Source organism: Kocuria sp. KH4 (genome assembly GCF_053711175.1).
The window spans coordinates 111,264-168,934 of the sequence record NZ_JBSJYX010000003.1; the positions used below are offsets into that span (position 1 = coordinate 111,264).

The 57,671-nt window shown below is 71.5% G+C and carries 46 protein-coding genes (2 of these 46 cut by a window edge); 18 read left to right on the forward strand and 28 right to left on the reverse strand.

Features of this window, described 5'->3' with window-relative positions; all coding sequences use genetic code 11:
* From ACWCOM_RS03875 to ACWCOM_RS03895, 5 genes are all read right to left on the reverse strand, one after another.
* Positions 1-1,780 carry the 5' portion of a hypothetical protein gene (locus ACWCOM_RS03875; RefSeq protein ID WP_454547421.1) on the reverse strand. Its footprint begins 170 nt before the window's first position, so 1,780 of the gene's 1,950 nt are visible here — the first part of the coding sequence; the start codon lies at positions 1,778-1,780; its stop codon lies beyond the left edge, outside the window.
* A gap of 266 nt (positions 1,781-2,046) precedes the next feature.
* The gene (locus tag ACWCOM_RS03880) at positions 2,047-4,128 is read right to left on the reverse strand and encodes a GmrSD restriction endonuclease domain-containing protein (RefSeq protein ID WP_454547422.1); all 2,082 of its coding nucleotides are present in this window, start codon (positions 4,126-4,128) and stop codon (positions 2,047-2,049) included.
* A gap of 98 nt (positions 4,129-4,226) precedes the next feature.
* Positions 4,227-5,405, reverse strand: a complete 1,179-nt coding sequence (locus ACWCOM_RS03885; protein WP_454547423.1) for a DUF3320 domain-containing protein — start codon at positions 5,403-5,405, stop codon at positions 4,227-4,229.
* 141 nt (positions 5,406-5,546) lie between these two features.
* Positions 5,547-8,936 carry a UvrD-helicase domain-containing protein gene (locus ACWCOM_RS03890; protein ID WP_454547424.1) on the reverse strand — a complete coding sequence of 1,130 codons (3,390 nt, stop codon included), beginning with the start codon at positions 8,934-8,936 and terminating at the stop codon, positions 5,547-5,549.
* Entirely contained in the window at positions 8,933-11,812 is a 2,880-nt protein-coding gene (locus tag ACWCOM_RS03895) for a PD-(D/E)XK nuclease family protein (RefSeq protein WP_454547425.1), read from the reverse strand. The genes ACWCOM_RS03890 and ACWCOM_RS03895 overlap by 4 nt, the downstream gene beginning before the upstream one ends.
* Before the next feature lie 569 nt (positions 11,813-12,381).
* Between ACWCOM_RS03895 and ACWCOM_RS03900 the strand changes: the two genes are divergently transcribed.
* Entirely contained in the window at positions 12,382-17,838 is a 5,457-nt protein-coding gene (locus tag ACWCOM_RS03900; RefSeq protein WP_454547426.1) for a DUF3320 domain-containing protein, read from the forward strand.
* A gap of 462 nt (positions 17,839-18,300) precedes the next feature.
* Here the strand turns inward: ACWCOM_RS03900 and ACWCOM_RS03905 are convergent, their stop codons facing one another.
* The 11 genes from ACWCOM_RS03905 to ACWCOM_RS03955 all read right to left on the reverse strand — a co-directional run bounded on the left by ACWCOM_RS03905 (position 18,301) and on the right by ACWCOM_RS03955 (position 29,846).
* A complete protein-coding gene (locus ACWCOM_RS03905) occupies positions 18,301-19,755 on the reverse strand; it encodes an amidase (RefSeq protein WP_454547427.1) in 1,455 nt (484 codons plus the stop codon).
* Positions 19,752-20,981, reverse strand: coding sequence for an amidohydrolase (locus ACWCOM_RS03910; protein WP_454547428.1), 1,230 nt, complete (start codon positions 20,979-20,981; stop codon positions 19,752-19,754). Before ACWCOM_RS03910 ends, ACWCOM_RS03905 begins: the two co-directional genes overlap by 4 nt.
* 44 nt (positions 20,982-21,025) lie before the next feature.
* The gene (locus tag ACWCOM_RS03915; protein ID WP_454547429.1) at positions 21,026-21,757 is read right to left on the reverse strand and encodes a hypothetical protein; all 732 of its coding nucleotides are present in this window, start codon (positions 21,755-21,757) and stop codon (positions 21,026-21,028) included.
* Between the two features lie 26 nt (positions 21,758-21,783).
* Positions 21,784-22,509: a DUF5058 family protein gene (locus tag ACWCOM_RS03920; protein ID WP_454547430.1), complete on the reverse strand. Its 726-nt coding sequence runs from the start codon at positions 22,507-22,509 to the stop codon at positions 21,784-21,786.
* Between the two features lie 79 nt (positions 22,510-22,588).
* Positions 22,589-23,836, reverse strand: coding sequence for a M20 family metallo-hydrolase (locus ACWCOM_RS03925; protein WP_454547431.1), 1,248 nt, complete (start codon positions 23,834-23,836; stop codon positions 22,589-22,591).
* A 287-nt stretch (positions 23,837-24,123) separates the two neighbouring features.
* Positions 24,124-25,191, reverse strand: a complete 1,068-nt coding sequence (locus ACWCOM_RS03930; protein WP_454547432.1) for a LacI family DNA-binding transcriptional regulator — start codon at positions 25,189-25,191, stop codon at positions 24,124-24,126.
* A gap of 117 nt (positions 25,192-25,308) precedes the next feature.
* On the reverse strand, positions 25,309-25,884 hold the full coding sequence (locus tag ACWCOM_RS03935; RefSeq protein WP_454547433.1) for a GIY-YIG nuclease family protein: 576 nt from the start codon (positions 25,882-25,884) through the stop codon (positions 25,309-25,311).
* A 233-nt stretch (positions 25,885-26,117) separates the two neighbouring features.
* Complete coding sequence (locus ACWCOM_RS03940; RefSeq protein WP_454547434.1) at positions 26,118-26,708, reverse strand: hypothetical protein; 591 nt, start codon at positions 26,706-26,708, stop codon at positions 26,118-26,120.
* A 76-nt stretch (positions 26,709-26,784) separates the two neighbouring features.
* A complete protein-coding gene (locus ACWCOM_RS03945) occupies positions 26,785-27,576 on the reverse strand; it encodes a carbon-nitrogen hydrolase family protein (RefSeq protein WP_454547435.1) in 792 nt (263 codons plus the stop codon).
* A gap of 28 nt (positions 27,577-27,604) precedes the next feature.
* Positions 27,605-28,957: an APC family permease gene (locus tag ACWCOM_RS03950; protein ID WP_454547436.1), complete on the reverse strand. Its 1,353-nt coding sequence runs from the start codon at positions 28,955-28,957 to the stop codon at positions 27,605-27,607.
* 10 nt (positions 28,958-28,967) lie between these two features.
* The gene (locus tag ACWCOM_RS03955; protein WP_454547437.1) at positions 28,968-29,846 is read right to left on the reverse strand and encodes a carbon-nitrogen hydrolase family protein; all 879 of its coding nucleotides are present in this window, start codon (positions 29,844-29,846) and stop codon (positions 28,968-28,970) included.
* A 98-nt stretch (positions 29,847-29,944) separates the two neighbouring features.
* Between ACWCOM_RS03955 and ACWCOM_RS03960 the strand changes: the two genes are divergently transcribed.
* Positions 29,945-30,709 carry a FadR/GntR family transcriptional regulator gene (locus ACWCOM_RS03960; protein ID WP_454547438.1) on the forward strand — a complete coding sequence of 255 codons (765 nt, stop codon included), beginning with the start codon at positions 29,945-29,947 and terminating at the stop codon, positions 30,707-30,709.
* 15 nt (positions 30,710-30,724) lie between these two features.
* Here the strand turns inward: ACWCOM_RS03960 and ACWCOM_RS03965 are convergent, their stop codons facing one another.
* Complete coding sequence (locus tag ACWCOM_RS03965) at positions 30,725-31,630, reverse strand: CPBP family intramembrane glutamic endopeptidase (protein WP_454547439.1); 906 nt, start codon at positions 31,628-31,630, stop codon at positions 30,725-30,727.
* A 291-nt stretch (positions 31,631-31,921) separates the two neighbouring features.
* Here ACWCOM_RS03965 and ACWCOM_RS03970 point away from each other — a divergent pair, with 291 nt between their 5' ends.
* A complete protein-coding gene (locus tag ACWCOM_RS03970; protein WP_454547440.1) occupies positions 31,922-32,491 on the forward strand; it encodes a dihydrofolate reductase family protein in 570 nt (189 codons plus the stop codon).
* An 11-nt stretch (positions 32,492-32,502) separates the two neighbouring features.
* Here the strand turns inward: ACWCOM_RS03970 and ACWCOM_RS03975 are convergent, their stop codons facing one another.
* Together ACWCOM_RS03975 and ACWCOM_RS03980 are read right to left on the reverse strand one after the other, a co-directional pair.
* The gene (locus ACWCOM_RS03975; protein WP_454547441.1) at positions 32,503-35,133 is read right to left on the reverse strand and encodes an AAA family ATPase; all 2,631 of its coding nucleotides are present in this window, start codon (positions 35,131-35,133) and stop codon (positions 32,503-32,505) included.
* On the reverse strand, positions 35,130-36,269 hold the full coding sequence (locus tag ACWCOM_RS03980; RefSeq protein WP_454547442.1) for a metallophosphoesterase family protein: 1,140 nt from the start codon (positions 36,267-36,269) through the stop codon (positions 35,130-35,132). The genes ACWCOM_RS03975 and ACWCOM_RS03980 overlap by 4 nt, the downstream gene beginning before the upstream one ends.
* A 115-nt stretch (positions 36,270-36,384) precedes the next feature.
* On the opposite strand from ACWCOM_RS03980, the gene ACWCOM_RS03985 reads away from it, so the two are divergent.
* From ACWCOM_RS03985 to ACWCOM_RS04005, 5 genes are all read left to right on the forward strand, one after another.
* Entirely contained in the window at positions 36,385-37,029 is a 645-nt protein-coding gene (locus tag ACWCOM_RS03985) for a maleylpyruvate isomerase family mycothiol-dependent enzyme (RefSeq protein WP_454547443.1), read from the forward strand.
* 68 nt (positions 37,030-37,097) lie between these two features.
* A complete protein-coding gene (locus ACWCOM_RS03990) occupies positions 37,098-37,736 on the forward strand; it encodes an HD domain-containing protein (RefSeq protein ID WP_454547444.1) in 639 nt (212 codons plus the stop codon).
* Positions 37,737-37,962: 226 nt separating this feature from the next.
* On the forward strand, positions 37,963-38,598 hold the full coding sequence (locus ACWCOM_RS03995) for an excalibur calcium-binding domain-containing protein (protein ID WP_454547445.1): 636 nt from the start codon (positions 37,963-37,965) through the stop codon (positions 38,596-38,598).
* 53 nt (positions 38,599-38,651) lie between these two features.
* On the forward strand, positions 38,652-39,317 hold the full coding sequence (locus ACWCOM_RS04000; RefSeq protein ID WP_454547446.1) for a class F sortase: 666 nt from the start codon (positions 38,652-38,654) through the stop codon (positions 39,315-39,317).
* 282 nt (positions 39,318-39,599) lie between these two features.
* Positions 39,600-40,694, forward strand: a complete 1,095-nt coding sequence (locus ACWCOM_RS04005; protein ID WP_454547447.1) for an AAA family ATPase — start codon at positions 39,600-39,602, stop codon at positions 40,692-40,694.
* Positions 40,695-40,802: 108 nt separating this feature from the next.
* Here the strand turns inward: ACWCOM_RS04005 and ACWCOM_RS04010 are convergent, their stop codons facing one another.
* The 5 genes from ACWCOM_RS04010 to hisD form a co-directional block, all read right to left on the reverse strand.
* Positions 40,803-41,624, reverse strand: coding sequence for a hypothetical protein (locus ACWCOM_RS04010; RefSeq protein ID WP_454547448.1), 822 nt, complete (start codon positions 41,622-41,624; stop codon positions 40,803-40,805).
* Between the two features lie 103 nt (positions 41,625-41,727).
* Positions 41,728-42,474 carry an SDR family NAD(P)-dependent oxidoreductase gene (locus ACWCOM_RS04015; protein WP_454547449.1) on the reverse strand — a complete coding sequence of 249 codons (747 nt, stop codon included), beginning with the start codon at positions 42,472-42,474 and terminating at the stop codon, positions 41,728-41,730.
* A 160-nt stretch (positions 42,475-42,634) separates the two neighbouring features.
* Positions 42,635-43,780: an MFS transporter gene (locus ACWCOM_RS04020; RefSeq protein WP_454547450.1), complete on the reverse strand. Its 1,146-nt coding sequence runs from the start codon at positions 43,778-43,780 to the stop codon at positions 42,635-42,637.
* A complete protein-coding gene (locus ACWCOM_RS04025) occupies positions 43,702-43,977 on the reverse strand; it encodes a hypothetical protein (RefSeq protein ID WP_454547451.1) in 276 nt (91 codons plus the stop codon). The genes ACWCOM_RS04020 and ACWCOM_RS04025 overlap by 79 nt, the downstream gene beginning before the upstream one ends.
* A 158-nt stretch (positions 43,978-44,135) precedes the next feature.
* Positions 44,136-45,482 (reverse strand): histidinol dehydrogenase, encoded by a 1,347-nt coding sequence (gene hisD / locus ACWCOM_RS04030; protein ID WP_454547452.1) that lies wholly within the window; start codon positions 45,480-45,482, stop codon positions 44,136-44,138.
* Between the two features lie 234 nt (positions 45,483-45,716).
* Between hisD and ACWCOM_RS04035 the strand changes: the two genes are divergently transcribed.
* From ACWCOM_RS04035 to ACWCOM_RS04050, 4 genes are all read left to right on the forward strand, one after another.
* Entirely contained in the window at positions 45,717-46,733 is a 1,017-nt protein-coding gene (locus ACWCOM_RS04035) for a LacI family DNA-binding transcriptional regulator (RefSeq protein WP_454547453.1), read from the forward strand.
* A gap of 95 nt (positions 46,734-46,828) precedes the next feature.
* A complete protein-coding gene (locus tag ACWCOM_RS04040) occupies positions 46,829-47,224 on the forward strand; it encodes a GntR family transcriptional regulator (RefSeq protein ID WP_454547512.1) in 396 nt (131 codons plus the stop codon).
* Complete coding sequence (locus tag ACWCOM_RS04045) at positions 47,221-48,141, forward strand: ABC transporter ATP-binding protein (RefSeq protein WP_454547454.1); 921 nt, start codon at positions 47,221-47,223, stop codon at positions 48,139-48,141. Before ACWCOM_RS04040 ends, ACWCOM_RS04045 begins: the two co-directional genes overlap by 4 nt.
* The gene (locus ACWCOM_RS04050) at positions 48,138-48,872 is read left to right on the forward strand and encodes a hypothetical protein (protein ID WP_454547455.1); all 735 of its coding nucleotides are present in this window, start codon (positions 48,138-48,140) and stop codon (positions 48,870-48,872) included. The genes ACWCOM_RS04045 and ACWCOM_RS04050 overlap by 4 nt, the downstream gene beginning before the upstream one ends.
* Before the next feature lie 27 nt (positions 48,873-48,899).
* On the opposite strand, the gene ACWCOM_RS04055 is transcribed toward ACWCOM_RS04050, so the two are convergent.
* Positions 48,900-49,901, reverse strand: coding sequence for a LacI family DNA-binding transcriptional regulator (locus tag ACWCOM_RS04055; protein WP_454547456.1), 1,002 nt, complete (start codon positions 49,899-49,901; stop codon positions 48,900-48,902).
* Between the two features lie 184 nt (positions 49,902-50,085).
* Here ACWCOM_RS04055 and ACWCOM_RS04060 point away from each other — a divergent pair, with 184 nt between their 5' ends.
* The 6 genes from ACWCOM_RS04060 to ACWCOM_RS04085 are packed head-to-tail and all read left to right on the forward strand — an operon-like array spanning position 50,086 to position 55,273.
* On the forward strand, positions 50,086-51,054 hold the full coding sequence (locus ACWCOM_RS04060; RefSeq protein WP_454547457.1) for an asparaginase: 969 nt from the start codon (positions 50,086-50,088) through the stop codon (positions 51,052-51,054).
* A gap of 26 nt (positions 51,055-51,080) precedes the next feature.
* Complete coding sequence (locus ACWCOM_RS04065) at positions 51,081-51,968, forward strand: polysaccharide deacetylase family protein (RefSeq protein WP_454547458.1); 888 nt, start codon at positions 51,081-51,083, stop codon at positions 51,966-51,968.
* A 26-nt stretch (positions 51,969-51,994) separates the two neighbouring features.
* Positions 51,995-53,335 (forward strand): MFS transporter, encoded by a 1,341-nt coding sequence (locus tag ACWCOM_RS04070; RefSeq protein ID WP_454547459.1) that lies wholly within the window; start codon positions 51,995-51,997, stop codon positions 53,333-53,335.
* Positions 53,332-54,111 (forward strand): SDR family NAD(P)-dependent oxidoreductase, encoded by a 780-nt coding sequence (locus ACWCOM_RS04075; RefSeq protein ID WP_454547460.1) that lies wholly within the window; start codon positions 53,332-53,334, stop codon positions 54,109-54,111. Before ACWCOM_RS04070 ends, ACWCOM_RS04075 begins: the two co-directional genes overlap by 4 nt.
* 20 nt (positions 54,112-54,131) lie before the next feature.
* The gene (locus tag ACWCOM_RS04080) at positions 54,132-54,884 is read left to right on the forward strand and encodes an SDR family NAD(P)-dependent oxidoreductase (RefSeq protein ID WP_454547461.1); all 753 of its coding nucleotides are present in this window, start codon (positions 54,132-54,134) and stop codon (positions 54,882-54,884) included.
* A 26-nt stretch (positions 54,885-54,910) separates the two neighbouring features.
* The gene (locus tag ACWCOM_RS04085; RefSeq protein WP_454547462.1) at positions 54,911-55,273 is read left to right on the forward strand and encodes a hypothetical protein; all 363 of its coding nucleotides are present in this window, start codon (positions 54,911-54,913) and stop codon (positions 55,271-55,273) included.
* Positions 55,274-55,375: 102 nt separating this feature from the next.
* On the opposite strand, the gene ACWCOM_RS04090 is transcribed toward ACWCOM_RS04085, so the two are convergent.
* The 3 genes in view from ACWCOM_RS04090 to ACWCOM_RS04100 are tightly spaced (each overlapping or abutting the next) and all read right to left on the reverse strand, a layout consistent with a single transcriptional unit that may run on beyond the window.
* The gene (locus ACWCOM_RS04090) at positions 55,376-56,341 is read right to left on the reverse strand and encodes a 5-oxoprolinase subunit C family protein (protein ID WP_454547463.1); all 966 of its coding nucleotides are present in this window, start codon (positions 56,339-56,341) and stop codon (positions 55,376-55,378) included.
* Entirely contained in the window at positions 56,325-57,233 is a 909-nt protein-coding gene (locus ACWCOM_RS04095; protein ID WP_454547464.1) for a 5-oxoprolinase subunit B family protein, read from the reverse strand. Before ACWCOM_RS04095 ends, ACWCOM_RS04090 begins: the two co-directional genes overlap by 17 nt.
* Positions 57,230-57,671, reverse strand: the final stretch of a protein-coding gene (locus tag ACWCOM_RS04100; RefSeq protein ID WP_454547465.1) for an acetyl-CoA carboxylase biotin carboxylase subunit. Its footprint extends 947 nt past the window's final position; 442 of the gene's 1,389 nt are visible here — the last part of the coding sequence; its start codon lies beyond the right edge, outside the window; it ends in the stop codon at positions 57,230-57,232. The genes ACWCOM_RS04095 and ACWCOM_RS04100 overlap by 4 nt, the downstream gene beginning before the upstream one ends.

The window sequence follows — 57,671 nt, forward strand, 5'->3', positions numbered from 1 at the left end:
TCGGGCCGTACCTTTCATGCATGTAGCCCCACCTCTCCTCGGCTTCGGCCAACGGCTGCACCCGCACAGACCGGGTGGAACCGTATCCGCTCCGCACCAGGGCTGCGGCGAACTCCGCCTTCCACGGGGACGTGGTCGTCTGGATGACCACGCACCCCTTGAACAGCAGACCCAGCTCCGCCTCGAGACGAGCCACGACGAGGTGCGGCCCACCGGCGGTGACGAGCTGGGACCAGCTCAGGAACGGCTCGCCGTCTATGGCGATGCCCGCTCCCGCACGCAGGAACTCGATCCGGGTGCCTCCCAGCAGGACGACGAATCCGTCTCCGGGACCGTCCATCGGTTCGACCCATCCGTCCGCGTGGTCCTTCTTGAGCAGCTCGGCGGCGATCGTCCAGCTGAGGAGCTCGATGAGTTGCCGATCCACGGCCAAATGGTCGAAGGGCGCTCGCTCCTCGATGACGTCCTCTGTCAACTCCCTGGGGCGAACGTCGGCGGACGCGAGGTAACGCAGGAGGCCTGCGTTGGGTGCGGCCTGGGGAAGGGCGCGGGCAATCCGCTGGAACTCCTCCCACGCCGACCGCCCGGAGATCAGTGCCCCATACGGCGCGGCCACCGTGGGCGTCCGGCTTTCGCCGGTCAGACCGTGCAACAGGACTGTCTTGCCCTCCTTGCGAAGAGTGAGAATGGCGCGGACTGCATCCGCCAGCACGAAGTCCAGATTGGGATTGTCCCGTGGATCGTCCGAATCGACCAGCCAGAAAATGGCGTGATCAGCCACCGAGCCACGTGGAGGTTGGAGTTTCGCTCCCGGCTTGCACAGGCTCACGGCGGCTTCGGTCCGCGTTCCCTCCAGCGCTTCGATGCCACTGAGCAGGACGCCCGGGTCGCTCGGGTGGGCCACCGTCACCGGAGAGACGGACTCGGGCGGCTCCGCCCGCTGGAACTCAGGCCAGCGGTCGGGGACATGCTCGAGGTCCAGCGCCGCAGACACCGCCGAGCGCATCAGGTGCTCCATGCTGTCACCGCGACCATCTCGCAGGAACCGTCGCCAGGCCCACGGGATGGCTGAATAGCCGTGGATCGCGCCGAGCGCTGCACCCACCAGCGGACCGACGGTCCACTTGCCGTCCGTGGAGCGCCCTGCCTCCATGCCCGTGGTGAACCGTTGTGATCGCTTCGTGGTGCCGGACGTTGACACGGCGGCCCAAGCAGAGTGCAAGAGGTCATAGGGACCACCGCCGTCAAGATCCGGGTCGAGGCCCCGCTCCATGTCGCAAATCCGACGGTTCCACTGGTAGCTGCCGCCGCTCAGGAACTGCAGGCCGACGCGCAGATCGGCTTCCCCGGTCAGCACAGCGTGCTGAAGCATCGCCGCCCACAACCCGCACGCCTCCCCGAGTGCTCTGGGATCCCCGTACTCCATTTCCTCCCCATCACCCTCCGCCAACTTTTGGGTCCAGCCGAAGAATTGTTCGGGCTTCTGACCGAGCTCCCGGAGGACATGGCCGCTGAAGTAGCCGAAGGTGAGCAAGAGGGGCGAGGTCCATGCGTCCCACGTCAGGTGCTCGAAGGGCTCGGGCTGATCCTCCTCCACAGCGATCAGCGCCCGGTCCGTGACGTCGCCCGAGTATCTGCGCGGGACGCGCTCGGCGCGGTTCCCTGACGCCATTGATTCACCAACCGCCATACCCACCAGTAGGCCAGCGGCACGATCCTGTTGGGCGACGGTGAGCCGGGGTGGCGGCTGCCGCCGCCCAAAGGGAATGTCTTCGCTCATGCCATGGGTCCTTCCACGGGAGATCCAAGATGGCTCGGCAGCCTGTTAGGAGGAACTCGACTGATCCCAGTCGAGAACGAGTTGTGCTCTGTCTTGTGGGCGAGCCCGCCCACAACACCGAGACCGCTGGCCGGCAGTGCCGTCGCCACGGCGCTCTTCCTCTCGTCGAAGACTTGCAGAAATCCCAGGTCTACCGCTGGCATGACATGACATCGGACAGAACACATTCCTTTGCCCGGGAATTCTTCGACCCTCCGATGAGGGTGCTAGAACAACTCATCCGAGGACGAGTCGGTGGCGAGAGCCTCGTCGTCGAGATCCTCCTCGTCCGTCACCAACCGCACAAGGTCGGCTGCAAAGAGCCGCTGCTCGGAATCCGCCCGCCCTGACTTGTCGAAAAGGACGCCTTCCTGCTTCAACATCTCGGCGGGATCATCGGTCCGGTCCTCCTCACCCCAGCGGAAATCTGGTGATGGCTTCGCGGAGGAGGTGAGCACCCGGTGCGGGTTCGGGACGGGGGCGTCTCGGAGCCGGTTGCCAATGGGCTGGGCTGCCGTCCCCAGAGCCTTCGCTAGATCTCCGTAGGTAGTCCACCGGCCGGCAGGAATTTCCGTGAGCATTTGGTCCAAGCGGTGCCACAGATTGTTGGGGCCGCTGTCCTTGACGGCGGTGTTCGGGCCGGGCCACGCCTCGATGATCATTTCCATGAGCTGCTGGCCGCGTTGTTGGATCTGCTCGGGTCCCCACTCGATAGCGGCGGCGATCGCTTGATTCATGCGGAGTCCGCTCCGACCGAGCTCTATCTTCTTATCCTCAAACGGGCGGTTGCCCATGGGCGAGTTGTATCCGGTCAGAGTCAGATTGCCAAGGGTGTGGACGATGTCCTGGTGCACCTCATCCACCCGGTCCTCGCCCACCGCGGCGGAGAGGCTCTGCCGCCATGACGAGGAGAGGGTCTGCGGAAGGACGTGCTCAATACTCAGCTTTGCAGGGTCCACAGGCTCTCGACTCTCGAAGAGCTCCTCGATCCAGGTCAGCAGAAGCTTGCGCTGGCTGGCACGTCCGACCGCATAGAACGGGACGTTTGCCACGGCCTGCCGGATGTCCTGGTCGGTCGAGTAGTGCCGCTGACCGCGGGAGAAGTAGTCTCGCAGCTCTTTGTCGACGTCTGAGCTGCGGCCGATGTCCTGGACCGTCTGCGCGAACATGCGGTTCAAGCCCATCGATGGGCGGCCCACGAGCAGCCGCCGCACCAGCAACGATTCGATGACCAGGAGTGCGCCGGCGAGCGCCTCGTCGTCGAAGCGTCCCTCGGCCCGCAGATGCAGCAGGTGCAGGACCAGCGGGGCGACAGTGGCTGAAGCCCACGCCTGCAACCGCTGGAGTCGGCGCCGCACGGGCGCCGACCCCTCCTCCTCAGGCCGGACGATGAGGCGGTAGAGACGAGCTAGCTCGAGGAGGCGCCGTACTTCAGCGGCGATCTCGTCCTCCGTGCCGAACGCCTCGAAACGCTTCTTCTGCGCCTGATAGGTGTCGCCAATCTTCACCGTGGGCTTGCGCTGCACCAGATCGAGCCAGAAGAGAGTGTCCAACTCCTCCCGCGTCAGCAGATCCTGGAGTGGCTTCCACAGGGTGCGGTAGACGTGGTCACCCTGCTCGGGAAGCCGCATGAAGATGTGGTTCCGGAGCAGGTCTCCCTGCGACAGTTTGAGTCCGGTGTTGTTGAGCGACTCGAAGATGCGGTGAACGTTGTCCGACTCGGCCGTGCTGATCGACACCAAGGAAAGCCGGCTAGTGGTTGCCTTCTCGATCTCCTCCACCGGCAGTTCGGTATCGATCAGAGCGGTGCGGAACCAGCGGTAAGCGGAGCCGATGTGCCCCTCACCGTCCGCGCCGGGCACCCCATCGATAACGGCCGAGTAGGCGTCTCGGTCGGCCTGAGTGGGGACCAGCTTGGTTCGATACGGATCTTCCAGGTACTGATTGGTGAGGAACGTGTTCTTGATCCGCTCCGCTCCTCGCCGGGCAGCGGAGTCATGACTCAAGATATGGTCGTGAATGGCGACCAGGAGAATTGTCAGAGTGGTCAAGCGTTGCTGGCCATCGACGACGAGGTGACGGGTCAGCCCGCCGGCGACATTGCCTGCATACGGAGCGAGAACCAGCGAGCCGATGAAGTGGTTCGAGGAAGGATCCTCTTTTATGTCCTCGGTGAGCTGAACGATGTCCTGCCACAGAACGCTCCATTGCGCCTTTCCCCATTGGTACGGCCTCTGGTAGAGGGGCACCAGATACTGATTCTCGCCCTCGAGAATCTTCTGCAGAGTCGTTTCTTGTGCGGCAACCATGGCTCCATCTATACCTTGTCGTTGATCGGGGAGCGGCCTCGGAGACCGCACATTCCCCCGGGCAAGTTCGGGCGCGTGGCCCGATGCCTGCATCATTTCTAAGCCGGCACCGCAGCACTCACCAGCTGTTCACCCTCCAGCGCGACCCGACCACGCTGCTGGGCCACCAGCAGGGATCGCCCGAGCTGGGCATCCGTGGACTTGTTGGTCTTCACTCGGCCGAAAAATTTCAGCACTGCCTGCTTGGCCTCGTCCATGGGCAATGAGCCGTGGCGCGACAGAACGACCTCGAGAGCATTGGCAAGCTCGACCGGGCTCACCTCATCAATCCGCCGCTGCGCCGGGGTGCTCCGGCGTGCCAGGAGCCAGCGGTCGACGTCGAGACCCTGCGGCCACACGAAACCGTCGGCGTCGACCTGCACCTCGGCGTTGCCGATCTGGTGCTCCACCTTCTTTCGCTTGGCTGCGGTCGCCCGTTTGGCGCCGTGGGCCTGGCAAACCAGCGAGACGAGCCGGTCGCGGTGAATCGGCCCCTCGGCGTCGACCACAGTCTCGATGACCCCCCGCACGCTCTCACGGTGGGCCAGCTTTTTGAGACTTTCGAGCATCTCCGGCTCGCCAACGACTTCGACCTCCCACGGCTCCCACTTGAGAGAGCGTGCTCCGCGCGGTCGGTCGGTGACGGTCTCCTGGACACCCCCACGGACATCGACCTCCTCGTCCTCCTCCGTCGGGATGCGTTCCGGCGCGGGTGTCGGCTCCTCGGTGCCTGTCGTAGATTCCGGCGGCGCGGGTTCCTCCTGCTGAGCCTCGGGTTCGTCGGACCCGTGGTCCTTGACCAGCTCGTCGATGACCTGGTGGCGCAGATCCATGATCTGGCTGACGCCGGCTCCGTCGCCGATGAAGTCCAGCACAATGCGCACGGTGTCCACGGCGCGCAGGGCATCGAGCACACTGAGTTCGGCGTGGTGCGCCACCTGGTTACGGACCAGACGCAGGACGCCGCCGTAAGTGCCGAGTGTGCGGTGCTTGTCGGTGGCGCTGAAGGGGAAGCCCAGGTTGCCGAGCCGTTCGGTGACCATGCGCAGTTGCAGGGCAACGTCTTGAGGGTCGTAGGTGTAACCGTGCTTACCGCGATCTTCGTCGAGCACGCGCAGCACTTCGGTCCACTCCAGATTGCCGAGGTGCGCCTTCAACACTGCGCGAATGTGTGGCTCCAGTCCCTGTCCGAGGATCTTTAAGGACTGGTGCACGTATAGGTCGGGGGTCATGGGCATGGCTTCTCCATTCTGGGGAGCGCCGCGACATCGTGGCGCATTCCTTGATGCAAATCTATGAGACGGGTCGGACGCGCTAGCAAGGGACCACGGCAGTCCCCGTGAGTGACTCATCGATGTACTGCGTTCCCGTTTTCCAGCTCATCGCCCGACGTGCTCGTACGCCATCACCTGCCGCACCGTCGGCTGACAGCACACCAGCACCAATTCCCGCACGCGTCCGCCGGTGATCCGCTCCAGCTGGCCGGCGTATAGGGACAGCTGCTGTCGGTAGGCCTCCTGGCTCACCTGAGAGAGCGCCATGTCCGTCTTGTAATCCACCACGAAGTAGTCCCCGCCCGGCTCCCGGTACAGCAGGTCCACCACGCCCTCGAGCACGGCGCCGTCCTCGTCCACGGTGGCGACCGGCAGCTCCTTCCAGTGTTCGCCCGCGGCGGCCGCCCGCACGGGGTCGGAGTCCCAGGCCCAGCGGGCGCAGGCGAGCAGTGCCTCGATGTCGGGCAAGTCATGCAGCTCGGCGACAGCCGGGGCGTGGCGGTCGAGCGACTCGCGGTCCGTGAGGTCGCACAGCTCCATCAGCCGGTGCAAGGCCGTGCCGAACTCCGGGCCGTGCAGCAACTCGTGCCGGGACTCGACGGGAGGACTCTCCAGCGGCACGAACCGCTCGGGCTCCGCCGGGGACGGGAGGTGCGGGGCGGCGGGAGCGTCGTCGCCCGCCGGTGCCTGCGCGGGGGAGGGCGAGGGAACGGAGACTCCGCTCTCGACCGGTGGAGTGGGTGGCGCCGCGTGCGCCACCCGCGTCACCGACCGGCTGCCCTCGACCCGCGATGCCTCGGCCCAGCGCCCGCTCACCGTGGTCCAGTCGGCGAGCACCTCGTCCCAGGACCTCTCCTCCGGGACGGTCTCCGTCGGGCGGCGGACGCTCTCGACGACCTCGAACGGCAGCTCGGGCGTGCCGGCCACGTGCGCCTTCCGCAATTGCGCCGCGTGCGAGGACCCACCCGTCTCCGAGACCGTGTACAGCGACACCACCAGGTGGCTCTGTGCCCGGGTGCACGCCACGTAGAGCAGCCGCAGCCGCTCGGCCGTGAGCATCTCCTTCTCCCGCTCCTTGAGCTCCCCATGGCCGGCGGTGCTCAGCCCGGTCTTGAGGGAGACCTCCATCGCCCCGTCCTCGGCGAAGAGCACGTGGTGGGTAGTCGGCGGCACCTTGGTGCCGGTGCCGGCGAGGATCACCACCGGGTACTCCAGGCCCTTGGCCGCGTGCACCGTGGTGATCCGCACGGCCTTCGCGTCGGTCTCGGGGACGACCGCCTCCTTCACCCGGGCGCCCTCCGCCGTCTGGGTCTCGGCCCAGCGCAGGTAGTCGCGCAGGCTCCCGTGCGTGGCGGTGCCCCAGGCGCGGGCCTGGTCCACGACGAAGCGCAGCCGCCGCCACGTCTCCCGGTGCCGAGGCGAGTCCGTGGCGGCCTCCAGCACCAGGAACTGCTCGAGGACGCACTCCATGAGGTCCGCGACGCCGGACCGGGACAGCTCCTGCGAGAGGTTCCGCAGCGCCAGCAAGGTGCGGGCCACGCGGGTGTCTTCGAGCCCTTCGGGGGCGTCCGCCCGGTAGTTCCACCAGCCGCCCCCGAGGCGCCAGGCGGCCAGCTCGTCGTCCCCGCAACCGAGGATCGACGTCCGCAGGGCCAGCACGAGCCGGCCCGAGTCGGCCGGGTTCGCCAGCGCCTGCAGGATCAGCATGAGCTCCCGGACCTCCGCGGCGCCGTAGACCAGCGATGAGGCCTCGGCCCGGTAGACGATGCCCGCCTCGTCGAGCGCCTTCTCCAGCACCTCGAGCGACGTGCGGGTGGGGAGCAGAATCGCGATGTCCTCCTCGGTGACGGGCCGGGTTTCCGCGTCGTCGCGCCCCTCCTGGTGCCGCCAGGCTGGTCCGCCGGTCCGACCGAGTGCGGTGAGCACCGTGTGCGCCACATGCCGGGCCTCCCGCTCATGCAGCTCGGCGGCCTTGAGCTTCCCGCCGTCCTCGGCGCCGGGCAGGGTCAGGCCGATCACGCTCACGGGGTGCCCGAAGCCCTCCGGCAGCGGCGGGCGCGCCGGGTCCGGCACGAGCGGCACGTAGGCCGGCTGCCGGCCGTGCTCCTCCTCGATGAGCACGCCGAACACCGCGTTGACCCACTCCAGCACGGGCCCCACGGAGCGGAAGTTGGTCTGCAGGGTCGCGATCGACGACGACGCCTCCGCCGCGGCGCGCTCCTGGAAGCCCAGGTAGGTCTCGATGTCCGCCCGCCGGAACCGGTAGATGGACTGCTTCGGGTCGCCGACCGTGAACAGCCGCCCGCCGTCCACGGGCAGCTCCCGCCAGTCGTCGGGCCCGCAGGAGACGGACGAGGCCAGGCGCAGGGCGATCTCGGCCTGGATGGGGTCGGTGTCCTGGAACTCGTCGATCATCAGGCACGCGTAGCGGCCGTGCAGGCGGGCCCGGACCTCGGCGTGCTCCTCGCCAACGAGCAGGTCCCGGGCCAGCACGAGCTGATCGTGAAATTCCAGCCGTCCCTGCCGGCGGCGCTCGTCGGCGGCCTCGCGCAGAACGGAGGCCATCACGACGATGACGAGGTCCAAGGACTGGCGGATCACCGTTTCTTTGAGTGCCACAGCACGGTCGCTGATATCCTTCGCGAGCGCCCGGACCTCACCGACGTCACCAGTCCATTTCGTCTTGGATCCCTTGCTGAAGTTCTTGGTGGGCACCTTGGCCAGGTGAGAGAGCGCCGTTCTAAGAGCACCGCGCCGAGCGGTCTCAATGTCATTCGCCCAGCCGAGCAGCAGACCCGTCGCGATGTAGAGAAGATCGTCCTCGGTCTTACACCCCCCGCGCATGCGGCGTAGCTCGTCGCACGGCCGGACGATCTTCGACCACTCTGTGTCCGGAATGGTGAAGTCGCTCTTCTTTGCTTCTTCCCACGGCAATCGGTCCCAGTTTCGGTCCATCGCCTTGGCCGTGTCGCGGAGCGTGTTCAGCTTCATGTCGCAGGAGAACAGCACCTCCATGGCCGCGGAGTGCTCGGGCTTGCCGAACAGCGCGCCGACGATCTGCTGCCACCGGTCCTCGAAGGCCAGCGAGGACGCGATCTCGTCGAGGGTCTCGATGCCCGGCGGGACCTGGGCCTCCAGCGGGTTCTCCCGGATGATCCGGGCGGCGAAGGAGTGAATGGTGCCGATCGGAGCGATGTCCAGGTCGTGCAGGGCTGTGCCGCGGCGGGAGCGCACGGCGTCGTCGTCGGACCCGGCCCCGAGCGCGGCCCGGACGCGCTCGCGGAGCTCCCCGGCCGCCTTCTCGGTGAAGGTGATGGCGACGACCGCGGTGATGGGCGTGCCGCGGTCCACCAGCGCCACGACGCGCTGGACCATCTCGCGGGTCTTGCCGCTGCCGGCGCCGGCCTCCACGAACACGGAGGACCCGAGCTCGTGGCGGATGGTCTCGCGGGCGTCCTCGTCGACGAGCTCGATCTGCAGGGTTTCCGGGGTCATCGAGTCTCCTCCTGGGTCAGCAGCACGAGGTGGGGTCCGAGCTCGGGGGCGTCCTGGAGCTTTTCCCACAGGGTCGTCACGTCCCGGTGGCCGCAGACGGTGGTGACGTTGGTGTAGCGCTCCGACTCGGGACGGTGCGGGAAAATCCCGGCGCGCAGCGCGGTGACAATGCCGTGGGCATCGGCGCGGAGGGCGTCGACCACGTCGTCGGTCAACTCGTAGCCGACCGGCTCGCCGGGTGCGCCGAGAAACCAGTACTCGGCGCGCACGTCCGCCCCGCCGAGGGAGCGGGCGAACAGGCCGTAGACGGGCAGCTGGAACTTGGTGCCGCCGGCGGTCGGGTCCTCCGGGGTGATGGCCTTGAACTTGTCCCGGCGTCCCGACTTGTAGTCGACCACCCGCATCGTGCCGTCCTCGTGGCGGTCCACTCGGTCCACCTTGCCGCGGAAGCGCAACACGGTGCCGTCCGGGAGATCGAGGGCTATCTCCGGGTCCTCGCCGAAGTCGACCTCGGGAGCGTTGAGGCCCCAGCCTCCGGCGTGCTGGTCCTTGAGGTGCGCGTGCGTCTCCCGCAGCTGCTCGAGCATCTCGGCCCGATGGTGCTGCCAGAGGTCCTCGATCCAGTACTCGTTGCGCTCCCGCGCCATGATCCGCTCGGCCTCCCCGAGCAGGTGCTCGACCGGCGGAAGGGCACCGTTCGCCAGGGCCTGGTTCGCGTGGTGCTCCAGCGCCTCGTGCAGGATGTTGCCCTTGGTGAGCGGGTCGATGTGCTGCGCGAGCTCCCGGTCCGCGAACAGCTCGGCGCCCAGGACCTTGGTGACGAAGTAGCCGAAGGGGTTGTTGACCCACTCCTCCAGCGCCGTGGGAGAGACGGGACGGTTCAGGAAGTCCTCGGGAAGGGCCGCCGGGCCCGCGTGGCCGGTATAGCGGGTGAACCGGCCGCGCCGCCGGTCGGCGCGCATCTCGAGGGCGCGGTTCAGGTGTTCGCTATCCAGATCGCCCGGGTGATGGCCGCGGACGGTCAGCCACTGCTGGCGCAGTTCTTGCGCCGTGGCCGGCTGCGGCGTCTCGTCCGGGGCCCAACCGGCGCTGTCCCGCAGGGCCGCGACGGCGGAGGGGATCGCGGTCTCCGGCTCATCCCGGCCGAGCAGGGCCGGGAGCCAGCGCGAGGGGAGGTACGTGCGGCTCTCCCGCAGACTGCCCCGAGGCTGGAGCAGCAGCGGCGCCGGGACTACGCTCAGTGCGGCCTCGAAGAGTTCCCTCTGTCTCCGGACGCGCTCGTCCAGTTCCGGCAGACCCTCGGTGCGTCTGCGGACGTCCTCGGGGAGCAGCGCATCCTCCCGGGCATGGACGGGTACGAGACCGTCGGCCAGGCCCAGGAACACGGCATGGTCGAGGTCGCGGCCCAGGGCGTCGCCGAGCGAGCCGGTGGTCACGCCGGTGCCGATGCGCCCGGTCCTCGAGCGGTGGGCGGTGATGACCTCCTGCACGGTGTGCGCCACGGTCCGCGACTCCGGGGTCGACCCGCAGCCGTCGAGGTCGGCCAGGTCCGTGAGGGCGTCCCGCAGCATCGTCCGGGCCGCGGCCCGGGTGGGCTCCTCTGGGCCGGTGGCGGCCAGGAAGTCGTCCACCAGGCGCAGAAGGACCTCGGAGGTAGCACTCCACGAGCCGGCCTGTCCGACCTCGTGCAGCTGGGCGGACAGTGCCTGGTGGAAGGCATCGAACTGCCGCTGGGCCTCTCTGCGCTTCCGCTTCTTCTCTGCTGCGCGGTCCTCCGCCGCGGCGGTGCCCTGGTCGCCGGGATCTGCCACCGGTTCGGCGTCGTCGTCCTCCGTGCTCACGGGGTTGACCCACAGGCGCTCGCAGGCCGCGGAGGAGGGCAGGGGGAGATCCCGGTGGCGCACGAGGCCCTCGGCGATCGCCTCCAGCAACGGGCGGACGGACAGCAGTTCCCCGGGCGCGGGGAGGTGATCGAGCAGCCGCAGGACGCTGCGGGCCATGGGGGTGTCGACGAGCTGCACAGGGGCCGGGCCGTTGAACTCGATGCCCGCATCCTGCAGCCGCCGGGCGACGAGCGGACGGTAGATCTCCTCCGAGGACCAGAAGACGCCGATGCGGTGGCCCGGGGCGCCGCCTGCGAGCCAGGACGCCACTGCCCGAGCGGCGGCACGAGACTCGTCCTCGGGGTCGGAGGCGCTCATCCAGTGAGCTCCGGCCAGGTCGGGGCGACCGGCGTTCAGAACGTCGCTGTCGTCGAGGCCGAGCGCCTCGAGGACCGCGGTGGTGGCCGGCTCGGTGGCCGTCGGCAGGGCGAAGGCGAGGACGGTGCCGATGTCGCCGGCCTTGCCTGCGGCAATCCGCTCCGCGGCCGTGGTCAGGGCCTCGTGGCGGGACCAGAAGCCGCCCTCCAGCCGTGCGGTGACGGCCTGGTGGGCGCGGTGCACCTCGGAGACGACCGGAGGCGCTCCGGTGGGATCGAGCTCGATGCCGTCGAGGGTGGCCGAGCACCGGGCGAGGGCCTGGGCGGTGACGGGGCGGTCCGCGCAGTAGTCGAAGCGCCCGGGCTCCACGGCGAGCAGCCCCGCCGCGGCGGCCTGCCGCACCATCGGGGTGAGAGGCTTGCGGGACCGGGCAGCGTCGACGAGGAAGATCTCCGTGGCGAGCTGGTCGACGGTCACGGCGCGCACGTTGGCGATCCCTTGCCCGCCTTCGCGAGCCGCCTCCCGCGCGAGGCGCCGGATGACGTCGAGGCCACTGGCCGGAGTGGGAACCAGGATCGTGACCCGGGCCAGCGGGGAGCCCGCGCGGACCTCGGACACACGGTCCGCCAGGGTGATCCAGGCCGACTCCACGTCCACCGGCTCTGCAGTCGTCACGGCGTTCTTCCTCTCCTCGAAGCGTTTCCGGAATCGCAGCGAGGTCGCCGCCACGACGACAATTTCGTGGGTCGCGTCCTCTTTGCAGGGGACGCATCCGGCAGGCCTGTTTTCATCTGCAATCCGATATCCGACTGTAAGGGCGGACTGGGACATCGCACGACTGGCCAGCTTTATTTTTTGAAGTCCCGAGGGTTGCTGATTTTTTGAAGTGCAGGACTCCTCGGTCTGTGGCACAGGCCTGGAGCCCTGCCTGTTGCAGGGCGGCACAAGATGGTCACCGCGTGACTGGTGATGGTGCTTGAACAGCCGCTTCACTGAGGAGGCAGATTCAACGGCCGCAGGGGCCGTGCAGAGCCCCATCGTCGTGCACGCCCCTGGAGGGCCTCTCGAGAGCCGCCAGGAACGCTGGTCCTACTGAGGTCGGCATGTTGCAGCCATTCGTTCAGTCCGCTTGCGTGGTTGCAGCACCTACAGTATGAAACTTAACTAGTGCAAAATCCTGTCCGGAGGATCCCAGGGCAGAGGCGCTGAGCACAGGGGGATCAAAAGATGTGGACGGTGGGCAAATGAAGGAACGCACCGAAGTCGCGGCTGCTCTCGAGGTGTGGCGCGAAGGGCTGGTGAACCTTTCAGGCGTCAATCGACTCATCAAGTTCAAGGCCAGCAAGTCCGGAACCGTGGCCATCAACCGTCCGGATCCTCAGGAAATCTTCTCCGGCTTGTCGGCGGGCACGGAATGGAGGTTCCAGGGCGCCCCCGACCGGCGGGTCCAGGACGGCGACGACCCGCCCGAGGAGGATGACGAATCGACCACCGATCCGGTGGTCGATGCAGACACCAAAGGCGCAGTGCTCCACAGTCCCCGTCCCGATGCAGAGTTGGGTGCCGCGCTTCGGAACCTCATGCGAAAGGCCAATGCCGAGTATCTCGACCGAGGGCTGACCGTCCTGTACGTGGCGCTGGGCATGCTGAACTGGGAGGACGTCGACGGGACGTCGATGTCGAGCCCGCTGCTGCTCGTTCCCGTCGAGCTCCACCCGTCGGGGCCCAAGGGCACGCCCACGCTCACTGTGGGCGACGACGACGTGGTTCTCAATCCGGCACTGACGCTCAGAATGCGTGAACTCGGTGTCACGCTGCCGGACGTCGAAACGACCGGGGCATCCAGCGTCGACGACCTTCTGGAGAGCGTCAGGAGATCGGTGCGCCAGCACGCCCACTGGGGCGTGGAGCCGACCGTGCTCCTGTCCACGTTCTCCTTCCACAAGGAGGCGATGTACCGCGACCTGCTGGACAACGAGGAACTGGTCCTTGCCCACCCCGTGGTGCAGGCGCTCGGCACGCGGGACCCGGCGTCGCAGAGCCCGGAGTTCATCTTCGACCCTATTCCGGCGTCCGACATCGATCACCAGGCGCCCCCGGAGGACATGCCCCTCGTCCTGGACGCAGATTCCTCCCAGAGGGCGTCGGTTGCCGCAGCGGTGGCCGGCAAGAGCTTCGTGATGGACGGCCCGCCGGGCACGGGCAAGTCCCAGACCATCGCGAACATGATCGGCGCCCTGTTGCACGCCGGCAAGAGCGTGCTGTTCGTCTCTGAGAAAGCAGCCGCACTGGAGGTGGTGCGCAACCGCTTGGCCGATGCCGGCCTGGAGAACTATCTGCTGGAGCTGCACAGCCACAAGGCAAGCCGCAAGGAAGTGGCGTTGAGCCTCGCCAAGGCGCTCGACACCGTACCCATCCCGCCCCGGGGCATGGACAACCTCTCGCGGACGAGCGTGACCGACCAACGGCAACGTCTCAATGCGTACGCAGAGGCGATGAACGAGGTGCGTCTGCCGCTGGGCATGTCGCTGCACCAGGTTATCGGACTTCTGAGTCACCTGGTCCACGCGCCTGCTGCGCCGATGCCCGAGCTGCCGCCGGCAGACCTGAGCCAGGCCGATTACCAGTCGTTCCAGCAGACCGTCCAGCGGCTCCGACGCGCATGGGGACCCGCGGAGCAGGGAAGCACGTACCTGTGGCGCGAGGTCCTGGACCCGTCATCCCTCGAGATACGCCTCTACCAGGCCAATTCCGCCCTCGAAGAACTGGAAGGCGTCACGACGACGCACGCAGCACTGGCTGCGTCGTTCGGGCTGGCTCGCCCCAGCGAGGCGAGCACGCTCGTGACCCTCCTCGAAGAACAGCACGTGCGCCGTCCGCCCGGGGTGCTGGACGCATGGCTGACCACATCAGACTGGGACGAGCTGACCGGTGGCCGCGAGAAGCTGGGGGCCGGCATCGGTGCGGTCGCGTCCGCCGAGAAGGCGTTCCTGGACGGCGCCGGTGTTCCATGGAATTCCATGCCGGCCCCCGACGACGTTCCGGATGCGCCGACGCCCATCGCCTCGGACCCCGCGCCTATCGTCCTGGGAGGTCTGACGGCCGCGTCAGCACAACAGCTCGCCGACGAGTTCGAGGCCGCCTCACGCCGCCTGGAAGAGCGACTCGACCAGCTCCGCGGGTTTGCTCAGCGTCTCGGAATGCCCCCGGTGGAGACGTACGAGGACGCGGAGAGGATCTTGGGGTTGGTCGCCCTCGGGTTCGAGACGCCGCGACCCCATCCGGATTGGCTGACGCGGGATGGGCACGCGGCGGCTGAAGAGGCACTTGCCGTCCTCGAAGAGCGCATCGTCCGCTTTCATGCCGTGCAGACGAGGGCCCGTGAGTATTTCACCGACGAGGCGCTCAACGCTCCTGTGGCCGAGCTCCACGATCGCTTCGTCAACGTCCACAAGGGCCTGAAGAAGCTGTCGGGCGCATATCGCGCGGACAAGCGAGCCGTGACCGCACTGCTGAACGACTCAACGGACATCGAGGCGGGCATCGAGCACCTGCATCTTGCCATTGCGTGGGGAGAGGCGGCGGACGAATACGCATCTGCTGTCGAACAGCACTCCGGGGCGTTGGGGCCGTACTGGAATGCAGCGGAGACGGACTTCGTCGACGTCGCCCAGGGATTGCGGACGGCACACTCGGCCATGCGTCTCGTGCGAGAGAGCGAAATGCCGTCCGCACTGATGCGCTACTTGGCCGTCGACGAGCCTCCCGCTGCGTATCGCGCCCTGGTGCAGGAGATCACCGAGGACCTCGAGCACTGGAAGCGATCCCTGCGTCCGGCACCTGCCCTGGCGGGGAGAAACGATCTGCTCCTGGCCCCCATCGGCACGTCGACAGCGTGGTTGGACGTGCACGTCGAGCCGTTGAAGCAGACGGCGGCCCGAGTGGCCACGATCGACGCAGCAGTCGGACGAGCCGTCACCCTCGATGAGGCAGGACAGCTCCTGACGCTTCACTCCTCCACCGTGAAGGTTCGGGACGGCTTCGACCGTGATGCGGACGCCTTCGCGGAGATGTTCGGCGGCCACTACAGGGGTGTCGACACGGACTTGGCGGCGCTCGACGACTCGTTGGCATGGGCCGCGCGCATGCGCTCGCTCGCGGGTGGACCTCTCACCGTGAGTCAGGTGGAGGCATTGGCCACCTCGTCGCGGACCGACAATCTCGCGCCGGCGCTCGAGAAGTGGACTGAGGCCCGAGGGCGCATCGTGCACGCGTTCGCAGAGGCACGACATGCTGAACTGCTGAGCGAACTGGACGAGTATCGCAACGCGGCGGAGTTCATCCGCGAGCTGCAGGAGGACAGCGCCGGGCAGGATGAATGGTTCGCGCACGTGAAAGCGCGGGAGCAGCTCGCCGTGCTCGGGCTCGATGCCGCGATCGAGTTCTGCGTCAAAGAGGGGCTCCCATCCGATGCTGTCGCCGATGTGGCCGAACGGGCGCTGCTGAGGTCGTGGGTCGACCACGTCTTCCAGAGTGACGACCGGCTCGAACCGTTCGGGGCAGATGACCGGGATGATCTCGTCGCCCTGTACCAGGACCTCGACAAAGAGCTGATCCTCAACGCAGCCAGCGACATCATGCGCGCGGTCAATGCGCGACGGCCGTCGATGACCGCCGTCGGCGAGCCCGGCGTCATCAGACGAGAGGGGATGAAGAAATCCCGTCACCTCTCGGTCCGTGAGCTGATCGCACGAACGCGCGACACCGCGTTGGCCGTGAAGCCGTGCTTCATGATGTCCCCGCTGGCGGTCAGCCAGTACCTGCCTCCTGACATGAAATTCGACGTCGTCATCTTCGACGAGGCGTCTCAGGTCACCCCCGGGGACTCCATCAACTGCATCTACCGCGGCCAGGCGCTCATCTTGGCCGGCGATGACAAGCAGTTGCCCCCGACGTCGTTCTTCGAGCGCGTCGGGGACGACGAAGGGGACGGAGAAACCGACGTCTCCGATTTTCAGTCCGTGCTGGAGCTGACCAAGGGCTGTGGTGCCTTCAACAACCTCGGTCTCAAGTGGCACTACCGCAGCCGCCATGAGGACTTGATCGCGTTCTCCAACCAGAAGTTCTACGACGGGAAGCTGGTCACCTACCCGAGCGCTCAGTCCGACGGCTCGGAGGTCGGCGTCGAGTTCTTCCACGCGGGAGGCGTCTACCGGCGTGGTGGGGGAGCGGACAACCCTCTCGAAGCGGCGATGGTCGCGGACCGGGTGATCGATCACTTCACCAACCGGCCGCATCTCACCCTCGGCGTCGTCACCTTCTCAACGGCTCAGGCGGAGGCGATCTACGACGCTCTCGACAAGGCGCGAGAAACGCGACGTGACCTCGATCGGTTCTTCGACAACGACGACCGTCTGCACGCGTTCTTCATCAAGTCACTGGAATCCGTGCAGGGCGACGAGCGCGACGTCATCATCTTCTCCATCGGATACGGCCCGGACGAAGCGGGGAAGATCACCACGAATTTCGGCGTGCTGAACAAGCCCAAGGGGTGGCGGCGGCTCAACGTGGCCATCACTCGTGCTCGGCAGCGGGTCGAGGTGGTCGCCTCGCTGAGGGCTGGAAACATACCGCCGTCCGAGAACGAGAGTGTGGAACATCTGCGCGCCTATCTCGACTATGCCGAACGAGGGCGGAAAGCGCTTGCCGTCGACCTGGGTACCAGCGGGCTCGGGCCTGAGAGCCCGTTCGAGGAGTCGGTGGTCGGTGTCATCCGCTCCTGGGGCTATGTCCTCGAATGCCAGGTGGGCGCGGCCGGCTATCGCATCGACATCGGAGTCCGGCACCCGGAACGCCCGGGGATCTTCGCTCTCGGTGTCGAGTGCGACGGATACCAGTACCACTCGGCGCCGGCGGCCCGGGACCGCGATCGTCTGCGTGAGCAGGTCCTCCAGGGGCTCGGCTGGCGGCTGCACCGGATCTGGGGCACAGCCTGGTATCGCGACCGCAAGGGTGAGGAGGAGCGTCTGCGGGCGGCCATCGAGAATGCTGTTCGCGAGGCAGACGACACCGACGCAGGAGTCGCACCGACTCGCTTGGAGCGGCCCAAGGTCGAGACCGCATCGGTCGAGCACTCGTCTGTGCCTTCGTGGTCGACCGAGTACATGCTCGCCGAAGTCGGGCAACGTCCTCGGTGGGCGGACCCGGCAGAGAAGGAGAGCCGGTCCGACCTGGCCTCCGCGGTGCAGAAGATCGCGGAGGTCGAGGGACCGGTCCACATCGACCTCATTCACCACCGTCTCCGATCGGCGTGGGGCATCGGACGGATCGGCTACCGGGTCCGTGACAACATCGATGCCGCCATCGAGCTGGCCGAGGTGGTGCGTGACGATGCTTTTGTGGACCTGCCGAACCGACCTGTCTATCGTGTCCGTGTTCCCGCCAACGGAGCAGCCCGAAAAGTGGAGCAGATCCACGACGATGAACTGCGTCTTGCATACGCGATGATGCTCCGCGATGTTGGATCGGTTTCCCGAGAGGATCTGATCACGGCGATCGCGCGCCTTTTCGGGTGGTCCCGCACGGGCGTCGACATCAGTCGACGGCTTGCTTCAGTGCTCTCAGAACTGATCGAGGACGGGGATGCGGCCGAGGAAGGTCAATACATCAGTCTGGACGAAGCGGCGGTGCTGAATCCGTAGTCACGTGGAGTGTCGCGCTGACTGGGCATGCTCGTCGTGCGAAGTGATGGGGTAGGGACACGGGCTCGGGTCGGCGAAACTGCGCGCGACATTCTCCGCTCACGCCGGTCGCCGGCCGCACTTCAGTCTCATGTGGAGAATAAGCGCCTCAGCCTGGGCGGGTGATGGCAGTCATGAACCCGCGCTTCAGGTCCATGAGGAGACGTTCATGCTCCGTGCCATCTGTATTGAGCGCCGGCTGGTGATCCTCGACCCACTGGGCCTCGAGTGCGTCCGGCTCGTCCTTCGGCCCGCACGGCACCACCCCAGCAACAGGTGATCGGTCAGCCACGTAGTGAACCGGTCCTCGGAGTCCGCATGCGGGATCACCCGGCCACGGCTGTTCAGTGAGGCGCCCTCGGTCCAACTGGCGTCACCGGTCTCAGGGACCGCCCGCAGCGTCCGGTGCAGTGCCGATCTGCGTCAGAGCACAGGCGCCCGGTCCGCATAACGGGTCGCCACGTCGTAGGCGCCGGCGGCGCGCAGCAGCTCGACGTCCCGGCCGTGGGCGGCGACCACCTGCAGCCCCACCGGCAGGCCGCCCGGGCTGAACCCGCCCGGTACCGAGACCGCAGGGCAGCCCGTGGCCGAGATCAGCGTGGCCGAGCGCATCCACTCCACGTAGGTCTGCATCTCCACCCCCGCCACGGTGCGCGGCCACCGCTGCTCGGACGGGAACGGCAGGACCTGGGAGGTGGGGCACAGCAGCAGGTCGTAGTCACCGAAGAACGAACGGGTCGCCGCGTGCAGGCGGGTGCGCGCGAGGGCGGCGTCCATGAGCTGCGGGCCGGTGAAGGCCAGGCCCTTCTCTACGTTCCACACCACTTCGGGCTTGACCTGCTCCCGGTGCTCGGCGACCACGGTCCGCAGGTTTCCGGCCATGTCGAAGGCCCGGGTCACATCGAACACCTCATCGGCGTCGCGCAGATCCGGGACTGCCTCATCGACCACGGCCCCGAGCTGCTCGAACACCCGCGCCTGGGCCAGGAGCACCTCCACGATCTCCGCCTCGACCGGCACGCCCACCCCGAAGTCCGTGCTCAACCCGATCCGTACCCCGGCCAGGGGCCGGGCATCGGGGTCGGGCAGGTCCTCGGCGGCCAGGGTGCGGAACGCGGCGCGCTCCACCGGGCAGGCCAGCGGAACCCGGGGGTCGGGCCCGGCCAGCACGGACATCGCCAGGACGACGTCGTCCACGCTGCGGGCAATCGGCCCGCTGCGCGCGAGCCACGCCCAGGCGTCGGCAGACGGGGCCAGCGGCAGCACCCCGGCGGAGGGCCGGAACCCGACCACGTTGCAGAACGCCGCCGGGTTGCGCAGGGACCCGCCCATGTCCGAGCCATCGCCCAGCGGCTGGATGCGGGCGGCGATCGCCGCGGCGGCCCCGCCGCTGGAGCCACCGGCGCTGCGGGTGCGGTCGTAGGGGTTGTGCGTGGTGCCGAAGACCTCGTTGAAGGTGTGGGAGCCGGCGGCGAACTCCGGGACGTTGTTCTTCCCGGTGCTGATCACCCCGGCGGCCCGGAACCGGGCCACGATCAGATCGTCGTGGTCGGGCACCTGCTCGGCGAACACCGGCGAGCCCAGGGTGGTGCGGATCCCGCGGACCGCATGGGTGTCCTTGTGGGTCATCGGCACCCCGTGCAGGGGCGGCAGCTCGTCGGCGGGCGTGCTGGTGGTCAGCTCATCCGCCCGGGCGGCGGCCTGCTCAGCCGCCTCCCGCACCTGGGTGACCACGGCGTTGATCGCCGGGTTCACCGCGTCGATCCGGGCGAAGTGGGCGTCGAGGACCTCCCGCGCGGACACGCTCCGCTGCCGGATCGCGGCCGAGAGCTCACGGGCGGAGAGCTCGAGCAGGGAGGTGTCCGCGCGGGCGCTCATCGGGCGACGCCCACGCGGGAGAGGATCGCCGTGACCGCGGCGGTCACGCCCGTGGTCAGGGTCGGCTCCAGCACCGGGGCGAAGAAGGGCGAGTGGTTGGTCGGCACCGGCTTCCCGCCGTCGAGCACGTCGTCGGGTGTGCCCCCGAAGAACCAGTAGACGCCGGGCACCCCGATGGCGTCGGGCAGGTGCCCGAAGTCCTCGCTGCCCATCTGGGCGGGGCGATCCAGCACGTTTCCCTCGCCCAGGACGGACCCGAGGGCCTGCTTGAGCGCGGCCGTCTCCGCGGGGTCGTTGACGAGCAGGGGGAAGGTGTAGAGCTCCTCGATGTCCGGGGCCGGTGCGCCCGAGGCGTCGGCCTCCGCGCGGATCACCCGGCGCAGCGCGGCGAGCACCTTCTCCCGGACCTCGCGGTCGAGGTTGCGGACGTTGACGGTGAACACCGCCGTCGGCGGGATGATGTTCTCCTTCAGCCCCGCGTGGAAGGTGGCGACGGTGATGACGGCGGACTGCTGGGCGGGGACCTCGCGGGAGACGATGCTCTGCATCCGCACCACCATGTGGGCGGCCAGCACCACCGGGTCGATCGTGTCCTCGGGGCGGGAGCCGTGCCCGCCGCGCCCGTGCACCGTGACCCGCCAGCTGTCGGCCATCGCCATGGCGGGGCCGGTGCTGATCTCGACCTGCCCGGCGCGGCCCGGCCACACGTGCTGGCCGTAGACGACCTCCGGGCGCGGGGCCCGGTCCCACAGCCCGTCGTCGAGCATGGCCCGGGCGCCCTCGGCGGTCTCCTCGCCGGGCTGGAAGAGGAACACGACCGTGCCCGCCCACGCGTCGCGGTCGCCGGCGAGCAGGGTCGCGGCGCCGATCGCGCTGGTGATGTGGGTGTCGTGGCCGCACGCGTGCATCACCGGCACCTCGGTGCCGTCGGGCAGGGTGCCGCGGGCCGTGGAGGCGTAGTCGAGGCCGGTGTCCTCGGCCAGGGGCAGGGCGTCCGTGTCGGCGCGGAAGCCGACGACGGGCCCCTCGCCGTTGCGCAGGACGGCGACGACGCCGGTGCCCCCGCACAGGAACGTCTCGCAGCCCAGCGCCTCCATGCGGGACCGGATCAGCTCGGCGGTGGCGTGCTCCTGCATGGACAGCTCCGGGCTCCGGTGCAGGTGGCGGTAGAGCTCGTGCAGGTCGTCGCGGAGCGTGGTGGGGACCTCGGGAACGGTGGTGGTCATGACGTCCTTTCGTGGGGAGGGTCAAGGGTGGGCGGGCTGTGGGATCACAGCAGGGCTTCGTCCCCGGGGCCGGCGTGCCGGGTGCTCCGGTTGCGCAGCACCCAGGCCAGCACCATGGTCAGCAGCACGACCACGGCGGTCGCGAAGTTGCGGAACGTCGGGCCGAGGACGGGCACGAGCAGCAGCTGGACCACCGCGCCGACGGCGAGGGCGATGATCGTGATCCGCGGCTGCTTGACGTAGGCGGCCAGCTGGACGATCACGGCGCCGATGATGGCGGGGAAGATGTAGAGCTGGGCGACCTCGGTGATCGAGGCGGGAACGATGCTGACGAGCCAGGTGCCGAGGATGCCGACGAAGATCAGCAGCGAGAAGATGTGCACCACGGCGGCGCCGCAGATGGCCATCACGGCGGCCAGCTCGGAACGCCGGGTGCCGGGCTTGGCGTCGATGGCGGCCTGCGCCACGATCGCCGAGGGCAGCAGCTTGTTGGCGATGTTGCCGATCATGAAGGCCTGGTACATCGCGGCCGGTCCGAGGACGGGGAAGTAGGTCAGGGGCTCGACGATCGCGAGCACGGCGAAGACCGCGGCCACGGCCAGGTAGGCGGTGACCACGGTGGAGAGCGGGATGTCCAGGTCGCTGAAGAACAGCAGGTAGGCGGGGCCGGCCAGGGAGAGCAGCAGGCCCATGGTCATGGTGATCCGGCCCCATCGGGACGTGGTGCGGTCGTAGGCCGCGTAGGCGGCGGTTGCTGAGCTGGTGGTGGTGGCCATGGGAGCTCCTGGGGTCGCAGAGGGGGTCAGGCGGCGGGGCCGAGGCCGGCGCCGTGGGCGAAGTAGGCCACGACCAGCCCGACGATGATGGAGATGCCCAGACCCCACTCGCGCAGCCACGGGGCGTTCAGGCGCTTGGTCAGCACCAGGCACACGGCCATCACCAGCGCCGAGGTGGCCACGGTGATGATGTGCACGCTGCCCTTGGGCAGCTCGGCGACGCCCAGGGAGGCGAAGGCCGCGAGCAGAGCTGCCGAGGGCACGATGGCCATCAGAGCGGGGTTCACGGACCGCAGCTTGGTGTCCCCGCGCTTGAGCATGGGCGTGAGGATCAGGGTGGCCAGCATCCACAGCCCGCCCGAGAGGCTCATGGCCATGAACGCGACGGCGTAGACCTCCGGGGTCCAGCCCGCCCCGCCGAGCGCGGCGTCCATCGTCCCGGCCGCCAGGTTGGCCGAGGAGGTCTCGGTCGCGGCCGAGCCGACGAGGCCGATGCGCACCAGCACGGCGGGCGCGCCGAACAGCGGCAGCAGGGCGATGGCCACGACGACCACCGCGAGGGAGGGCCCGATCGCGGCGATGCCGCCGGACTTGAAGGAGCGGCGCAGGTCCTCCCGGGTGAACCCGAGGTCCGCCCCGGCGGTCCGGGCGGCGCGCACGTAGATGACGGTCTGCAGGATGATCACGGCGAAGACGCCGAGGGCGCAGACCCACAGGAAGGGGAGGTTGACGTACTCGGACAGCGGTCTCATGCGGGTCCCTCCAGAACGGGATGACGGAACGGGGGCTCGAGGGTCGGGACGGGTGGTTCCTCCGGCGCGGGGTGCGCCGTCACAGCCGGGCGGTGTCTAGGGTGCGGAGGGTCTCCGCCAGGACGTGGACGCCGCGGCCGATGTCCGCGGCGTCGGTCCACTCCTCGGGGCAGTGGCTGCGGCCGTCGCGGGAGGGCACGAAGATCATCGCCATCGGCGCGAGCGAGGCCAGGTGCACGGCGTCGTGGGTCGCGCCGCTGGGCACGGGCCGCCAGGAGTAGCCCAGCTGCGCGGTCGTCGCCGCCACGAGGTCGTAGGCGCGCGGGTGGACGTCGACGATCTCGTTGTCCGAGGTCCAGTCGAAGTCCACGTCCACGCCGTATTCCCGGGAGGCGGCGAGGATCTGCTCGCCCAGGCGCCGCTTGGCCCCGGTCAGCCACGACCGGTCGATGCTGCGCAGCTCCCCGGAGACGTCCACCGCGCTGGGCACCACGTTGGGGGAGGAGGAGCGGTTGCGCACGTGCGTGGTGGTGGCGACGCCGGGGGCGCCGCACCCCTCGCTGCGCACGGCCAGGACGGCCTGGGCGGCGGCGACCATGGCGTCGTGCCGGTCCGCGACCGGGCGGGTGCCGGCGTGATCCTCGCGGCCGGCGAAGCGGGCGACGAAGCGCTCGATCCCACAGATCGAGGTGACCACGCCGATCTGCTCGCCCTCCTGCTCGAGGGCCGGTCCCTGCTCGATGTGGAGCTCCACGTACCCGTGCAGCGGCCCCGGGGCCGTGCGGGCGGGGTCCAGCAGGGTGGAGGGGTCGAGGCCGAAGGCCTCGTAGGCGCTGCCCAGCGACCGCCCGGCGGCGTTGCGCCGGTCCAGGTCGGTGGCGGTCAGCTCTCCCGCCATGGTCCGGCTGCCCAGGCAGCTGAGCCCGTACTCGTTGGACTCCTCGCCGAGGAAGTCGACGACGAGCAGGTCCCGGCTCAGCGGGGTGCCGGACGCGCGGATGCTGCGGGCGGCCTCGATCGCGCCGAGCACGCCGACCACCCCGTCGAACCGGCCTCCGCCGTCGACGGTGTCGGTGTGGGAGCCCGTCATCAGCGCCGGGGCGGAGGAGTTCGTGCCGGCCAGCCGGCCGACGAGGTTCCCGGCGGCATCCCGGTGGACCTCCAGGCCCGCCTCCCGCATCGTCGCGGCGACCCACTCGCGGGACTCCCGATAGGGCTCGCCGAAGACCTGCCGGGTCCAGCCCGGACGGTCCTCGGAGCGCAGCCGGGAGAGCCGATCGATCTGCTCCTCGACCCGCTGGGTCGCCTCCACCACGTCGAACGACATCCGGGTCCTCCCTCATCGGGGGTCTCGGCACGCCAGTGGGGCGGCGCCGCACCGGAGGCTCTCCGGCGGTGCCCGCTCCCGGCGGCGTGCCGGTGGGCGGCGGCTCCGACCGGTGTCGCACCGGTCGTGGTCCGCCGCGGTGGTGCCCGGCGGGACGTCCCGTCCGGCGGCCGCCGCGGAGGTGAGCCGTGCCACGAACGCTATGGGGTGGGGCGGGCCGGGTCAACGGTTTTCGCAATCGATTGCATTTTCGACGTCGAGGGAAGTGCGCTCGACGGCGGCGAAACTCAGGTGCTGGGAGACACGCCCGACCCGGCCGACGGCTCGGGTCCGCCGGTCGAGGCGCGCACGAGCAGTTCGACGGGCATGACCTGAGAGGTGGGCCGGCCGCCGGCCATGAGCTCGAGCAGGGCAGTGGCTGCGGCGGCACCGAGCTCCTGCATGGGACTGGCGACCGTCGTCAGGGGAACGGACATCACCCGGGCGAGAAAGACGTCGTTGAATCCGACCACGAAGACGTCCTCCCCGGGGCGGGCGCCGTGGCGCACGTACTCGCCCAGGACGCCGACGGCCGCGGCGTCGTTGACGGCGAAGATGCCCTGGGGAGGGCGGGGGAGCGCGAGCAGTCGCTCGGCCACCCCGAGCCCGTCCTCCGCGAAGAGGCCGCCGTGGAAGATCAGCTCCGGGTCGACTGCCCGGCCGGCGGCCCGGCAGGCGCCGAGGAAGCCGTCGACCCGGTGGATCAGGTTCTGGGCGTGGTCCATGGCGCCGTAGACGGCCAGCGGCCCCTCGACCCGCGCCAGGAGGTGCTCGGCGGCCATCCGCCCGCCCGCCCGGTCGTCGATGGTGATCGAGCGGTAGCCGCGCCGGGGCCGGTTGAAGAGGATGCAGGGAACCCCGGCGGCGCGCACGCGCGCCAGGAACGGGGAACCGATGACGGCGTCGCCGACCAGCACGCCGTCCACGCGGCGCTGGAGGGCGATCTGCAGCTTGGCCAGCTGCACCTCGGGGTCGTCGCCGGTGGCCAGCACGACGCACTGGTAGCCGGCGGCACCCAGGGTCTCCTCGATGCCCTCGCACATCAGCGCGAGCACCTCGTCCCGCAGCCGGGGGATGAAGACGGCGACGAGGCGGGTGAGGTTGGTCCGCAGCGCCGCCGCGGCGAGGTTGGGGCGGTAGTCGAGGGCGCGCGCGACCGCCCAGATCCGCCGGGCGCGCTCGGTCCGGGCGCCGTCCTCGCCCCGGCGGAGCGTGCGGGAGACCGTCGACGGGTCGACCTCGGCGGCGCGGGCGACGTCGGCCAGCGTCGGGTGCTTCGGCCCTCTGGAGCGCTGCGTGCTGGAGGTTCTCGGCACGCTCCGAGTGTAGGTGGTGAGCCGCCGGGGCGGCAGGCCGCCGTGCGGTCCGTGTGGCTGCCGGAGCAGCTCCGGGCCGCGCGGCCGGTGGCCTGCGGTCTCCCGCGTGCGCCGAGGTCAGGGCCGCCGGGGCAGACCCTCGCGGAAAGTCTCCTTCAACGCGGTCAGTTGAGCACCGTGCTCGGTGCCGTCCGTGTTCAGCACCGGCTGGTGCTCGGCGATCCACCGCTGCTCCAGCGCGTCCACCTCGTCCTTCGTCTGGCAGGCCGCCCAGCCGAGGAGCAGGTGCTCCTGCATCCACGCCGTGAGCCGCTGCTCCTGCACCTCAGCGAGCACCACCCGGCCCCGCCCGTCCACGGCCGCGCCCTCCCGCCAGGACGGGTCGCCCGGAAGCAGTGCGGCCAACAGCGTGCGCCGCAGCGCCGAGGACCGGGTGCGCCGCAGGTGCTGGCCCGCGATGCGCTGGTGCAGATTGCGGCGGGCTCGGCCGATGTACAGCAGCTCGGCCCGGCCGGAGGCGTGCACCAGTCGCGGCACCTCGGGCAGCTGCAGGAGACCCGCCGCCTCCGGGGTGGGGTGGCGGGCGGTGTCCAGCCACCAGGAGTAGACGCCGCGCTCCCGCCCCGGCTCAGCTTCCAGTGGGGCGCCGAGCGGGAGGTTGGCCAGACTGAAGTCGGCGGGTTGCGTGCTCACCCGGCACCACCTGCTGCGCCGTGCGCCGACGGCACGTGAGGACCAGGCCCCGGGACAAGCTTGTAGGGAACTCCTCCGAGCGCCTTGTTCACAAATGCAATCACAGCTTCGACTGTAGGGCCGACGGAGGACGACACGCCGTCGGTCACGCACGTCGATGCGACACGGCGCAGCGCCCTGACGTGTGCCGATCGGCCGGGACGGATGACGCCCGAACCACGGCACACCTCCCCTCACCTCTGCCGGTGGTGGAGGATCAGCAACCGCGCGTAGCCGTCCGTGAGGCGGTCGATGAGGTCGACCTTCAGGTACTCGTGCTCGGAGACCGGGCGCAGGGTGTGCAGGGAGGTGCCGTCGAACGCCACGGGAGCCGGCAGCTCACGCGGACCGCCGGGCGGCTCCACCTCCAGCCGCCACGCGCCGAGGTCCTTCTGCGGAGTGGCGTCGGGGCCCGGCGTACGCGCCCACAGCCGCCCGTCCGTGCCCACGACCAGGCCGCGGACGACGTGCCAGCCGTGGCCGCAGCGGACCCCGGAGAGCCCACGGCCGAGCAGGGGGTAGGACCGGGCGCCCCGGGGGAAGTGCACGAGCCGGGCCGGCTTCAGGCCCTCGGTGCGCAGGAGCTGGCTGGCCTCGACCCCGACCTTGCGCACCTCGGCCAGCGCCTGGTCCAGCTCGGCGGCCCGAGCATCGGCCTCCCGGGCATCGGCCTGCCGAACATCGGCCTCCCGGGCCTCGGCTCCGGAGCGGGCCCGGCCGTCCGCCGTCGGGCCGTCCGATCCCGTGGCCGCTGCCCGGGCACGCCGTTGGTCCTCGATGCTCATGTCCGTCCTTCGTCTGCGTGACCACGAGTCTAGGTGAGCCACCTCACGCGAGGGACGCTCCGGGCCCGCGAGCGCGTCATCCGGAGGCGGGAAGCCGGCGTTGCCCGGCCGTGGGGAAGCGCTGCCGTGCCGCGCTGATCAGCTCCGGCCGGACCTCGGCCACGGCGAGGGAGGGGCCGGTGCCCAGCTCGGCCACGGCCGCGCCCATCGGGTCGACCACGAGGGAGTGGCCGATCGAGATCGGCTCCGCCTGGCACGACCCGACGATGTAGGCCCCGTTCTCGATCGCCCGCGCCGTGGACAGGGCCTGCCACTGCCGCAGCTTGTGCTCCCCGGGCACCCACGCCGCGCAGCTCAGCAGCACCTGCGCCCCGGCGTCGGCCAGCGCCCGGGCCAGCTCCGGGAAGCGCAGGTCGTAGCAGGTCAGCAGGCCGAAGCGCAGCCCGTCGACGTCGAAGACCACCGGCTCCGGGGCGGGTGCCGCCTCGATGAACCGGGACTCCGCGTAGCCCTGGGCGTCGAAGAGGTGGATCTTGCGGTAGCGCGCCAGCAGCCGCCCGTCGGGGCCGTGGACCACCAGGGTGTTGTGCGCGCGACCGGGCACGGCGGAGGCCTCGACCACGCCCGCCACCACGGTCACGCGGTGGCGGGCGGCGAGGCGGGCCAGCTCGGCGCCCACGGGGCCCTCGAGCGGCTCGGCCACCTGGGGAAAGGTCTCGTCGACGGCCTTCTTCAGGTAGGTGGCGTACTCCGGCAGCACCACCATCCGGGCGCCGCGGGCGGCGGCGTCCTCGACCAGGCCCGCGATGGCGGCCAGGTTCGCACCCACGTCCGGGCCGGACCGGAGCTGTCCCACGGCGATCCGCATCGCGTCATGTCCTTCCGCAGCAGGGGGATCAGGCGACCTCGTGGGTCACCTGCTGCTCCGTGGCGGCCATCTCCGGCGGCGCGGCGCGGAAGCCGCGGGTGACCACGGCCAGGGCGATGATCCCACACACCAGCCAGACGGAGCCCAGCGTCAGGGCGTTCGCGTCGAGCTGGGACAGCAGGAAGGCGCACACGAGGGCGCCCCCGGCGGGCACCACCACGTAGCTCAGGACGTTGAGCCGGCGCCCGGCGCGGCGTTCGCGGACGAAGTGGAAGATCACGGCGAGGTTCACCAGGGTGAAGGCGGTGAACGCCCCGAAGTTGATGAACGAGGTGGACGTGGCCACGTCCAGGAAGATCGCGATCAGGCCCACGGCGCCGGTGATGACCAGGTTCAGGACCGGGGTGCGGAAGCGCGGGTCCAGCCGGCCGAACACGGCCTTCGGCAGCACGGCGTCCCGGCCCATGGCGTACAGCAGCCGGGAGGCGCTGGCCTGCGCGGCCAGGCCGGAGGCGAACTGCGCGACGACGAGGCCGGCGAGGAAGACCGCCCCGAACAGCTGACCGCCGATCTGCAGGGCAATCTGGGAGGCGGCGGAGGCGGTGTCCTCGAACGCGCCGCCGGGGTGCACCAGCTGCGTCACGTAGGAGACGACCACGAAGATGCCGCCGCCGATCAGGGCGATGAGCATGATCGCCCGCGGCATGTTCCTGCGCGGCTCGACCGCCTCCTCGGTGAGCGTGGTGACGGCGTCGAAGCCCAGGAAGGAGTACGCGGCGATGGCGGCGCCGGCCGTGACCATCCCGAGGTCGGAGCTGCTGCTGAGGAACGGCTCGGCGCTCACCAGTCCGCCCGGCCCGGCCGCGGAGGCCACGGAGCCGACCGACAGGACGACGAAGAACGCCAGGACGAGCAGCTGGAAGGCCATCAGCACGTAGTTGGCCTTGTCCGCGACCTTGATCCCGAGCACGTTGAGCACCGTGGTGATGACGACGAACCCGAGGATCCACGCGGCGAAGGGCACGCCGGGGAACTGGGCGTCCAGGTAGGAGGCGCCGATCAGCCAGATCACCATGGGCAGGAAGAGGTAGTCGAGCAGCACAGCCCAGCCGACCAGGAACCCGGCGCGGGAGTCGATGGAGCGGCGGACGTAGGTGTAGGCGGAGCCGGCCACGGGGTGGGCCGCGGCCATCCGCCCGTAGCTGTGCGCGGTCAGCAGCATCGCCGCCAGGGCCACGAGGTAGGCCGCCGGCGCGGCCCCGCCGGAGGTCTCGGCGATGACGCCGAAGATGCCCAGGACGATGATCGGGGTGAGGTAGGCCAGTCCGAAGAGGACCAGCGAGGGCAGCCGCAGCGTGCGGGTCAGGGTCGTCGTGTCCATGCTGGTGTCCTCAGGATGTGAAGGGTCGCGGGGTCCAGGTCGCCGGGTCCATCCGGCCCCCGTAGACGGGAAGTTCGATGGGGGTCTCGCCGGCGCGGAACTGGGACCACATGCGGTTGATCCCCTCCGTGCCGTCGGCGCGCACGCGCTCGACGTGCGTCAGGTCCAGGTCCGCCGCGAGCAGCTCCGGCCGGTCGTCGGCGGAGGACGCCAGGACCCGTCCCTCCGGGTCGACGATCAGGCTCTGCCCGGCACCCACGGGGCCGGCGCAGTTCACGCTGACCATGAACACCTGGTTGGTGATGGCGTTGGCCTGCGCCAGCACCACCTCCTGGCGGCGGTCCGGGGTGGTGGTCTTCACGACGTTGAGCACCACCTCGGCGCCCATCCAGGCCAGCTGGCGGGTGACCTCGGGGAACCACGCGTCGTAGCAGATGTTCAGCCCCAGCCGCCCCACGCCGTGGACGTCGACGGTGGTGAACCGGTCGCCGGGGTCGTAGGGCTCGTGCGGGCGCCACGGGAAGACCTTGCGGTAGTGGCCGGCGAGCTCGCCCTCGGGGGAGAGCACCAGCTGGGTGTTGAACAGCTGGCCCTCCGGGCCGCGCTCGCAGACGCTGCCGGGTACCAGCCAGATGCCGAGGTCCCCGGCCAGCTGCCGGAGCTCCCGGGTGCGGGGCCCGTCCAGCGGCTGGGCGCTGTCCTGCAGGGCCTCGGTGCGCTGCAGGTCGGGGTCCCCGTCGGCGAACAGGTGCAGCTCCGGGAAGACGACCAGCCGGGTGTCCGGGCGCGTCCGGAGGATGGCGCCGACCTCGTCGGCGAAGGCGGACACCGGTTCACCGATGAGGCGCGGGACGGCCTGGGCGGCGACCAGGGGAAGCGTGCGGTGCATGGGGAATCCGATCTGCTGATCCGGCGTGTGCCAGCTATATTAGATCTAACTGATCTATTTGGGGAAGGGGTGCGATGCCCGGCCGTACAGTGGACGGCGTGACCCACGACGACGCACCGGCGGACGCCCTCGGCACCGGGGTGCTCGGCGGTGTCGGGCGGCGCAACGCCATCGACGCCGTGCGCCTGCGGATCGGCATGGCGATCTCCCTGGGCATGCTCCGGCCCGGCGAACGGCTGCCGGACCAGGAGGAGGTCGCGCGCGGGCTCTCCGTCAGTCCGATGACCGCCCGGCGGGCGCTCATGAGCCTCGCCGACGACGGCGTGCTGGTCCGGCGGCGCGGTCGCAGCGGCGGGACCTTCGTCGCCGACCAGCCGTGCGCCGAGGCGCTGCGCCGGCTCGTCGTGCCCGGGGCGGAGACCGTGGAGGTGCACGGCCTGATCGACCGCCGCCTCCTCATGGAGTGCTCCCTGGCGCACTTCGCTGCGCTCCGCGCCACGGACGAGCACCTCCGGCACCTCGAGGAGCTCACCCGCCGGATGGCGGAGGCGCAGAGCTGGTCCGTCTACCATCAGGCCGACGACGCGTTCCACCGCGCGGTCGCCGAGGCCGCCGCCGTCGGCGGCGCCGCGGAGGAGTACCTCAGGGTGCTCGAGCAGCTCTACGGCTACTTCATCCCGTACCCGATCGACCAGCTGCACCTGTCCAACCACGACCACATCGGACTGGTCCGGGCCCTGGCCGCCCGGGACTGCCGGACAGCCGTGGACGTCACCCACCAGCACGTGGACCGCCTGCACCGCACCATGTTCGTCGGCCTGCTGGAGGCACGGCGGCCCGACGACGCGACCGGGCCCGCCTGACGCCGGGCGGCCCGGTCATCGTCGGCCGTCGTCCGGAGTCCTCGGAGCGGGTCCGCGCGGACCGGTCCACCCGGCGGCGGCCCGTCGCTCGGCGTTCCGGCCGAGGGGCCGGGTGTCCCGGCCCCTGACGTGCCGCTCCAGCGCCACCAGGACGGTGAGCAGGACCGCCGCCACCATCACCTGCCACTCGCCCTCGACCGCTCCGAGGCTCGCGGCGGCGTTCCACGAGGCGTGCTGGACGCCGATGGCCAGGACGCTGCCGCCCGTGTCCAGCAGGTGCATGCCCAGCAGGTACCGGTAGACGGGCACGAGCAGGAGGAGCAGCCCCAGGTCCCGGGCGGTCTCCCCGCTCCAGCCCCCGGCCAGGTACAGCGGCAGGTGGATCCCCGCGAAGGGCAGGCCGGTGAGCAGCGCGGCGACCAGCAGCCCGTGGCGGGCGGTGAGCCGGGACTGCAGGAACCCGCCCCACGCGGTCTCCTCCCACAGGTTGAGCACCAGGGCCCCGTAGACGAGGGTGCTGAACAGGTACCACCCGGCCTCCGCCGCCCAGCCGCTCGGCGGACTGCGGAGGGTGCCGGTGACCGCGGCCAGCGCCAGGGTGAGCACCGGCATGCCCAGCAGGACCACGGCCCAGCGTGCCGCGCCGAAGCGCCAGGCGAAGGCCCGGCCCAGCAACCGCCGGACCGCGCCCGGGCCGTCCGCCAGGCGGGTCACCAGCAGGGCCGAGCCCAGCAGCGCGACGAAGGTCATCACCAGCAGGAACGGCTCCACCGGAGCTCCGGTGAGCACCGGGACCGTCAGCGCCGCCCAGCCCAGGCCCAGGGCCAGGAGGAGGAAGACCGTCACCGGTCGGCGCCGGACCGGGGAACCGCTCCGGGATCGGCGGCCGGTGTCCCGGGGGCTCGGGGCGGACATGGCCATGGTGCTCCTCCCGGCCGGTGCATGCCGTCCGCACCGGGGGCGGGCGGTGATGACGGTCGTCATCGGCGCGCGCCTAGGTGCGTTCCTCTCACAGTGCGCGCCGGAGAATGCGGGAGCAAGGGGAGACGGCCGAGGAGGTCTTGTGTGTCACCGCCGGCCGACGATGATGGAGGGTGCACAGCCGCCCGCGGCTCGTCCGCAGCCCGTCCGGCCGATGCTGCGGCGGACCGGGGTCACCCCCGACGCCGGGCAGCCGATCGAGCGGGCGCCACGACGCACAGGAGGTCCCCGATGGCCCGCACCGTCTTCTACACCGCCACCACCCTGGACGGCTTCCTCGCCGACGAGCACGACTCCCTGGAGTGGCTGTTCCGGCAGGACTCCGACCCCGAGGGGCCCTACCGCTACGACGAGTTCATCGCCGGGATCGGGGCGGTCGTGATGGGACGCACCACCTACGAGTGGGTCCGCGCGCACCTGCACGCCTCCGGCGAGGACTGGCCCTACGCCATGCCCAGCTGGGTGGTGACCCACGCGCAGCTGCCGGGCATCCCCGGGGCGGACCTCCGCTTCGCCCAGGGGGAGGTGGCACCGATCCACGCCGCCCTCGCGGAGGCCGCCGGTGAGAAGGACATCTGGGTCGTCGGCGGCGGGGACCTGGCGGCCCAGTTCGCCGAGGCCGGGCTGCTGGACCAGCTGGTGGTCTCCGTCGCGCCGGTCACCCTCGGGGCCGGCCGGCCCCTGTTCCCCCGCCGGTTCGACCTGGAGCTGACGGACGTGGCCCGCAACCGCGCGTTCGTCTGCGCGACCTACGACGTGGTGGGCCCGATGGCGCCCGCGGGCGGCGGACCGGCCTCCTGACGGCCCCGGGGTCACATCTCGATCCGCCGCGCCTCCCGCAGGGTCGCGAAGCGCTCGGGGTTGGAGGTCAGCACGATCACCTGGGTCCGCTCCCCGGCGGTGGCGATGGCCGAGGCCAGCCGGCGCAGCCGCTGCGGGTCGGAGTGGCCCAGGGCGTCGTCGAGCAGCACCGGCACCCCGTCCTCCGGGTCCACCAGCAGGGCGGTGGCGAGCCGGATGAGGATCACCAGCTGCTCCTTGGCCCCGGTGGACAGCGCGGCGAAGGGCAGCCACTCGCCGTCGAGCCTGCGCTGCTCCACCTCCAGGGTGCCGCTGACCTCCACCTCGAACTCCGGGCCGTAGACGGCGCGGCCCAGCTGCTCCACCGCGGCGCGGAACGGCTGGACGTACTGGGCGTGGGCGCGCTCGCGGTGGGCCAGCAGGGTCCGCTCCAGCAGGAGGGCGGCCTCGGCCCGCCGCTCGAGGCCGGCCAGGTGGCGCCGGGCCGCCTCGAGCCGGGTCTCCGCCTGGTCGTGGACCAGCTGCACCCGGTCCCGGCCCATGCCGTCGAGCCTGCCCAGCAGGGAGCTGCGGCGGCCCTGCCGGTCGGCGAGCAGCCGCTCGAGCCCGGCGACCTGGTCGGCCACGAGCTGCCGGTCGGCGAGCACCCGCTCGGCGTCCAGGCCGGTCAGGGACGCCTCGTGCGCGTCGATCTCCTCCTGGACGGCGGCCAGCGCCTCGCCGGCCGCGGTGACGGCGCGGTCGAGGTCCTCGTCCGGCACCTCGCGGCGGGCCTCCTCGAGCCGGGCCCGGGCGGCGGTGCGGGCCCGCTCCTGCTCCAGCGCCGCGCCCTGCAGGGAGTGCAGCCGCGTCTGGGCCGTCTCCAGGGTCGCCCGGGCCGCCTGGGCGGCGGCCTCCGTGCGGCGGGCGGCGTCCTCGGCCTCGGTGAGGGTGTCCTCGGCGGCCTCCACCGCTGCCTGCGCCGCGTCGGCCGACGCCGGCAGCTCGCCGCCGCGCCGGTCGCCGTGCTGCTCGATCGCGGCCGCTAGGCGGTCCCGGTCGTCGCGCAGTCGGCTCTCGTCCTCGCCGTCGAGGAGCCGGTCGCGGTCGGCCTCGGCCTCGCGCACCTGCCGCTCCAGCTCCTGGGCGTCGCGCCACGCGGCCCGCGCCGCGGCGACCGATGCGACCCCGTGCCGCGCCAGCAGCGCGGTGAACGCCTCGGCGGCCTGCTGCGCGGCGTCCCGGCGGGTCTCGATGCCCTGCTCCGGGGAGATCCGCACCCGCCACTCGCCGGGGATCCCGACCTCGACCTCGCCGGTGACCGGGGCCGACCACGGCTCCTCGGGGCGGACCTCCTCCGTGGCGCCGCAGCGCTCGATGCGCCGCGCGTGCCCGATCGCGGTCAGCTCCACCCGGGCGCTGCCGGCGGCCAGCTCCGCCTCGGCCCGCTCCGCGGCGCGCTGGGCCCGGTCCAGCGCGTCCAGGACGTCCTCGTCGATCTCGGTGGCGGGCCGGGACTGCAGCTCGGCCAGCCGGGCGCGGACGGCCTCGAGCGAGTCCAGGATGGAGCCGGCGCGGCGGTGGCGCTCGACGTCCTCGAGGTGCTTCTGAATCTCGCGCGCGGCCCGGTGGGCGGTCCGGGCCTCCTGCACCGCGGCCTGTGCCGCGGTGCGGCGCTGCTCGGTCTCCGCGGCGTGCTCGCGCACCGGCGCGAGGTTCTCCTCGCAGGCGCGCAGGTCTTCGGCGAGCGCGGCGTTGCGCTCCTCGTCGGCGGCGAGGGCGGCCGCGAGCTCCGTGCGGCGGGTCGCGCGCTCGAGGGCGCGGTCGAGCTCGCCCTGGGCGGCGTCCCGGCGGCGCCGGGCCTCCTGCTGCTGCCGCTGGACGGCCTCGACCTGCTCGGCGGCCCGGTCCAGCTCCGCCCGCTCGGCCCGGGCGGCGGCGAGCTTGCGTCCGGAGTCGGCGATCTCCTCGGTGAGCTCCGCCAGCTCGTCCTCGACCACCGCGATGCCGCGCAGCTCCTCCGCGGCGTCCGCGGCGGCGGTCTCGGCGTCCCGGCAGTCGGTCTCGGCCTGGACGAACCCGGCGTTCCGCTTCCGCGTGGCGGTCCAGTACCGGTCGCACTCCGCGCCCACCCGCTCCAGCAGGGTGGTGACCTCGCGGTCGTCGCCCGGGGCCTCGCCGGCGCGGGACTCCAGGGCCCGGCGCAGCGCGGCACTGTCGGTCAGGGCGTTCTGGTCCAGGCCGCTGGCCTGGAGGTAGCGCAGCGCCTGCCACAGGGTGGTGTCGGCGGTGGCCCACAGCTGCTCGGCGGCGTCGTGCGCCTCGCGGCCGGTGACCGTGCGCCCGGCCGCGGCCCCCGAGACGTGGCGCAGGGTCGTGGTCGGCCGCTTGAGCCACTGCTTGGTGTAGACCACCCGGGTCGGCCCGATCGAGAACTCCGCCTCCACGAGCACGGGCACGTCCCGGCCGGCGGGCTTCGCCTCGAGGATCGTGCGCTTCCGGCTGCTGTCCGGCAGGGCGATCAGCGCGTCCAGGGCGTCGATCATGGAGGTCTTGCCGATCTCGTTGCGGCCGGTGACCACCACGACCCCGGCGTCGGGGAACTCGACCTCGCGGGCGGTCACGCCGCGGAAGTTCTCCAGCTTGAGGCGGTGCAGCTTCATCGGGTCGCTCCTCCCACGAGGCGGTACAGGAGGCGCAGCGCGTCACCGGCGGCGGGGGCGTCCTCGGCGTCGGAGGCGGCCTTCCCGCGCAGTTCGGCGACGGCGTCCGCGGCGTAGCCGCCGACGTCGAGGTCCTCGAACTCGTGCTCGTCCGGGACGACCACCAGGTCGGTGTGCCGCTCCCACGCGTTGAGGCTCGCGAAGACCTCCGCCTGCTGCGCGAGCAGGCCCTCCAGCGCCGCGGAGGCGGACAGGCTCAGGGTGCCGGTGAACACGGTCTGCAGGATGATCCGCTCCTTGGGCGTGAGCGCGGCCAGCTCGGCCCGCAGGGCGTCGACGTCCTCCGGCCCGTCGAGCCGGCGCTGCAGGCGCAGGTGCTCCCACCGGCCCACCTCGTGCGCGGTGACCCGCGCGCCGTCGTTGTCCAGGGCGACCTCCAGGACCTGGCCGCGGCCGTGCTCGCGGAAGCTCGTGGACTCGTGGGTGCCGGAGTAGTGGATAGCGCCGCGGCCGTCCTCGGGCCAGCGGATGTGCCGGTCGCCCAGGGCCACGTAGTGGATCGCCCCGCGGGCCAGCGCCTCGTCCAGGGGCGCCCGGCGCACGGTGGTGAGGGAGGTCCGGTCCGGGTCCAGCTCGTCGAGCATGCCGTGGCCCACCACGACGCGCAGCGTGCCGTCCGCCGCCAGGCCCTCCAGGGCCGGGGCGACCGGGTCCGTGTCGGGCCGCTTGCTGCGCCAGGGGGCGGCCACCAGCTCCACGCCCTCGGCGGCGGGCCACGGACCGGTGCCGTCCAGGAGCACGACGTTGTCCGGTGTGAGCTGCTGGAAGGCATCCTGGGCGTAGATCGAGCCCGGTCCCAGGGGGTCGTGGTTGCCGGGCAGCAGGTACACCGGCAGCTGCACGGCACCCATGGCGTCCAGGGCGCGGCCGACGTCCCGGCGGCTCAGGTTGGCGTGCTCGAAGACGTCGCCGGCCACCACCACGAACGCGCAGCCCCGCTCCCCGGCCAGCTCCCCGATCCGGCGGATCGTCTCCACGCGGTCGCCCGTGTACCGGGACTGGGCCTCGCCCTCGAGGTAGTGCCGGGTCATGCCCAGCTGCCAGTCGCTCGTGTGGAGGAAGCGGGTGCTCGTCATCGAAGCTCCTCGGTGGGTGGCCGGTGTGCTGCCCCGGGGTGCGGGTCCTCTGCCACGCTAGCGGGACCGGCGGACACCGCACGCGCGGCACCCCGGCATGTGCTTGAGTGGGGCCATGGTGCGCACCAGTGCGAGCGATCTGTGGCCGGCCGTCCACGCCGAGCGGGCGGCCCTGGCCGAGGACCTGGCCGGCCTCGACGAGGACCGGTGGGCGCAGCAGTCCCTGTGCGGGCGCTGGTCGGTGGAGGAGGTCGTCGCCCACCTCACCGCGGCCGCGAGCCTCGGCCGGCTCCGGTGGATCCGGAGCATGCTGGGCGCCCGGTTCGACGCCGACCGGCACAACCAGCGCCGGCTGGCCGAGCACCGGGGCGCCACCCCCGCCGAGACGCTGCGCCGGTTCGAGGCCGTGATCGGCAGCAGGACGGCACCCACCGGGGACACCGCGGCGTGGCTGGGCGAGGTCGTCGTGCACGCCCAGGACATCCGCCGCCCGCTCGGCCTGCCCCGCACCCCACCGGTCGGCACGGTGACCGAGGTGGCGCGGTTCTTCGCGAGCCGGGACTTCGCCGTGGCCAGCCGCAGCGCGGCCGAAGGGCTGCACCTGGTGGCGACCGACGGCCCGTTCGAGACCGGCTCCGGCCCGGGAGTCCGCGGGACCACGCTGGCGCTCACCCTGGCGATGGCCGGCCGCGCCGCGTACTGCGACGACCTGACGGGGGAGGGCGTCCCGCTCCTGCGGTCCCGCTGCACTCCCGCCTGAGAGAGTGGGGGAGGACCGGCTCCGGACCGGCCCCGCACGCCAGCACCCACCCGAGCAGAGGAGACACCGTGTCCGAGACCATCGCCGGCATCACCGTTCCCGATTCGCCCCTCGCCCGCGAGACCACCGAGCTGGTCCGCCGGGCCGCCGACGAGAACCTGTTCCACCACTCCCGCCGGGTCTTCCTCTTCGGCATGCTCAAGTCCGCCGCCCGCGGGATCGAGGTGGACCCGGAGCTCGCCTACGTCGGGGCGATGTTCCACGACCTCGGCCTCACCGACGACTACCGCACCCGGGACCGGCGCTTCGAGATCGACGGCGCCGCCGCGGCCGAGGTGTTCCTGCGCGACCACGGCCGCTCCGCGGCGGAGGCCCGCACCGTGTGGCTGGCGATCGCCCTGCACACCACGCCGGAGGTTCCGCTGCACCTGGAGCCCGAGGTCGCCGTGGTCACCCTCGGCGTCGAGACCGACGTGCTGGGCCTGGACCTGGAGCAGATCGCCGAGGAGCACCGCGCCGAGGTCGTCGCCGCGCACCCCCGCCCCGACTTCAAGAACCGGATCCTCCGCGCGTTCTACGACGGCATGGCCGACCGTCCCGGGACCACCTTCGGCACCATGAACGACGACGTGCTCGCCCATTTCGACCCCGACTTCCACCGGGAGGACTTCGTGCGCGTCATCCAGGGCAACGCCTGGCCCGAGTGAGTCCGGCCGGACGGCGTCGGGCGCACTAGAACGGCGTCCCCCAATCAGGGGACTCATTTCCTCCGCCGGGCAGGAGCGCCGAGGTTGAGTGCTGTGCCGAGGACGATGTTGTGGCTGGCCACGGCCCTTCTTCGGGCCTTTTCAGCCCGGTTGCATTGACACACCATCACCCTTCTTATGATGAATGTGCACTGAATCACATGCATCCACCTGTGGAGGAATCGCGATGAAGAAGACTGCAGCAGTACTGGCCGCCATGGCCGCCGCCGGGTTCACCGGATTGTCGATGGCGCCGGCCTCGGCTCAGATGTTCCAGAACTGCACGGCCGCCAACAACGCCGGCTACTACAACATCCCGGCGTCGTCCGCGGCCTACAGTCCCGATCTCGACCGCAACCGGGACGGCGTCGCTTGCGAGGGTGGTGGCACGTCGGTCTACCTCTTCCCGACGCCCGACACCCCGGTCGCACCGGATCCCACCAATGTCGTGCAGGACGGCGTCGTGCAGAACCCGGCCGTCTTCGACAACTGCACCGAGGCCCGGGCCGCCGGCCGGGTCAACATCCCCGTCGGTGACCCCGCGTACGGCCTGCACCTCGACGCCGACCGCGACGGCTTCGGCTGTGACGCCGACGGCACCGACGACGGCGTGCAGTACCAGGAGATCATCGACTGGGTGCCGGAAGACTGGAACGACGGCGGCCAGGGCTACGACCAGGTCGGTCAGGTGCCGGTCGGTGGCGCCGACACCGGCGTCGAGAACGAGTCCGCCGCGCCCGGTCTCGCGCTCGCGGGCGGTCTGACCCTGGCGGCAGCGGCCGGAGTGACCGTCGCGGCCCGCCGCCGCGCCGTCCGCGCGTGAGGCGCGGCAGGCCGACAATCCGGGGACAAGCGTGACGGGATAGGTTCGTGTCCGTGCTGACCCTCTTCCGCGACCGTCGCGGCGGCTTCCCGGCCGCTGCGGCGGTCGCCGCCCTGCTGCTCACCGGCTGCGCCCAGGAGTCCCCGGGCGATTCGGCAGCGGACGCGGCAGGCCCGTCGTCGCAGTCCGCCCCCTCCACGACGACGAGACCGTCCGTGGGCCCCACCGGCCCGGCGACCGTGCCAGCAGACGACCCCACGCCCCTGCAGGAGTCGGCGCCGGTCTCCGTGCGCATCCCCGCCCTCGGCACCGCATCCCAGCTGCTGCACCTGGGCCTGCGCGAGGATCGCACGCTGGAGGTACCGCCCGGCGAGCCGGGCTCGCCCGCGTCCTGGTACGACCAGTCGCCCACCCCCGGAGAGCAGGGGCCTGCTGTCCTCCTCGGCCACGTCAATGCGACCGACGGCGGCCCCGGCGTCTTCGCCGGACTTCGCGACCTGGCGCCGGGGGACACCGTCGAGGTGGCGCGAGAGGACGGCTCGACGGCGGTGTTCACCGTGGACCGGGCCGAGCAGTACTCCAAGGACAGCTTCGACACCCAGGCGGTCTACGGGAACACCGAGCGGCCCGAGCTGCGGCTGATCACCTGCGACGGCTACAACGCCTTCACCGGCGAGTTCGACGACAACTTCGTCGTCTTCGCCACCCTCGTCGGCTGAACCGCTCCCTTCGCCGCGTGCAACGCTCGACTCGGCCCGCGCGGCCGCCGTCTCCCGGTCCAGCTGCAGCTCAAGGCCAGGATGGAGGGTCGTCCCATGCCGGTCTTCGAACTCGAGGAGTCCCACCACCCCCGGTGACGCCGGCGGCTCCGCGGGCGGACCGCACGGAGGCCCGGGACGGCGGCGACGAGGACGGCGCCCCACCCCGGGTCCCGGGGCGGTACGCTGAGCCCACCCAATTCACAAGATTCACACGATTCACCGAGATACACAGGGGGCGCTGTGGACAACCCGTTCCGGCCCACCGCCGGGGCCTCCCCGCACGAGCTCGTCGGCCGGGCCGGGGTGCTGGACGAGTTCGCCTACGGGCTGCGCCTGCGCTCCGGGGCGCCCGGGCTGCTCACCATCTTCACGGGCGCCCGGGGCGTGGGCAAGACCGTGATGCTGGGCGCGGCCGAGGACCTGGCCCGCGCCCAGGGCTGGGCCGTGGTCTCCGAGACGGCCACGAAGGGCTTCCTGGACCGCATCGGCCACGCCATGCGCCGGCTGGCCGAGGAGCTCGGCGGCGGGCCCCAGGGCCGGCGGCTCACCGCCGTCACCGCGGCGGGCTTCGGCTTCACCACCCAGCTGCCGCCCCGGGAGCAGCTCGAGTGGCGGGAGGAGGGCCTGCGCCTGCTGCACCTGCTGGAGGAGCAGCGGACCGGCCTGGTCATCACCGTGGACGAGATCCACGCCGCCGACCGGCAGGAGATCGCCCAGCTGGCCGCGGACGTGCAGCACTTCATCCGCGCGGACCTGCCCGTGGCCCTGCTCTTCGCCGGCCTGCCCGCGGCGGTCTCGGACCTGCTCAACGAGGGCGTGGCCACGTTCCTGCGCCGTGCGGACCGGATCGACCTGCACGCCGCCGCCCTGGACGAGGTCCGGCGCTCCTACGCGGACACCTTCGCGGCCGGCGGGTTCCCGCTCGCGGAGGACCAGGCGCGCCGTGCCGCCGAGGCCACCGGCGGCTACCCCTTCCTGATCCAGCTGGTGGGGTACTTCCTGTGGCAGGAGGCCGAGAAGGTCTCGCCCGTGCTCACCGACGCGATGGTGGACCAGGCGGTCGCCGCCGCCCGCCGCCGGAACGAGCGCGTGGTCATCGAGGCGGCGCTCGCCACGGCCTCCCCGCGGGACCTGGACGTCCTGCGTGCCATGGCCGAGGACGACGGGCCGTCCACCGCCGGGGACATCGGCGCGCGGATCGGGGCCCGGCCGAACACCGTGGGCAACTACCGGACCCGGCTGATCGACGCCGGGCTGATCGAACCGGCCGGCTACGGGCTGGTCCGCTTCGCCATCCCCGGCCTCCGGGAGCACCTGCGCCGGGGCCGCGAGTAGATCTCGAACGCCCGGCCCGGTGTCCTCGCCCGAGCGGCGCGGCGCCGCCCCGGTGCCGGAGCTCGACCAGCGGCGCCTGCGGGTCCCGCCCGGCGGAACGCCGGGCGGTCACTCCTGGATCCGTCGCGCCTGCTCGTCCCAGGCGGCGTGGGCGTCCCGGTTCTCGGCGGGGGAGTAGGTCCGGCGCAGCGCCCGCAGCGCGGCGTTGCGCTGCCGGGCCAGGGACTCCGCGGCCGCCCGGGTCGCGGCGTCCTCGCGGGCCCGCGCGCGGGCGGCGGTCACGGCGTCCATGATGGCCTCCACGCCCAGGGCGCCGCCCTCCAGGTAGGCGGTGCGGACCTGCCGGTCCGGGTGGTAGAGGTACCGGTCGTCGAGCTGGCCGAGGCGGGTGTCGAACTCGTCGTCGGTGCGGTCGGAGATCATGGCCACCGTGCGGTCCAGGCCGGTGTCCACCTGCTCGAGCAGGTGGTGCACCCGGGCGCTGGTGCGCAGCGACCACAGCGCCCGCCCGTGCTGCCGCAGCCGGTCCGCGTCCCAGTCGGCCTGCGGGACCACGGCGAGCGTCCCGGCCAGGAGGCGGGGGTCCCGGTTGCCGTCCTGCGGGGGCAGGGAGCGCAGGTGCCAGGAGATCCACGCCGTGCGCATGGCGGAGGCCCCGGCCTCCCGGGCCTCCTCCACCGGCTGCTGCCCGGTCCGGCGGCTCACCACCGGCGGCGGGTCGGCCCCGCTGCCCGGGCCCCCGGCGTCCTGTGCCTCGCGGAGCCGGCTCCGGATGAAGCTCGCGCTCGACCACACGAGCAGGCCGAGCAGTGCGAGGGCGATGACGACCACTCCGCCGAGGAGCAGGAAGCGGAACAGGCCGAGGAGGACGAGCACGGCGAGCAGGACGAACCAGCCGATCGCACTGCTGCTGCCCTGGGTGTTCTTCATGGTGGGTCCCCCCGAGAACCACGAGCCCTGGGCCCCCAGTGTAGTCGTCGCCGGCGCCGGGAGCCCGGCGCGGTGGCCCGGCAGCCGGACGGTGACGGCGGGGTCAGCGGATGGTGTAGCCGCCGTCGACGGTGAGGGTGTGCCCGGTGATCAGGGAGGCGGCGTCGCTGAGCAGGAAGGCCACGGCGGCGGCGACCTCCTCGGGCTCGCCGAACCGGCCGGCCGGGATGCGGGCGAGCAGCTCCGCCGCCCAGTCCGGGCGGTCCAGGGTCGAGGCGGTCAGCTCGGTGCGCACGAAGGTGGGGGCCACCGCGTTGACGCGGATGCCGTCGCGGGCCCACTCCAGGGCCAGGACCTTCGTCAGGTGGATCAGTCCGGCCTTGCTGGCCCCGTAGGCGGCCCGCTCCTCGATGGCCACCAGCCCGGCCTGGGAGGCGACGTTGACGACCGATCCGCCGCGCCCGTCGGCCAGCCAGCGCCGGGCCACGGCGGTGGTGAGGAAGAAGCTGCCCCTGAGGTTGGCGTCCAGGACGGTGTCCCAGTCCTCGACCGTGACGTCGACCGCGCGCCGGGGGACGTTGACCCCGGCGTTGTTGACCAGCAGGTCGATCCCGCCGGCGTCCTCCAGCGCGTCGACGAACCCGGGGAAGGACCCGACGTCCCCGAGGTCCAGCTGCAGCGGCGCGGTGCCGTAGCGCTCGGCGATCCGGCGGGCGGCCTCGGCGTCGCGGCTGGTGCCGTGCACCTCCGCCCCCAGCTCGGCGAGGGCGTCGGCGACGGCCCGGCCGAGACCGCGTCCGGCGCCGGTCACCAGGGCGCGGTGGCCGTCGAGGCGGCAGCCGGCTGTCATCGCCGGTGCTCCCGGGCCGGGGCGGGGCCGGGCACCGGCAGGAGGAGCAGGGGTGCTGTGCGTCGCGGCATGGGGCCAACCTATCCGTGGGTGCGGTGCTGCGGAACGGTGGCCGGGCGGAACCCGCCCGGCTACCGAGGACCTCGGTGTCCTCCGGGGACTACGCGGAGCGCTCCCGGCCGACGGCGGCGAGGTCGACGTCCTTGGTCTCCGGGGCGAAGGAGATGGAGAGCATGGCGACGGCGGTGCTGGCGATGATGATGGCCACGACCATGCCGGTGCCCCCGGTCCACAGGACGATGGCCCCGGCCAGGGCGGGCATGAACCCGGCCAGCAGGATCGAGGCCATCTGGTAGCCCACCGAGATGCCGGAGTACCGCACCGAGGTGGGGAACATCTCGCAGTACAGCGCCGGCAGCGGCGCGTACACGAGGGCGTGGCCCAGGGCCAGGAACAGCGCCACGCCCAGGATGATCGCCCACTGCTGGCCGGTCTGGACCAGGGCGAAGATCGGCCAGGCGGTGACGATGATCGCGACCCCGCCCAGGAGGAAGGTCTTCTTGCGGCCGATGCTGTCGGAGAGCCGGCCGAAGACGGGGATCATCACGATGTTCAGGGCCGACCCGATCATCACGGCCACCAGCCCGTACTGGCGCGGCACGCCCAGGGTCGTGGTGACGTAGGAGAGCACGAAGACCGTGAAGAGGTAGTAGTTGCCGGCCTCGGCGAAGCGGCCGAAGATCGCGATCAGCAGGGGCCTGCGGTGGTGCTTGAACAGCACCTTGAGCGGGGCCTTGCTCTGCTGCTCCTTCTCCTCGAGCCTCTCCAGGCGCATCTTCTCGGCCAGGAACTCGGGGCTCTCCGTGGCGTTGAGACGGATGTAGAGCCCGACGGCGGCGAGCACGATCGCGAGCAGGAACGGCAGGCGCCAGCCCCAGGTCTCGAAGGCGTCCCCGGAGATCGCCGCGGAGGCGGTGACGGCCGCGGTGCCCAGCAGAAGCCCGCAGGAGACCCCGATCTGGGGCCAGGAGCCGTAGAACCCGCGGCGGCCCTCCGGGGCGTTCTCGACGGCGATGATCGCCGCCCCGCCCCACTCCCCGCCCACGGCGAAGCCCTGGGCCAGGCGCAGCACGCACAGCAGGATCGGGGCGAGCATCCCGACCTGCTCGTAGGTGGGCAGCAGGCCGATCGCGGCGGTGGCCACGGTCATGATGGAGAAGGTGAGGATCAGGGTGGCCTTGCGCCCGATCCGGTCGCCGAGGTGCCCGGCCACGAAGGCGCCGACGGGCCGGGCGACGAAGCCCACCCGAAGGTGGCCAGGGCGGCGATCTGGGAGATGCCCGGCTCCATCGCCGGGAAGAACAGCGGGCCGAAGACCAGGGCGGCGGCGGTGGCGTAGACGGTGTACTCGTACCACTCGACGATCGCGCCGATCGTGCCCGAGTAGAGGCTCCGGCGCCGGACCTGGTCAGGGGTCATGGAGGTGACTGCAGCAGTAGCCATGGAAGGCTCCGTTCAGGGTGACGGTGGTCGCGGTGCGACACATCGGGGACGAAGCGGCGCCCGGCCCCCCACGGCTCACGGCGGAGGCGCGGAGGGACGGCGGGGCCTGGCCCGGGTGCCCGGGCCGGTGGGGGCCGGATCCGGCGGCGGGCGCCGGATCAGTTCCCGAAGACGTGGTCGGACCAGGGCAGCGATCCCCCGCGGTACTTGGCCACCCGGACGTCGCCGGAGCGGGCGTGGCCCTCGAAGCGCTCCACGCGGGAGGCCCGTCCGCACAGCTCTCCGAAGAAGGCGCTGGAGTCCGTGTCGGTGACCTCCTGGTAGGTGACGGTGCGCAGGTACTTGCCCACCCACAGGCCGCCGGTGTAGCGGGCCGCGCCCCGGGTGGGCAGCACGTGGTTGGTGCCGATGACCTTGTCCCCGTAGGACACGCAGGTGCCCTCGCCGAGGAACAGGGCCCCGTAGTCGTGCATCTTCTCCAGGGCCTCGCGCGGGTTCTCGGTGAGGATCTGCACGTGCTCGTAGGCGTACTCGTCGGCCAGGGCGTAGGCGTCGTCGAGGGTCTCCACCACGTGCACCGCGCCCCAGTCCCGCCAGGCCGGCTCGGCGAAGTCCTTGGTGGGCATGTCCACCAGCAGCGTGTCGACGTGCTCGACGACCTTCCGGCCGAGCTCCTCGCTGGTGGTGATGAGCACCGCGGGGGAGTCGGGGCCGTGCTCGGCCTGGGAGAGCAGGTCGACGGCCACCACGAACGGGTCGGCGTGCTCGTCGGCCACGATCAGGACCTCGGTGGGCCCGGCGAAGAGGTCGATGCCGACCTCGCCGAAGAGCTGGCGCTTGGCCTCGGCGACGAACGCGTTGCCGGGCCCGGCCAGCATGTTCACGGGCTGGATGGTCTCGGTGCCCACGGCCATCGCGGCGACGGCCTGGATGCCGCCGAGCAGGTAGATCTCGTCGGCGCCCGCCAGGTGCATGGCCGCGATCGTCGCGTCGGGCACCTCGCCCTTGATCAGGGGCGTGCAGGCCGCGACCCGCTCGACCCCGGCGACCTTCGCCGTCACGATCGTCATGTGCGCGCTGGCCAGCAGCGGGTACTTGCCCCCGGGGATGTAGGCGCCGGCGGCCTGGATCGGCACGTTCTTCTGGCCGAGGCGGACCCCGGGGCGGGTCTCGATCTCGAAGTCCTGCAGGGACTCGAGCTGCTTGGTCGCCATGTGCCGCACCTGCTCCTGGACGAACGTGATGTCGTCGATGACCTGCTGCGGGACCCGGGACATGATCTCGGCGATCTGCTCGTCGTCGAGCAGGAAGGACTCGGGGCCGTAGTCGTCGAACTTCTGCGAGTACTCCCGCACCGCCGCGTCACCGCGGGTCCGGATGTCGTCGATGACGCCCTCCACGATGGTCCGGACCTCGGGGGAGCTGCCGCGGCCGGTGTCGGTCTTGCCGGGGCGCTTGAGCATGGTGGAGGCGACGGACGAGGGGGTGGTCGTTCCTGCGGACATGGCAATGCCTTTCCTCAATCGGTGGGAGGGGCCACCGCGGCGCCCCTCGTCGGTCTCTGTGAACCAGGACACAATCGACTGTATACGTATTCACGACGCCGGGCAACGGGTTGATTGTGTCTCGTGAATACGTATACTCAGCGGCGTCCACAGCAGCTGCTCGCCCCGGCGCGGGCGGTGGATATGATCGCTGTACGCGGGGGTGCCGCCCGCGGGAACCCCGAGGAGGCCCGCATGGTCACGAGCCGAGACGTCGCACGGCTGGCGGGGGTGTCCCAGGCGACCGTGTCCCGGGTCCTGTCCTCCGCGACCAGCACCGCCCCCGAGACGCGGCTCAAGGTGCAGGCGGCCATGGAGGCCCTCGGCTACGTGCCCCACGCCGGGGCGCAGGCCATGAAGACCCGGCGCACCCGCACGGTCGGGGTCGTCGTCAAGGACATCACCAACCCCTTCTATCCCGAGGTCCTCGACGAGCTCACCCGGGAGCTGGACCGCGCCGGCTACCGGGTGGTCCTCTGGAACGCCGGCGGCGACAGCCACCACGACGCGCTCGGGGCGATCCGCGAGCGCGCCGTCGACGGGGTCATCTTCACCACCGCCACGGGGGACACGGTGGAGCTGCAGGTGGCGGTGGAGAAGCGCAGCCCGATCGTGCTCATCAACCGTGTGGTGGAGGGCTTCGACGCCGACCAGGTGGCCAGCGACAACGCCGCCGGCGGCGCCGCGGTGGCCGACTACCTCCACGCGCACGGCAGGACCCGCGCCGCGTTCGTCGGCGGGCTGCCGGACGCCAGCACCTCCCGTGACCGCGCCCGCGGGTTCCTGGAGCGGATGGCGGAGCTGGGGCATCCGGTGCCCGAGGACCTGCGGGTCCACGCGGGCTTCTCCCACGACGCGAGCCAGCACGTGACGGGCCGGCTCCTGGCCCGGGCCGATCCGCCGGAGGCCGTCTTCTGCGCCAACGACTACATGGCGTTCGGGGCTCTGGACGCGCTGCGCGCCCGGGGCCTGTCGGCGCCGCGGGACTGCTGGGTGATCGGCTACGACGACGTGGACATGGCGTCCTGGCCGTCCTTCGACCTCACCACCGTCCGCCAGCCCAGCCGGGAGATGGCCCGGGCCGGGGCGCAGATGCTGCTGGAGCGCATCGGCGCGCCCGACCGCCCGGCGCAGCACCGGCAGTTCCCGTGCACGCTGATCGTCCGGGGCAGCACCGGCGCGCCCGCCGCGCGGTCCGTGACGGGCTCCTGAGGAGCTCCCGGCGCCGGCATCGCACGGACCCTTGACGTGGCCTCGGTGCCGTGGTTCATTAGTTGAGTAACTAACCCATGGACTCGGAGGTCGCCGTGATCGAGGAGGGCAGGCCCCTGTTCGTGCAGATCGCCGAGCAGGTCGAGGACTCGGTCGTGGACGGCACCCTCGCCGAGGAGGAGCAGGCTCCGTCCACGAACGAACTAGCCGCCTTCCACCGGATCAACCCGGCCACCGCCGCGAAGGGGGTGAACATGCTCGTCACCAAGGGCGTGCTGTACAAGCGCCGGGGGATCGGGATGTTCGTCTCCCCGGGCGCCCGCGAGCTCCTGCTCCAGGAGCGGCGCGACGCCTTCGCCCTGCGCTACGTCCAGCCGCTGCTCGCCGAGGCGCGCAAGATCGGGCTCGGTCCCGAGGACGTCGCAGCGCTCGTCCGTGCCGGTGCCGACCGCACGGAACCGCCATCTCCGCCGGATAGGACGTCAGCATGAACTCCGTGATCGAGGTCCGGAACCTCACGAAGCGCTACAAGGACAAGCTCGCCCTCGACGATGTGAGCTTCGAGGTCCAGCAGGACACCATCTACGGCCTCCTGGGGCGCAACGGTGCCGGGAAGACGACCGCGATGTCGATCCTCACCGCCCAGAACCTGCCCACCAGCGGCCGGGTGCGCGTGTTCGGCGAGGACCCCTACGAGAACGCCCGGGTGCTCAGCCGCATGTGCTTCGTGCGTGAGAGCCAGAAGTACCCCGACGACGCCACCCCGCGGCACGCCTTCGCCTCGGCGCGGCTGTTCTTCCCGCGGTGGGACCAGCAGCTCGCCAACGCGCTCGTCGAGGACTTCCAGCTGCCGCTCAGGCGCACGATCAAGAAGCTCTCGCGCGGTCAGCTCTCGGCCGTGGGGGTCGTCATCGGACTCGCCTCCCGCGCGGAGATCACCTTCTTCGACGAGCCGTACCTCGGCCTCGACGCCGTCGCACGGCAGATCTTCTACGACCGCCTCCTGGCCGACTACGCCGAGCACCCCCGGACGGTGCTGCTGTCCAGCCACCTCATCGACGAGGTGTCCGACCTGCTCGAGCGGGTGCTCGTGATCGATGCGGGCCGCATCGTCATGGACGAGTCCACCGAGGACGCCCGCGCCCAGGCCATGAACGTCGTCGGTGACGCCGCCGCGGTGGAGCGGGCGGTGCACGGCCGGGAGGTCATCCACCGCGAGGGCCTCGGCCGGGTCGCCTCCGTGACGTTCCTCGGCCGGCTCGACGAGACCGAGCGCGCGGCCCTGACCGCGGCGGGGCTCGAGCTGGCGCCCGTCTCCCTGCAGCAGCTCATCGTGCGCCTCACGCAGCACCGTTCGCCCGGCCGCGACGCGCTCGACGCGGCCGCCCAGGAAGGAGCCCTCCGATGACCGCCCCCGATGCCGCCGCGCGCCCTGCCGCCGCGCGCCACCGCACGCTCAACGTGGTGCGCCTGCAGTTCGTCAACACGCAGACCTTCGTCTGGGTGCCCGCTCTCGTGCTCGGCGGGGCGTGGGTCATCACGATGCTCGTCTACTGGATCATCCAGGGCGCCGGCGGCGCCGGCGTCAAGATCGGCGGGGGCTCGCAGGCCCCGCTGTGGTACTTCCTCGTCGTCGGGGTCCAGGCCATGACGCTGTCCTTCCCCTTCTCCCAGGCCATGAGCCTCACCCGCCGGGAGTTCTACCTCGGCTCCCTGGCGGCCGCGGCGGTGAGCGGCCTCGGGATGTCGCTGGCGTTCGTGCTGCTCGGGCTGATCGAGCAGGCCACGGGCGGGTACGGCATGAACGGGTACTTCGCCTACCTCGAGTGGGTGTGGGCGGAGGGGCCGCTCGCGGCCGGCCTGGCGTACTTCGTGGCGACGATGCTCTTCTTCGTCGTGGGCTTCTGGTTCGCGACGATCTTCAAGCGCTTCGGCACGGCCACGCTCGTGCTCGTGCTGCTCGCGCTCGGCCTCGCCGTCGTGGGGCTCGTCGCCCTGGTGACCTGGCAGCAGGCCTGGCCGGACGTCTGGGGGTGGGTCCTCGACGCCGGTGCGCTGGGCCTGACGCTGTGGGCCCTCCTGCTGGGCGCGCTGCTCGCGGCGGGCTCCTACCTCACCCTGCGCAGGATGCCCGCCTGACGGTCCCCGCCGGCGGCGGGGCGCCGCTCAGGTGCTCGCCCGCACGACCAGCTCGGGCGGCAGCCGCACGCTCTCGACGTCCTTGCCGTCCAGGACGTCCATCAGCAGCTCGAAGCCCTGCCGGCCGATGCGGTGCATGGGGGAGCGCACGGTGGTGAGCCCCACGCTGCCGGCCAGCGGCGTGTCGTTGAACCCGACGAGGGCCGTGTCCCCCGGGACCGTGATGCCCTCCCGGGTGAACACGCCGAGGGCGCCGATGGCCGCGAAGTCGTTCACCGCGAACACCGCCTCGGGCAGCGGCCCGGCGGCGAGGATCCGCTCGGCGGCCGCGCTGCCGGCCGGTGCGTCGAAGCCCCCCGGGGCCACCCGGGCCGGGTCCACCCCGAGGCCGTGCTCGGCGAGCGCGTCGAGGAAGCCGGCGCACCGGTCGATCGAGGTCGAGGCCCGGGGGTCGCCCGCGACGAGGCCGAAGGTCCTGCGGCCGGAGGCCACGAGGTGCTCGGCGACCATGCGGCCCCCGGCGTAGTCGTCGCAGGTCACGGAGCGGTGTCCCGGAGAGCGCCGGCTCACCAGCGTGAAGGCCACGCCGCGGCCGGCGAGCTCGTCCAGGAAGGGGTCCTCGAACAGGGCGTCCCCGAAGATCAGCCCGTCGGCACGGCGGTCCAGCAGCTTCTCCGCCTTGGCGCGGTGGGCGCCGGGGTCGTCCAGGGAGTTGGAGACCACGGTGAAGTAGCCGTGCTCGGAGGCGGCTTCGTCGATGCCCTCGTACATCGTGGCCAGGACGTAGTCCTGCAGGCGGGGAACGACGACCCCGATCATCTGCGACTTGGCCGTGCGCAGCGAGGCGGCGTAGGGGTTCTTGCGGTAGCCGCGCTCCTCGGCGAGCGCGAAGATGCGCTCGGTGGTGTCCGGCGCGGCCCACCGGGAGCCGAGCCCCTTGGGGTCGTTGAGCACCCGGGAGACCGTGGAGGGGTTGAGTCCCAGCTCGGCCGCCAGCGCCTTCAGGGTGACCGCTGGTCGCGCGCCCATCTCCGCCTCCTCGCATGTGTTGCCCCACAGTAACGGACGTTAAATCTGGGTAAATGTGTTGCACGTCACGCCGGTTCCACCCTAAGGTCGGTGCCAACATCCTACGCAATCGATTGCGGCATTCGTTTGCATAGAACGGCGACCCATCGGGTCGCCCGACCATCCACGACGGAGGAGGCGGCCCGTGGCGCACATCCAGCTGCTGGGCACGGGGGGCACCATCGCGTCCCGGGGCAGCGGGCCCACGGGGTCCGTGGCCACGGACACGGCGGCCGAGTTGGCCCGGACCCAGTACGGCGAGCTGACCGTGTCGGCCCGGGACGTCCTCACCACGGGCAGCTACCGGCTCACGCTGGGGCAGTTGCGGTCGATCGCGGAGGGGGCCCGGGAGGCCCTGGACGAGCCCGGCACCGACGGCGTGGTGGTCACCCACGGGACGGACACCCTGGAGGAGACGGCGTACCTGCTGGACCTGGTGCACGGCTCCCCGAAGAGCGTGGTGCTCACCGGCGCCCAGCAGCCGGCCGACAGCCCGTCCCCGGACGGGCCGCGCAACGTCGAGGAGGCGGTGCTGGCCGCCGCGTCCCCCCAGCTGCGGGGCAGCGGGGTGCTGATCTCCTTCGACGGGACGGTCCGCTCCGCCCGCGGCGCCCGGAAGGCGCACACCACCGCGAGCAGCCCCTTCCAGGGCGGCGTCGAGGTGGCGCACATGGCCGGCGCCGGCCTCGTGGTCACGGCGAGGCCGGTCCGGCGCCCCGCGCTGCCGCTGCCCCCCGCGGCCTTCGACAACACCAGGGTGGAGATCATCACGGCGCACACCGGCGCCACCCCCGACCTCTTCGACTACGCCGTGGGCGCGGGCGCGCGGGCCGTGGTCCTCGCCGGGTCCGGGGTCGGCAACGCCGGTCCGGGCTTCGCGGAGGCCGTCGCCCGGGCGGTCGGGGCCGGCTGCGCCGTGGTGCTCAGCACGCGCGCCCCGTGGGGACCCGTGGTCCCGCGCTACGGCAACGGCGGGGGCACCGACCTCGTGGCGGCCGGCGCCGTCCCCTCCGGGGACCTCAACCCGCTCCAGGCGCGCCTGCTCGCCGCCCTCCTGATCTCCCTGGGGACCTCGCCCGCCGAGTTCCCCGGGGCCTTCACCGCCCACCTCTAGACCATCCATCCACCTGAGGAGACATCATGTCCAAGAAGATCTACGTGTCCGTGGGGATCGACGTCGACGCCGTCGGCGGCTGGCTCGGCTCCTACGGCGGGGAGGACTCCCCGGGCGACATCTCCCGCGGCCTCTTCGCCGGCGAGGTCGGCGTGCCGCGGCTGCTCCAGCTCGCCCAGCGCCGGGACATGCCGGTGACCTGGTTCTGGCCCGGGCACTCCGTCGAGACCTTCCCCGAGCAGTTCGACGCCGTGGTCGCCGCCGGCCACGAGATCGGCGTCCACGGCTACTCGCACGAGAACCCCATCGCGATGACCCGCGAGCAGGAGACCGAGATCCTCGACTACTGCACGGACCTCATCACCCGGCGCGCCGGGAAGAAGCCGGTGGGCTACGTGGCGCCCTGGTGGGAGTTCTCCGGGGTGACCAACGAGATCCTGCTCGAGCGCGGCTTCCTCTACGACCACTCGCTGATGCACGACGACCACACCCCGTACTACGTGCGGGTCGGCGACACCTGGACCAAGATCGACTACCAGGCGGCCTCGGCGAAGGAGTGGATGAAGCCGCTGGTGCGCGGCGAGGAGACGGACCTGATCGAGATCCCCGCCTCCTGGTACCTGGACGACCTCCCGCCGATGATGTTCATCAAGTCCAGCCCCAACAGCCACGGCTTCGTGAGCCCCCGCGACATCGAGCAGCTGTGGAAGGACCAGTTCGACTGGGTGTACCGGGAGATGGACTACGCGGTCTTCCCGCTCACTATCCACCCGGACGTCTGCGGCCGGCCGCAGAACCTGCTGATGCTCGAGCGGCTCCTCGACCACATCCAGGGCCACGACGGGGTCGAGTTCGCCTTCATGGAGGACGTCGCCCGCGACTTCGCCACCCGCAGTCCCCGTACCGCCGGCTGACCCGGCACGTTCGAAGGAACACCGCCATGTCCTCTCTGCGCTCGAACCCGACGCCCTCCGGCGTCGAGCCGTGGAACGTCAAGATCACGCCGAAGACGATCCGGCAGGTCTCCGTCGTCTGCTTCATCGCCTGGGTGGCCTCCGTCTACGACTTCACCCTCTTCGGCACGCTGCTCCCGGTCATCGCCGAGGAGTTCGGGTGGTCGGTGGCCGAGTCCACCGCGATCAACACCTACGCCACGATCGGAGTGTTCGTCGTCGCCCTCGCCGTGGGCACCATCATCGACCGGATGGGCCGCAAGAAGGCCCTGATCGTCCTGATGCTCGGCGGCGCGGTGGCCTCGGGGCTCACCGGGGCGGCCGTCGGCGCGATCAGCCTCGTGGTCATCCGCGCCTTCTCCGGCTTCTCGATGTCCGAGGAGGTCGTCAACGCGGTCTACCTCAACGAGATGTACAAGGAGGCCAAGAGCCGCGGCCTCATGTACTCCCTCGTGCAGGGCGGGTGGCCGGTGGGCGCGCTCGTCTCCGCGGGCCTGTCCGCCATCACCCTGCCGATCATCGGCTGGCGGTGGTCCTTCGTGGTCGCGGCGGTGCTCTCCGTCATCGTCGTGCTCCTGGCGCTGCGCCTGCCGGAGTCCCCGGCCTTCGCCGCCATGCGGGAGGTCCGGCGCCGTCGCGCGGCCGGCGACGTGGACGGCGCCCACGCGCTGGCCGCCGAGCACGACCTCGAGGAGGCGGCCCACCACCACACCGGCGTCAAGGACGTCTTCACCCCGGAGCTGCGCCGGCACACCACGTGCCTGGCCCTGGCCTGGTTCTTCAACTGGTTCGGCATCCAGGTCTTCTCCGTCCTGGGCACCACGATCCTGGTGGAGGCCAAGGGCGTGTCCTTCGACAACGCCCTGATCATCCTGGTGCTCTCCAATGCGGTGGGCTTCGTGGGCTACGTCTTCCACGGCTGGCTGGGCGACAGGATCGGCCGCAAGCCGACCGTGGTGCTGGGCTGGATCGCCGGCGGCGTGGTCAGCTTCGCGATGCTGATCGGCCCGGGCACCTCTGCCTACATCATCCCGCTCTACGCCATGACGCTGTTCTTCCTCACCGGCCCCTACGCGGCGCTGCTGTTCTACATGGGCGAGTCCTTCCCGCCCCAGGTGCGCGGCATGGGCGCGAACGTGGCCCACGTGATGGCCCCGCTCGGCGGCATCGCCGGGTCCGGGCTGCTCACCATCCTGCTCACCGCCGGCGTGGACACCGCCTGGGCCGCGATCATCGCCGGCACCGGCGGCCTGCTCGCCTCGGCGCTGTGCATGGCCGGGACCCGCTCCATCAAGGACGCCCACCGGAAGACGACGGTGATCGCATGATGCGCGACGACGGACTCGAGGGAAAGGTCGCCGTCGTCTCCGGCGGCGGCAGCGGGATCGGCCGGGCGCTGGCGGTGGCCTACGCCCGGGCCGGGGCGCACAGCGTCATCGGCTACCTGCCGTCGGACCCCCACGACGCGACGGACACCGTCCGCGCCGTGGAGGCCGCCGGCGGGCGGTGCACGGCCGTCCCCATGGACGTGCGCAGCTTCGAGGACACCGAGCGGCTCGCCGAGACGGCGCTCGAGGAGTACGGCCGGCTGGACATCTCGGTGGCGGCCGCCGGCATCCTCCGCCGGGCCGCGCTCGCCGAGATGACCGACCAGGCGTGGGACGACATGATGGCCGTCGACCTCTCCGGGGTGATGCGCGTCTTCCGCTCCTGCAGCACGCGGATGAGCCGGGGCGGGGCGATGGTCGCCACGTCCTCGATCGCGGGCGGGGTGTACGGCTGGGAGGAGCACGCCCACTACGCGGCGGCGAAGTCCGGGCTGCTGGGCCTGTGCCGCTCCCTGGCCGTCGAGCTCGCCCCCCGCAAGATCCGGGTGAACACGGTGATCCCGGGGCTGATCGAGAGCCCGCAGTCGCTGGACGCCGTCAACTCCCTGGGCCGGGAGGGGCTCGACGCCGCGGGCTCGATCATCCCGTGGGGCCGCGTGGGCAACGTCGACGAGGCGGCGCGCGCCATCCGCTTCCTCACCGGCGACGACTCGGCCTACGTCACCGGCCAGCAGCTGATCGTCGACGGCGGGCTCACCGTCCGGTGGCCGAGCTGAACGCGTCAGGAGGAGCAGACATGGAACAGCAGCTGACCGGCAGGGTCGCCGTCGTCACCGGGGGCGGCAGCGGCATCGGTGCCGCGATCGCGATGCTCTTCGCCAGGGAGGGCGCCGACGTGGCCGTGCTGGACCGCGACGAGCAGCACGCCCGGGCGGTCGCGGAGGAGTGCGGGGCCTTCGGCGGCCGCACCGCGGCGCTCGCCGCGGACGTCACCGACGGCGAGGCCGTGCGGGCGGCGATGGACCGGGTGGCCGAGGAGCTCGGCGGGATCGACGTCCTGGTCAGCGCCGCGGGCATCCTGGACGAGACGCCGCTGCTGGAGATGACCGAGGCGACGTTCGACAAGGTCCTCGCCGTGGACCTCAAGGGCGTGTTCCTGGCCGCCCGCTGGGCCGCGCCCCACATGGTGGCGCGCGGCGGCGGGCGGATCATCAACATCGCCTCGCAGCTGGGCATCAAGGGCGGCACGGGCCTGACGCACTACGTGGCGGCCAAGGCGGGGGTGATCGGCATGACGAAGGCCATGGCGCTGGAGCTCGCCGAGCACGGCATCCTGGTCAACGCCATCGCGCCGGGCCCCATCGTGACGCCGCTGATCGAGGGGCTGTCCGAGGAGTGGAAGGCCGCCAAGCAGGCGGAGCTGCCCATCGGCCGCTTCGGCCAGGCCCACGAGGTGGCCCCCACGGCCCTGCTGCTGGCCTCCTCGCCCGGCGGCGACCTCTACACCGGGCAGACGCTGGGGCCCAACAGCGGCGACGTGATGCCGTAGCCGGCGCGGAAGGAGGCAGCCACGACATGTGTGCAGGATGCCCCGGAGGGCGTGCGGTCTCGACGCTCACGGCCTACATCAACCGCCACGGCCTGAAGCAGGCCGTCCTCGCGGAGCTGCGGCGCAGCGTGGGGCGCCGCGCGCGGATCACCGTCCTCGGCGACCGGTGGGTGCTGGCCCCGCCCACGGGGGGCCAGCAGATCTTCCCCGACGTGGAGGCGCTGGCCGACGCCCTGGTGGACCGGCACCTCGCCGACCGGCGGGGCCTGCCGGACGACGGCGGCGCGGACTTCGAGCGGCTCCTCCAGGACGGGCACCGCCACGGCGGACCGGCCATGGACGCGGGACGGCTCGTGCGGGCGCTGCTGCTCAGCGCCGACACCGTGTGAGCGCGGGCCGGCGACGACGTCCGGGCGGTCCCTCCGCGGGGGCCGCCCGGACGTCGTCGCGGCCCGGACCTCGTCAGCGTCCGGGCCGCGACCGCGGGGCGGTCACAGGGCCCAGAGCTCCTCGAGGTGCCGGGCCCGCTCCCGCCGCGCCCGGTGGGCCTCCTCCAGGTCCACCGCCCGGAACCGGGTGACCGTGCCCGGGGTGGCGCGGGCCAGCAGGTCCATGTCCGCGGAGATCACGGTGCCCACCATCGCGTAGCCGCCGCCGGAGACCGCGTCCCGGTGCAGCACGATCGGCTGGGTGCCGCCGGGGATCTGGATCGAGCCCACGGCGTAGCCGGCGTCGACGATGTTGGAGGGGTCCGAGCCGGCCCCGAAGGGCTGCTCCCGCCGGATCCACTCCACGCCGGGGCCCTCGAAGCGCAGGCCCATGCGGTCGGCCACCGGGGTGAGCCTCCAGTCCTCCTCGACCAGCCGGCGCCGGCCCTCGTCGGTGAGCAGGTGGTCGTAGAGGCCCCACACGATCCGCAGCTCCAGCGGACCGCCGAGCGCGGGCCGGTGGGACGCGGGGATCTCCTGGACCGCCGGCAGCAGGCCGGTCGGCTCGCCCACGGGCACCACGTCCCCGGCCTCCAGCTTCCGGCCGTGCAGCCCGCCCAGCCGCCCGATCGCGTAGGTGGAGCGGGAGCCGAGCACCGCCGGCACGTCGACGCCGCCGCGGACGGCCAGGTAGAACCGGGCGCCGCCGCGGATCACCCCGAACCGCACGGCGTCCCCCTCGGCCAGCTCGATCCGCGTCCAGGGCGGACGCTCCTGCCCGTTCACCAGCACGGGCACGTCGGCGCCGGCCACCGCGATCGTCGCCGGGGCGTCCACCGTGAAGGAGGGGCCCGTGTAGGTGCACTCCAGCACGGCCTCGTCGGCGGAGTTGCCCACGAGCTTGTTGGCGGCCTGGGCGGACTCCTGGTCCATGGCCCCGCCCTGCGGGATGCCCACGTCGTAGTGGCCGAACCGGCCCCGGTCCTGGACGGTGGTCAGCAGCCCGGGCTGCTCAGTTCTCAGCGCCATCGAGGGCCTCCAGGAGGGTGCGGTTGTAGGTGTCGGGGTCGGCGAGCGCGGCTTCGACGTCGAAGGTCACGGGCGCCTGCCGGTACCGCCAGGTGCCGGCCTCGACCTGCTGCTGGATGGAGCGGTACTCGGCCTCGTCGACCGGCCGGAACTTCACGAGGTCCCCGGGGCGGAAGAGGACGAGGAAGTCCCGGAAGTCGGGCAGCTCCTGGGCCGGGTCGTAGATCGGGGCGGCGGCGACGCCGAACATCTGGTAGCCGCCGGCGCCGCGCACGGAGTAGATGCAGGCGAAGCACCCGCCGTGGCCCACGGTCAGCGGGGGCGTGTCCGTGCGGGGGCTGAGGTACTTGGGCACCTCCAGCTGCCGCTCCCGGGGGACGAGCTGGTACATGAACGGCAGCCCGGCCACGAACCCGACCATGGACACCAGCCACGGGGACCCGTGGTGGCGGCGGACGAACTCGGCGGCGTCGGCCAGGCCGTTGACGTGGGCGGCGTAGTCGAGGTCCGTGCCGGAGGGGTCCTGGTGGTAGCCCTCGCGGAAGCGCTGGACGACCTCGGCGGTGTAGGGGTCCTGGTACCAGACCGGGACCTCGATGATCCGGGTCCGCACCGTGTGCTGGGTGGAGGTGCGGGCCTGGCTCTCCAGCTCCTGGGTGCGGCGCCTGAGCTCCTCCGGGGCGAGGACGTCGGGGTCGAAGCGCACCAGCAGGGACGCGTTGGCGGGGCAGACGTCCACCACGCCGTCCAGCGCGAGCCCGGTGAGGCCCTGGGCCACCGTGGTGGCCAGGTAGTTGGCGGTGAGGTTCATCGCCTCGTCGAACTCCACGAACAGGAACTCGTCCCCGCCCCAGGTGTAGCGGGCGGTGGGCAGGTGCAGGGTCTCGGTCACGGTGTGCTCCCCTCACCGGTCTGCGCGCGGGGCGGTCCGCCGAGCAGCTCGGTCTCGATCCAGGTGGTGTGGTGCTCCACGGCCGCGAACACCGGGTCCAGCACGAGCCGCTGCAGCAGCGGCACCGTGGTGCGGATCCCCTCGACGTGCGTGGCGGCCAGGGCCGCGCCCATCCGCCGCACGGCGGTCCCGCGGTCCTCGCCGTGCACGATCAGCTTGGCCAGCAGCGAGTCGTAGTACGGGGCCACGGCGTCCCCGGCGCGCACCCCGCTGTCCACGCGGCAGTGCTCGCCCTCGGGCCAGTCGAGCCGGCTGATGGTCCCGGGGCTGGGCAGGAAGTTCCGCTCCGGGTCCTCGGCGTTGATCCGGCACTCCACGGAGTGGCCGGTGAGGGCGATGTCCTCCTGCCGCAGCCGCGTCCGCCCGGTCGAGGCGATC

What these genes read in the sequence shown, in the direction of transcription:
- ACWCOM_RS03880 (WP_454547422.1), bottom strand. Translation starts at nt 4,128, where the DNA reads ATGGTTGCCGCACAAGAAACGACTCTGCAGAAGATTCTCGAGGGCGAG.
- ACWCOM_RS03885 (WP_454547423.1), bottom strand. Translation starts at nt 5,405, where the DNA reads ATGCCCATGACCCCCGACCTATACGTGCACCAGTCCTTAAAGATCCTC.
- ACWCOM_RS03890 (WP_454547424.1), bottom strand. Translation starts at nt 8,936, where the DNA reads ATGACCCCGGAAACCCTGCAGATCGAGCTCGTCGACGAGGACGCCCGC.
- ACWCOM_RS03900 (WP_454547426.1), top strand. Translation starts at nt 12,382, where the DNA reads ATGAAGGAACGCACCGAAGTCGCGGCTGCTCTCGAGGTGTGGCGCGAA.
- ACWCOM_RS03905 (WP_454547427.1), bottom strand. Translation starts at nt 19,755, where the DNA reads ATGAGCGCCCGCGCGGACACCTCCCTGCTCGAGCTCTCCGCCCGTGAG.
- ACWCOM_RS03910 (WP_454547428.1), bottom strand. Translation starts at nt 20,981, where the DNA reads ATGACCACCACCGTTCCCGAGGTCCCCACCACGCTCCGCGACGACCTG.
- ACWCOM_RS03915 (WP_454547429.1), bottom strand. Translation starts at nt 21,757, where the DNA reads ATGGCCACCACCACCAGCTCAGCAACCGCCGCCTACGCGGCCTACGAC.
- ACWCOM_RS03920 (WP_454547430.1), bottom strand. Translation starts at nt 22,509, where the DNA reads ATGAGACCGCTGTCCGAGTACGTCAACCTCCCCTTCCTGTGGGTCTGC.
- ACWCOM_RS03925 (WP_454547431.1), bottom strand. Translation starts at nt 23,836, where the DNA reads ATGTCGTTCGACGTGGTGGAGGCGACCCAGCGGGTCGAGGAGCAGATC.
- ACWCOM_RS03940 (WP_454547434.1), bottom strand. Translation starts at nt 26,708, where the DNA reads ATGAGCATCGAGGACCAACGGCGTGCCCGGGCAGCGGCCACGGGATCG.
- ACWCOM_RS03945 (WP_454547435.1), bottom strand. Translation starts at nt 27,576, where the DNA reads ATGCGGATCGCCGTGGGACAGCTCCGGTCCGGCCCGGACGTGGGTGCG.
- ACWCOM_RS03950 (WP_454547436.1), bottom strand. Translation starts at nt 28,957, where the DNA reads ATGGACACGACGACCCTGACCCGCACGCTGCGGCTGCCCTCGCTGGTC.
- ACWCOM_RS03955 (WP_454547437.1), bottom strand. Translation starts at nt 29,846, where the DNA reads ATGCACCGCACGCTTCCCCTGGTCGCCGCCCAGGCCGTCCCGCGCCTC.
- ACWCOM_RS03965 (WP_454547439.1), bottom strand. Translation starts at nt 31,630, where the DNA reads ATGGCCATGTCCGCCCCGAGCCCCCGGGACACCGGCCGCCGATCCCGG.
- ACWCOM_RS03970 (WP_454547440.1), top strand. Translation starts at nt 31,922, where the DNA reads ATGGCCCGCACCGTCTTCTACACCGCCACCACCCTGGACGGCTTCCTC.
- ACWCOM_RS03975 (WP_454547441.1), bottom strand. Translation starts at nt 35,133, where the DNA reads ATGAAGCTGCACCGCCTCAAGCTGGAGAACTTCCGCGGCGTGACCGCC.
- ACWCOM_RS03980 (WP_454547442.1), bottom strand. Translation starts at nt 36,269, where the DNA reads ATGACGAGCACCCGCTTCCTCCACACGAGCGACTGGCAGCTGGGCATG.
- ACWCOM_RS03985 (WP_454547443.1), top strand. Translation starts at nt 36,385, where the DNA reads ATGGTGCGCACCAGTGCGAGCGATCTGTGGCCGGCCGTCCACGCCGAG.
- ACWCOM_RS03995 (WP_454547445.1), top strand. Translation starts at nt 37,963, where the DNA reads ATGAAGAAGACTGCAGCAGTACTGGCCGCCATGGCCGCCGCCGGGTTC.
- ACWCOM_RS04010 (WP_454547448.1), bottom strand. Translation starts at nt 41,624, where the DNA reads ATGAAGAACACCCAGGGCAGCAGCAGTGCGATCGGCTGGTTCGTCCTG.
- ACWCOM_RS04015 (WP_454547449.1), bottom strand. Translation starts at nt 42,474, where the DNA reads ATGACAGCCGGCTGCCGCCTCGACGGCCACCGCGCCCTGGTGACCGGC.
- ACWCOM_RS04025 (WP_454547451.1), bottom strand. Translation starts at nt 43,977, where the DNA reads ATGGCTACTGCTGCAGTCACCTCCATGACCCCTGACCAGGTCCGGCGC.
- hisD (WP_454547452.1), bottom strand. Translation starts at nt 45,482, where the DNA reads ATGTCCGCAGGAACGACCACCCCCTCGTCCGTCGCCTCCACCATGCTC.
- ACWCOM_RS04035 (WP_454547453.1), top strand. Translation starts at nt 45,717, where the DNA reads ATGGTCACGAGCCGAGACGTCGCACGGCTGGCGGGGGTGTCCCAGGCG.
- ACWCOM_RS04045 (WP_454547454.1), top strand. Translation starts at nt 47,221, where the DNA reads ATGAACTCCGTGATCGAGGTCCGGAACCTCACGAAGCGCTACAAGGAC.
- ACWCOM_RS04050 (WP_454547455.1), top strand. Translation starts at nt 48,138, where the DNA reads ATGACCGCCCCCGATGCCGCCGCGCGCCCTGCCGCCGCGCGCCACCGC.
- ACWCOM_RS04055 (WP_454547456.1), bottom strand. Translation starts at nt 49,901, where the DNA reads ATGGGCGCGCGACCAGCGGTCACCCTGAAGGCGCTGGCGGCCGAGCTG.
- ACWCOM_RS04065 (WP_454547458.1), top strand. Translation starts at nt 51,081, where the DNA reads ATGTCCAAGAAGATCTACGTGTCCGTGGGGATCGACGTCGACGCCGTC.
- ACWCOM_RS04070 (WP_454547459.1), top strand. Translation starts at nt 51,995, where the DNA reads ATGTCCTCTCTGCGCTCGAACCCGACGCCCTCCGGCGTCGAGCCGTGG.
- ACWCOM_RS04075 (WP_454547460.1), top strand. Translation starts at nt 53,332, where the DNA reads ATGATGCGCGACGACGGACTCGAGGGAAAGGTCGCCGTCGTCTCCGGC.
- ACWCOM_RS04080 (WP_454547461.1), top strand. Translation starts at nt 54,132, where the DNA reads ATGGAACAGCAGCTGACCGGCAGGGTCGCCGTCGTCACCGGGGGCGGC.
- ACWCOM_RS04085 (WP_454547462.1), top strand. Translation starts at nt 54,911, where the DNA reads ATGTGTGCAGGATGCCCCGGAGGGCGTGCGGTCTCGACGCTCACGGCC.
- ACWCOM_RS04090 (WP_454547463.1), bottom strand. Translation starts at nt 56,341, where the DNA reads ATGGCGCTGAGAACTGAGCAGCCCGGGCTGCTGACCACCGTCCAGGAC.